This is a genomic window from Campylobacter sp. TTU_617, assembly GCF_016599045.1.
Taxonomy (GTDB): domain Bacteria; phylum Campylobacterota; class Campylobacteria; order Campylobacterales; family Campylobacteraceae; genus Campylobacter_D.
Genome location: NZ_JAENKV010000001.1, coordinates 57672 through 115342, shown reverse-complemented (window position 1 = coordinate 115342; position 57671 = coordinate 57672). Strand labels below are relative to the sequence as shown.

60 protein-coding genes and 1 pseudogene (2 of these 61 cut by a window edge) are annotated in these 57671 nt (G+C 26.4%); 31 read left to right on the top strand and 30 right to left on the bottom strand.

All coding sequences use genetic code 11. The features are described from left to right. From GQV94_RS00555 to GQV94_RS00490, 14 genes are all read left to right on the top strand, one after another. Positions 1-752, top strand: the 3' end of a protein-coding gene (locus tag GQV94_RS00555; protein ID WP_200169047.1) for a YifB family Mg chelatase-like AAA ATPase. Its footprint begins 754 nt before the window's first position; 752 of the gene's 1506 nt are visible here — the last part of the coding sequence; the start codon falls outside the window, past its left edge; it ends in the stop codon at positions 750-752. Between the two features lies 1 nt (position 753). After that, positions 754-1452: an NYN domain-containing protein gene (locus GQV94_RS00550; RefSeq protein ID WP_200169046.1), complete on the top strand. Its 699-nt coding sequence runs from the start codon at positions 754-756 to the stop codon at positions 1450-1452. Beyond that, the gene (locus GQV94_RS00545) at positions 1436-2788 is read left to right on the top strand and encodes an NAD(P)H-hydrate dehydratase (protein ID WP_200169045.1); all 1353 of its coding nucleotides are present in this window, start codon (positions 1436-1438) and stop codon (positions 2786-2788) included. Before GQV94_RS00550 ends, GQV94_RS00545 begins: the two co-directional genes overlap by 17 nt. Further along, positions 2779-3369 (top strand): phosphoribosylglycinamide formyltransferase, encoded by a 591-nt coding sequence (purN, locus tag GQV94_RS00540; RefSeq protein WP_200169044.1) that lies wholly within the window; start codon positions 2779-2781, stop codon positions 3367-3369. The genes GQV94_RS00545 and purN overlap by 10 nt, the downstream gene beginning before the upstream one ends. Next, positions 3362-4090 carry a TerC family protein gene (locus GQV94_RS00535; RefSeq protein ID WP_200169043.1) on the top strand — a complete coding sequence of 243 codons (729 nt, stop codon included), beginning with the start codon at positions 3362-3364 and terminating at the stop codon, positions 4088-4090. Before purN ends, GQV94_RS00535 begins: the two co-directional genes overlap by 8 nt. Next, positions 4087-5295, top strand: coding sequence for a metallophosphoesterase (locus GQV94_RS00530; RefSeq protein WP_200169042.1), 1209 nt, complete (start codon positions 4087-4089; stop codon positions 5293-5295). Before GQV94_RS00535 ends, GQV94_RS00530 begins: the two co-directional genes overlap by 4 nt. A gap of 52 nt (positions 5296-5347) precedes the next feature. After that, positions 5348-5539: a putative motility protein gene (locus GQV94_RS00525; RefSeq protein WP_200169041.1), complete on the top strand. Its 192-nt coding sequence runs from the start codon at positions 5348-5350 to the stop codon at positions 5537-5539. 20 nt (positions 5540-5559) lie between these two features. Further along, positions 5560-6711, top strand: a complete 1152-nt coding sequence (nhaA, locus tag GQV94_RS00520; RefSeq protein ID WP_200169040.1) for a Na+/H+ antiporter NhaA — start codon at positions 5560-5562, stop codon at positions 6709-6711. Next, entirely contained in the window at positions 6711-7889 is a 1179-nt protein-coding gene (nhaA, locus tag GQV94_RS00515; protein ID WP_200169039.1) for a Na+/H+ antiporter NhaA, read from the top strand. Before nhaA (GQV94_RS00520) ends, nhaA (GQV94_RS00515) begins: the two co-directional genes overlap by 1 nt. Beyond that, positions 7890-8372, top strand: a complete 483-nt coding sequence (locus tag GQV94_RS00510) for a C40 family peptidase (protein WP_200169038.1) — start codon at positions 7890-7892, stop codon at positions 8370-8372. It begins immediately after the preceding gene. 2 nt (positions 8373-8374) lie between these two features. Then, the gene (gene murI, locus GQV94_RS00505) at positions 8375-9115 is read left to right on the top strand and encodes a glutamate racemase (protein WP_200169037.1); all 741 of its coding nucleotides are present in this window, start codon (positions 8375-8377) and stop codon (positions 9113-9115) included. Positions 9116-9127: 12 nt separating this feature from the next. Continuing rightward, positions 9128-9889 carry a type I methionyl aminopeptidase gene (gene map / locus GQV94_RS00500; RefSeq protein WP_200169036.1) on the top strand — a complete coding sequence of 254 codons (762 nt, stop codon included), beginning with the start codon at positions 9128-9130 and terminating at the stop codon, positions 9887-9889. Positions 9890-10043: 154 nt separating this feature from the next. Then, positions 10044-11297: a serine/threonine protein kinase gene (locus GQV94_RS00495; protein WP_200169035.1), complete on the top strand. Its 1254-nt coding sequence runs from the start codon at positions 10044-10046 to the stop codon at positions 11295-11297. A 12-nt stretch (positions 11298-11309) separates the two neighbouring features. Then, on the top strand, positions 11310-12662 hold the full coding sequence (locus tag GQV94_RS00490; protein WP_200169034.1) for an L-serine ammonia-lyase: 1353 nt from the start codon (positions 11310-11312) through the stop codon (positions 12660-12662). Between the two features lie 27 nt (positions 12663-12689). Here GQV94_RS00490 and GQV94_RS00485 read toward each other — a convergent pair whose 3' ends face one another. Beyond that, a complete protein-coding gene (locus GQV94_RS00485; protein ID WP_200169033.1) occupies positions 12690-13154 on the bottom strand; it encodes a DUF411 domain-containing protein in 465 nt (154 codons plus the stop codon). A gap of 135 nt (positions 13155-13289) precedes the next feature. Between GQV94_RS00485 and corA the strand changes: the two genes are divergently transcribed. Together corA and mog are read left to right on the top strand one after the other, a co-directional pair. Then, positions 13290-14264, top strand: a complete 975-nt coding sequence (corA, locus tag GQV94_RS00480; protein ID WP_200169032.1) for a magnesium/cobalt transporter CorA — start codon at positions 13290-13292, stop codon at positions 14262-14264. Between the two features lie 9 nt (positions 14265-14273). Next, complete coding sequence (mog, locus tag GQV94_RS00475) at positions 14274-14804, top strand: molybdopterin adenylyltransferase (protein WP_200169031.1); 531 nt, start codon at positions 14274-14276, stop codon at positions 14802-14804. A 5-nt stretch (positions 14805-14809) separates the two neighbouring features. On the opposite strand, the gene GQV94_RS00470 is transcribed toward mog, so the two are convergent. From GQV94_RS00470 to GQV94_RS00455, 4 genes are all read right to left on the bottom strand, one after another. Beyond that, a complete protein-coding gene (locus GQV94_RS00470; protein WP_200169030.1) occupies positions 14810-15979 on the bottom strand; it encodes a molybdopterin molybdotransferase MoeA in 1170 nt (389 codons plus the stop codon). After that, the gene (gene murA, locus GQV94_RS00465) at positions 15976-17232 is read right to left on the bottom strand and encodes a UDP-N-acetylglucosamine 1-carboxyvinyltransferase (RefSeq protein WP_200169029.1); all 1257 of its coding nucleotides are present in this window, start codon (positions 17230-17232) and stop codon (positions 15976-15978) included. The genes GQV94_RS00470 and murA overlap by 4 nt, the downstream gene beginning before the upstream one ends. Then, positions 17232-17612, bottom strand: coding sequence for a hypothetical protein (locus tag GQV94_RS00460; RefSeq protein ID WP_200169028.1), 381 nt, complete (start codon positions 17610-17612; stop codon positions 17232-17234). The genes murA and GQV94_RS00460 overlap by 1 nt, the downstream gene beginning before the upstream one ends. A 61-nt stretch (positions 17613-17673) precedes the next feature. Beyond that, entirely contained in the window at positions 17674-18567 is an 894-nt protein-coding gene (locus tag GQV94_RS00455) for a LysR family transcriptional regulator (protein WP_200169027.1), read from the bottom strand. A gap of 121 nt (positions 18568-18688) precedes the next feature. On the opposite strand from GQV94_RS00455, the gene GQV94_RS00450 reads away from it, so the two are divergent. Further along, a complete protein-coding gene (locus GQV94_RS00450; RefSeq protein WP_200169026.1) occupies positions 18689-19786 on the top strand; it encodes a YeiH family protein in 1098 nt (365 codons plus the stop codon). Here the strand turns inward: GQV94_RS00450 and rsmG are convergent. Then, positions 19760-20362, bottom strand: a complete 603-nt coding sequence (rsmG, locus tag GQV94_RS00445; protein WP_200169025.1) for a 16S rRNA (guanine(527)-N(7))-methyltransferase RsmG — start codon at positions 20360-20362, stop codon at positions 19760-19762. The genes GQV94_RS00450 and rsmG overlap by 27 nt on opposite strands. Further along, the gene (gene ribA / locus GQV94_RS00440) at positions 20363-20923 is read right to left on the bottom strand and encodes a GTP cyclohydrolase II (RefSeq protein WP_200169024.1); all 561 of its coding nucleotides are present in this window, start codon (positions 20921-20923) and stop codon (positions 20363-20365) included. It abuts the gene before it with no gap. Between the two features lie 58 nt (positions 20924-20981). On the opposite strand from ribA, the gene hemB reads away from it, so the two are divergent. The 4 genes and pseudogenes from hemB to GQV94_RS00420 all read left to right on the top strand — a co-directional run bounded on the left by hemB (position 20982) and on the right by GQV94_RS00420 (position 25056). After that, positions 20982-21968, top strand: coding sequence for a porphobilinogen synthase (hemB, locus tag GQV94_RS00435; RefSeq protein WP_200169023.1), 987 nt, complete (start codon positions 20982-20984; stop codon positions 21966-21968). Next, positions 21969-22455 (top strand): annotated as a pseudogene (locus tag GQV94_RS00430) (DUF2603 domain-containing protein). It abuts the gene before it with no gap. Then, the gene (gene hemN / locus GQV94_RS00425; RefSeq protein ID WP_200169021.1) at positions 22442-23797 is read left to right on the top strand and encodes an oxygen-independent coproporphyrinogen III oxidase; all 1356 of its coding nucleotides are present in this window, start codon (positions 22442-22444) and stop codon (positions 23795-23797) included. Before GQV94_RS00430 ends, hemN begins: the two are co-directional and overlap by 14 nt. Beyond that, positions 23797-25056: a (Fe-S)-binding protein gene (locus tag GQV94_RS00420; RefSeq protein ID WP_200169020.1), complete on the top strand. Its 1260-nt coding sequence runs from the start codon at positions 23797-23799 to the stop codon at positions 25054-25056. Before hemN ends, GQV94_RS00420 begins: the two co-directional genes overlap by 1 nt. Here the strand turns inward: GQV94_RS00420 and GQV94_RS00415 are convergent. Genes GQV94_RS00415 through GQV94_RS00395 form a run of 5 tightly spaced genes read right to left on the bottom strand, consistent with a single transcriptional unit; the run spans position 25040 to position 29458 of the window. Next, positions 25040-25258, bottom strand: a complete 219-nt coding sequence (locus tag GQV94_RS00415) for a hypothetical protein (RefSeq protein ID WP_200169019.1) — start codon at positions 25256-25258, stop codon at positions 25040-25042. The genes GQV94_RS00420 and GQV94_RS00415 overlap by 17 nt on opposite strands. Positions 25259-25271: 13 nt before the next feature. Beyond that, positions 25272-26012, bottom strand: a complete 741-nt coding sequence (locus tag GQV94_RS00410; protein ID WP_200169018.1) for a YaaA family protein — start codon at positions 26010-26012, stop codon at positions 25272-25274. A gap of 44 nt (positions 26013-26056) precedes the next feature. Then, the gene (locus tag GQV94_RS00405; RefSeq protein WP_200169017.1) at positions 26057-26623 is read right to left on the bottom strand and encodes an anthranilate synthase component II; all 567 of its coding nucleotides are present in this window, start codon (positions 26621-26623) and stop codon (positions 26057-26059) included. Further along, positions 26620-28404 carry a chorismate-binding protein gene (locus GQV94_RS00400; protein ID WP_200169016.1) on the bottom strand — a complete coding sequence of 595 codons (1785 nt, stop codon included), beginning with the start codon at positions 28402-28404 and terminating at the stop codon, positions 26620-26622. The genes GQV94_RS00405 and GQV94_RS00400 overlap by 4 nt, the downstream gene beginning before the upstream one ends. Then, positions 28394-29458 (bottom strand): tyrosine-type recombinase/integrase, encoded by a 1065-nt coding sequence (locus tag GQV94_RS00395; RefSeq protein WP_200169015.1) that lies wholly within the window; start codon positions 29456-29458, stop codon positions 28394-28396. The genes GQV94_RS00400 and GQV94_RS00395 overlap by 11 nt, the downstream gene beginning before the upstream one ends. Positions 29459-30001: 543 nt before the next feature. Here GQV94_RS00395 and GQV94_RS00390 point away from each other — a divergent pair. From GQV94_RS00390 to GQV94_RS00380, 3 genes are read left to right on the top strand one after another with little or no spacing between them, the layout of a single operon-like run. Next, positions 30002-30661, top strand: a complete 660-nt coding sequence (locus GQV94_RS00390; protein WP_200169014.1) for a thiol:disulfide interchange protein DsbA/DsbL — start codon at positions 30002-30004, stop codon at positions 30659-30661. A 9-nt stretch (positions 30662-30670) separates the two neighbouring features. After that, complete coding sequence (gene dsbI, locus GQV94_RS00385) at positions 30671-31456, top strand: protein-disulfide oxidoreductase DsbI (protein WP_200169013.1); 786 nt, start codon at positions 30671-30673, stop codon at positions 31454-31456. A 36-nt stretch (positions 31457-31492) separates the two neighbouring features. Then, a complete protein-coding gene (locus GQV94_RS00380; RefSeq protein ID WP_200169012.1) occupies positions 31493-33355 on the top strand; it encodes an aryl-sulfate sulfotransferase in 1863 nt (620 codons plus the stop codon). A 45-nt stretch (positions 33356-33400) separates the two neighbouring features. Here the strand turns inward: GQV94_RS00380 and GQV94_RS00375 are convergent, their stop codons facing one another. Next, positions 33401-34384 (bottom strand): c-type cytochrome, encoded by a 984-nt coding sequence (locus GQV94_RS00375; protein ID WP_200169011.1) that lies wholly within the window; start codon positions 34382-34384, stop codon positions 33401-33403. 152 nt (positions 34385-34536) lie between these two features. Between GQV94_RS00375 and GQV94_RS07865 the strand changes: the two genes are divergently transcribed. Beyond that, positions 34537-34665 carry a hypothetical protein gene (locus GQV94_RS07865; RefSeq protein WP_279586433.1) on the top strand — a complete coding sequence of 43 codons (129 nt, stop codon included), beginning with the start codon at positions 34537-34539 and terminating at the stop codon, positions 34663-34665. Here the strand turns inward: GQV94_RS07865 and GQV94_RS00370 are convergent. The 5 genes from GQV94_RS00370 to GQV94_RS00350 are packed head-to-tail and all read right to left on the bottom strand — an operon-like array spanning position 34653 to position 39113. After that, positions 34653-35279, bottom strand: coding sequence for a hypothetical protein (locus tag GQV94_RS00370; protein WP_200169010.1), 627 nt, complete (start codon positions 35277-35279; stop codon positions 34653-34655). The genes GQV94_RS07865 and GQV94_RS00370 overlap by 13 nt on opposite strands. Further along, complete coding sequence (locus GQV94_RS00365; protein ID WP_200169009.1) at positions 35279-35512, bottom strand: hypothetical protein; 234 nt, start codon at positions 35510-35512, stop codon at positions 35279-35281. Before GQV94_RS00365 ends, GQV94_RS00370 begins: the two co-directional genes overlap by 1 nt. Further along, complete coding sequence (locus tag GQV94_RS00360) at positions 35499-36545, bottom strand: DHH family phosphoesterase (RefSeq protein WP_200169008.1); 1047 nt, start codon at positions 36543-36545, stop codon at positions 35499-35501. Before GQV94_RS00360 ends, GQV94_RS00365 begins: the two co-directional genes overlap by 14 nt. An 8-nt stretch (positions 36546-36553) precedes the next feature. Beyond that, complete coding sequence (gene flhA, locus GQV94_RS00355) at positions 36554-38716, bottom strand: flagellar biosynthesis protein FlhA (protein ID WP_200169007.1); 2163 nt, start codon at positions 38714-38716, stop codon at positions 36554-36556. Further along, positions 38703-39113 (bottom strand): Rrf2 family transcriptional regulator, encoded by a 411-nt coding sequence (locus GQV94_RS00350; RefSeq protein ID WP_200169006.1) that lies wholly within the window; start codon positions 39111-39113, stop codon positions 38703-38705. The genes flhA and GQV94_RS00350 overlap by 14 nt, the downstream gene beginning before the upstream one ends. 189 nt (positions 39114-39302) lie before the next feature. On the opposite strand from GQV94_RS00350, the gene GQV94_RS00345 reads away from it, so the two are divergent. After that, entirely contained in the window at positions 39303-39800 is a 498-nt protein-coding gene (locus tag GQV94_RS00345) for a hypothetical protein (RefSeq protein ID WP_200169005.1), read from the top strand. Here the strand turns inward: GQV94_RS00345 and GQV94_RS00340 are convergent. Both GQV94_RS00340 and rsmH read right to left on the bottom strand, forming a co-directional pair. Continuing rightward, complete coding sequence (locus GQV94_RS00340) at positions 39788-40639, bottom strand: hypothetical protein (RefSeq protein ID WP_200169004.1); 852 nt, start codon at positions 40637-40639, stop codon at positions 39788-39790. The two genes, GQV94_RS00345 and GQV94_RS00340, sit on opposite strands and share 13 nt — an antisense overlap. Further along, positions 40639-41565 (bottom strand): 16S rRNA (cytosine(1402)-N(4))-methyltransferase RsmH, encoded by a 927-nt coding sequence (rsmH, locus tag GQV94_RS00335; protein ID WP_200169003.1) that lies wholly within the window; start codon positions 41563-41565, stop codon positions 40639-40641. The genes GQV94_RS00340 and rsmH overlap by 1 nt, the downstream gene beginning before the upstream one ends. 136 nt (positions 41566-41701) lie before the next feature. Here rsmH and GQV94_RS00330 point away from each other — a divergent pair, with 136 nt between their 5' ends. From GQV94_RS00330 to ftsZ, 3 genes are read left to right on the top strand one after another with little or no spacing between them, the layout of a single operon-like run. Beyond that, a complete protein-coding gene (locus GQV94_RS00330) occupies positions 41702-43189 on the top strand; it encodes a peptidylprolyl isomerase (RefSeq protein WP_200169002.1) in 1488 nt (495 codons plus the stop codon). 2 nt (positions 43190-43191) lie between these two features. After that, positions 43192-44571: a cell division protein FtsA gene (ftsA, locus tag GQV94_RS00325; RefSeq protein WP_200169001.1), complete on the top strand. Its 1380-nt coding sequence runs from the start codon at positions 43192-43194 to the stop codon at positions 44569-44571. Between the two features lie 14 nt (positions 44572-44585). Next, complete coding sequence (ftsZ, locus tag GQV94_RS00320; protein WP_200169000.1) at positions 44586-45704, top strand: cell division protein FtsZ; 1119 nt, start codon at positions 44586-44588, stop codon at positions 45702-45704. Here ftsZ and GQV94_RS00315 read toward each other — a convergent pair whose 3' ends face one another. From GQV94_RS00315 to GQV94_RS00300, 4 genes are read right to left on the bottom strand one after another with little or no spacing between them, the layout of a single operon-like run. Then, complete coding sequence (locus GQV94_RS00315; RefSeq protein ID WP_200168999.1) at positions 45705-46511, bottom strand: adenylosuccinate lyase; 807 nt, start codon at positions 46509-46511, stop codon at positions 45705-45707. After that, a complete protein-coding gene (locus GQV94_RS00310; RefSeq protein ID WP_200168998.1) occupies positions 46474-47232 on the bottom strand; it encodes an arginyltransferase in 759 nt (252 codons plus the stop codon). Before GQV94_RS00310 ends, GQV94_RS00315 begins: the two co-directional genes overlap by 38 nt. After that, positions 47232-47444: a hypothetical protein gene (locus GQV94_RS00305; RefSeq protein WP_200168997.1), complete on the bottom strand. Its 213-nt coding sequence runs from the start codon at positions 47442-47444 to the stop codon at positions 47232-47234. Before GQV94_RS00305 ends, GQV94_RS00310 begins: the two co-directional genes overlap by 1 nt. Then, a complete protein-coding gene (locus GQV94_RS00300) occupies positions 47441-48886 on the bottom strand; it encodes an acetyl-CoA carboxylase subunit A (RefSeq protein ID WP_200168996.1) in 1446 nt (481 codons plus the stop codon). The genes GQV94_RS00305 and GQV94_RS00300 overlap by 4 nt, the downstream gene beginning before the upstream one ends. A gap of 155 nt (positions 48887-49041) precedes the next feature. On the opposite strand from GQV94_RS00300, the gene ftsW reads away from it, so the two are divergent. Further along, positions 49042-50205 (top strand): putative lipid II flippase FtsW, encoded by a 1164-nt coding sequence (ftsW, locus tag GQV94_RS00295; RefSeq protein WP_200168995.1) that lies wholly within the window; start codon positions 49042-49044, stop codon positions 50203-50205. After that, positions 50199-51218: an undecaprenyldiphospho-muramoylpentapeptide beta-N-acetylglucosaminyltransferase gene (gene murG, locus GQV94_RS00290; RefSeq protein WP_325099630.1), complete on the top strand. Its 1020-nt coding sequence runs from the start codon at positions 50199-50201 to the stop codon at positions 51216-51218. Before ftsW ends, murG begins: the two co-directional genes overlap by 7 nt. On the opposite strand, the gene GQV94_RS00285 is transcribed toward murG, so the two are convergent. The 6 genes in view from GQV94_RS00285 to GQV94_RS00260 are tightly spaced (at most 8 nt apart) and all read right to left on the bottom strand, a layout consistent with a single transcriptional unit that may run on beyond the window. Continuing rightward, a complete protein-coding gene (locus GQV94_RS00285; RefSeq protein ID WP_200168993.1) occupies positions 51213-51683 on the bottom strand; it encodes a hypothetical protein in 471 nt (156 codons plus the stop codon). The genes murG and GQV94_RS00285 overlap by 6 nt on opposite strands. Continuing rightward, positions 51683-54931, bottom strand: coding sequence for a cytochrome c biogenesis protein (ccsA, locus tag GQV94_RS00280; RefSeq protein ID WP_200168992.1), 3249 nt, complete (start codon positions 54929-54931; stop codon positions 51683-51685). Before ccsA ends, GQV94_RS00285 begins: the two co-directional genes overlap by 1 nt. 8 nt (positions 54932-54939) lie before the next feature. Further along, on the bottom strand, positions 54940-55635 hold the full coding sequence (locus tag GQV94_RS00275; RefSeq protein ID WP_200168991.1) for an ABC transporter ATP-binding protein: 696 nt from the start codon (positions 55633-55635) through the stop codon (positions 54940-54942). Beyond that, on the bottom strand, positions 55622-56392 hold the full coding sequence (locus tag GQV94_RS00270; protein WP_200168990.1) for an ABC transporter ATP-binding protein: 771 nt from the start codon (positions 56390-56392) through the stop codon (positions 55622-55624). Before GQV94_RS00270 ends, GQV94_RS00275 begins: the two co-directional genes overlap by 14 nt. Next, a complete protein-coding gene (locus GQV94_RS00265; protein WP_200169134.1) occupies positions 56389-57429 on the bottom strand; it encodes a branched-chain amino acid ABC transporter permease in 1041 nt (346 codons plus the stop codon). Before GQV94_RS00265 ends, GQV94_RS00270 begins: the two co-directional genes overlap by 4 nt. A 1-nt stretch (position 57430) precedes the next feature. Then, on the bottom strand, positions 57431-57671 hold the 3' portion of the coding sequence (locus GQV94_RS00260; RefSeq protein ID WP_200168989.1) for a branched-chain amino acid ABC transporter permease. The gene runs 656 nt beyond the window's last position; the window shows 241 of its 897 coding nt (coding positions 657-897); its start codon lies beyond the right edge, outside the window; it ends in the stop codon at positions 57431-57433.

The window sequence follows — 57671 nt, the reverse complement described above, 5'->3', positions numbered from 1 at the left end:
TAATACAAAGTGCTTATAAATCTTTAATTTCAAAAGATAATGACTTAAGTCAAGTAAGAGTTTTTAGAAATCCTCATCATACAAGTACTAGAGCAAGTATTTTTGGAGGTGGTGCAAATGGGGCTAAAATAGGAGAAGTTGCTTTAGCTAACAAAGGTGTATTATTTTTTGATGAATTTCCACATTTTAATAAACAAGTTATTGAGAGTTTAAGAGAGCCTTTGGAAGATTATAAAATTAATATTTCAAGAGTAAATTCTAAAATAAGCTATGAGACAAAGTTTATTTTTGCCGCTGCTTTAAATCCTTGTCCTTGTGGAAATTTATTTTCTAAAAATTTAAATTGTGTTTGTAATGACAACGAGATTAAAAGATATAAAAATAAAATTTCTTGGCCTATTTTAGATAGAATAGATTTATATGTGGCTATGGATGAAATAGATGCCAATGATAAAGCAGATTTAAGCTCAAAGCAGATGAGCGATATAGTGTTTGATGCTTTTTTATTTCAGAAAAAAAGAGGTCAAAAAGAATTTAATGGAAAATTAAAAGATGAAGACTTAAAAGAAATTTGTATTTTAGATGATGAAGCTAAAGAAACGCTTTATAAGGCAACTTTAAGATATAATCTTTCTCAAAGAGGGATAAATAAAACCTTAAAAGTTGCAAGAAGTTGCGCTGATTTAGCAAAAAGTGAAATAATTCTTAAAAATCATATTTTGGAAGCTTTAAGCTTTAGAATGAGAGGATAAAATGGAAAATAAAAGTGTTGCCGTTTTCATTGATGCTGAAAATATTCCAGAAAAATATGCTGATGATATTTTTAATATAGCTTCAAATTACGGAGAATTAGTTATTAAAAGAATTTATGCTGATTGGACTAAAGAAAGTGTGCAAAATTGGAAGCAAAAAGTAAGTGATCATTCTATTATAGCTATGCAGCAGTTTAATTTTAGAGCGCAAAAGAATTCAAGCGATATGTATTTAGTTACAGAAGTTTTAAGTTTTTTTTATGAAAAGGATATTGATATTTTTATCATTGTTTCTAGCGATAGTGATTATACAAGTTTGATACAAAAATTAAAAGAAAATAAAAAACAAGTTATAGGCATAGGCTTAAAACAATCTATAAAATCTTATGTAAATGCTTTTAATGAATTTTTTTATTTAGATAAAGATAAAAATAAAGATCAAAATACTTTAGGCAAAAACAATTTAAAGGATTTAATTAATATAATAGAACAATTAATAGAAGAAAAAGCAAGAGCGGAATATGCTCAAATAAGAATGAATATGAATCGCAAATATTCAGATTTTAATCCACAAAATTATGGTTTTAGAAATTTTAGAGCTTTAATACAATATTTTCTTCCTAAAATGAAAAAATTTAAAGAAGAAAGAGAAAAAAATATTTATTTTTTAGTTAAAAAAGATAATGAAAGCTATTTATAATAATTCTCAAATTTTAGATCAATACGCTATTGATAATGGCTTAAATGAGGATATTTTATTAGAAAATGCTGGAATTTCTCTAGCAAGATTAATAAAAAAAGAAAAAAAGAAATTCAATAAAGCTAAAATTCTTTTTTTGTTAGGTGGAGGCAATAATGCTTGTGATGCACTTGTAGCTATAAGACATTTAAAAAAATGCAAAGCTTTTAAGCTTGGATTTAAAGAAAATGAAAATTTTAAAAAACAAAGTAGAATTTTGGAAAATTACGGCTTTAAATTTTTAAAAAAAGAACCAAAATTTAATAAATTTGATATTATCATAGATGCTGTTTTTGGAAGTGGATTTAAAAGAAATTTAGATACAAAAACTATTAATATTTTTAAAAAAGTTAATTCAAGTAAAGCTTTAAAAATTGCTTGTGATATTCCAAGTGGTTTAGGTATAGAATTTTGTTTTAAAGCAGATATTACTCTTTGTATGGGCGCTTTAAGGGAAATATTATTAGAAGATTTTACCAAAGAATTTGTTGGAAAAATTAAAATTGCTAGCTTAGGTGTTTCAAATAAAAAATTCATAAAAGAAGCACAAGGCTATTTACTTAACAAAAAAGATTTAAATATTATAAAAAGAAGAGTAAATTCTAATAAGGTACATTTTGGACATATTTATATCGCAGGCAATGAAAGCGCTGGAACACTAGCAGCACTTGGAGCTTTAAATTTTGGCGCTGGTCTTGTTTCTTTGGTAGCTCAAAAAACTTTTTCTCCACTTATAATGTTAAAAGATAAAATAGAATCTAAAGCTAGTGCTATAGCTTTAGGTATGGGGCTTGAAAATTTAGATATTTTAAAAGATGATATTTTAAATAATATTCCCTTAGTTTTAGATGCAAATTGTTTTTTAAGTGAAAATTTATTAAATTTTTTACAAAGAAAAGATGTGGTACTAACTCCACATCCTAAAGAATTTTCAAGACTCTTAAAGCTTTGTTTTCAAGAAGATATTACTATAGATACAATACAAAAAAATCGTTTTTTTTATGCCAAAAAATTTGCCAATACTTTTGAATGTGTTTTGCTTTTAAAAGGAGCTAATTCTATTATAATCCAAAAAGATCAATTTTTTGTTGTAAATTTAGGAACTCCAAATTTAGCAAAAGGTGGTAGTGGAGATGTTTTAAGTGGTATGATAGCAGCACTTTTGGGAGCCAATTTTTCTCCATTAGAGGCAGCGAAAAATGCTTGTTTGGCTCACGCGCTTGTAGCTAAAAAATATAAATTTAATGAAAATAGTTTTGATGCTTTAAAGCTTGTTAAAGGTTTAAAATGTATATAAGGCTTGCTATTCTTTTTAGTGGAAATGGAAGTAATTTAGAAAATATTTTAAAAAAACTTCATAGAAAAAAAGTAAAAGGAATATATTTTGAAGTTGTGCTTTGTATTTGCAATAATAAAAATGCTTTTGGCATACAAAGAGCTAAAAAATATAATCTTGAAAGTATGATTATTGAGCATAATAATTATATTAAGCGTGAAGATTTTGATGAAGTTTTAGTAAATGAAATTCAAAAAAGTGGAGCAGATTTGACTATATTAGCTGGATTTATGCGAATTTTAAGTCCTGTTTTTACCCAAAATATCAAAGCTATTAATCTTCATCCTTCTTTACTTCCACTTTTTAAAGGCGCAAATGCTATTAAACAAAGCTATGAAAGTAATATGAAAGTAGCTGGAGTAAGCGTTCATTGGGTTGATGAAACCTTAGATGGAGGAGAGATTATTGCACAAGAAGCATTTGAAAAGAAAAATTTGAGTTTTAAAGAATTTGAAGATAAAATTCACATTCTTGAACATCAAATTCTAATTCAAGTTATTATAGAAATAAGTGAAAAAATATTAAAGGAAAATAATGTTTGATTGGATTTTTAGTATCGATGCTTGGGTAACCCTTGTTACTTTAAGTGCTTTAGAAATAATTCTAGGAATTGATAATATTATTTTTTTAACAATTTTAGTAAATAAACTTCCTAAAGAATACAGAAATAAAGGAAGAATTTTTGGTTTAGCTTTTGCAATGATTACAAGAATATTACTCCTTTTATCTCTTTTTTGGGTAATGAGACTTACTAATCCTTTATTTAGTATTTTTAATCAAGAGATTTCGTGGAGGGATTTAATTTTATTTTTTGGTGGAGTATTTTTAGTTTTTAAATCTTTTCAAGAAATCAAAGAACAAATTTCTCATACTTATAAAGAAGAAGATAAAAATACACAAGAGGTTTCAGCGAGTAAATTTTGGATTATAGTTGCTGAAATTGCTATTATGGATATTATTTTTTCTCTTGATAGCATTATAACTGCTGTGGGAATAGCTCAAGATATTAGTATTATGATTTTAGCTGTGATTATTGCTGTTTTAGTTATGCTTTTTGCATCAAAACCTATTGCTGATTTTGTAGAAAAATATTCAAGTATTAAAATTTTAGCTTTAGCTTTTTTAGTGATGATAGGAATTGTTCTAATTGCTCAAAGTTTTGATATTTATATTAACAAAGCTTATATTTACGTTGCTATGGTTTTTTCTTTGATTGTTCAAATTTTGGTTATTTTAAATGAAAAAAATAAAATTAAAAAATGAGAATTTTATTAATTTTAAGAGGAAATTATCATTGCGGACAAGAAGAATGGATAGAAAAATATTCTTTAAAAGATTATACGATTGATCTTAATCATTTAAGATTTTTAAGTTCTAAAACAAAAAAGCTTGCAAATCATTATGAGATATTTGAATTTCATAATGATATAAAATTAATACCCATTTTACTTAATTTTTTGGAATTTAGAATGGAAAAAGGAGAATTTTGTATTTTAAATACTTATGAAATTTCTTATAAATTTTATAAAAAATTGGCAAAAAAATATTTTTATAAAGTATTTTTTATAGATTTTACAAATTTGGATTTAGAAGAATGTTATAAGCGTAGTGTTAAATATGCTACAAATCATAAAATATTAATTCCTAAAGAAATTTTAAAAAAGACTCATCTTTTTTTACAAAAAATTCCTAAAAAATATCCTATTTTAAAACCAGATGAATGGAAGCAATGTTTATATAAAATAACAAATTTAAATTCTTATAAGAAAATTCATCATATAGGTGATATACAAGGATGTTATAGTGTGTTAAAGAAATATCTTAAAAAAATTAAAAAAGATGAATTTTATATTTTTTTGGGTGATTATATAAATAGAGGAATTGAAAATTCTAAAGTTATGAAATTGCTTTTAAAACTTTATTATTTACCTAATGTTTGCTTGCTTGAAGGTAATCATGAAAGAAATTTAATAAAATGGGCAAACAATGAAAATATATATTCTAAAGAATTCAATAATTTTACTTTAAAAGATTTTTATAAAGAAAAAATTACACAAAAAGATGCAAAAAAAATTTATTCATATTTAAAAGAGTGTTTTTGGTATGAATATTATGATAAAAAAGTTTTCTGTTGTCACGGAGGAATTAATTTCTTGCCAAAGGAAGAAAAATTAAGTTTAATTTCAAGTGATAATTTTATTAATGGAATTGGAACTTATGATGAAAGTCAAATAATTGCAGATGAATTTAAAAAAAATACTCCAAAAAACTATTATCAAATTTTTGGTCATAGAAATCGTTTTAAATTGCCTATAAGGTTAAATTCTAAAGTTTTTTTATGCGAAGCAAAAGTTGATAAGGGTGGTTTTTTACGAATTGTAACATTAGATCGACAAGGTTTTGATTGCATAGAATTAAAAAATAAAATTTATAAAAAAAATAGTTATAATTTTCCAAAAAATAATTAAAAAATATGATAGAATTCCGATATATCAAATAAGCTCAAATAAAGGAGAAAAAATGATTTCAGATATAAGTAATGCTTCTTTAATGGCGACAATAAATACTTCGCTTTTAAAAAAGACAATGGACTCCAATGAAGCTTTAATGGCTGAACTTATTAATGGTTTAGAGGCAGCAAATCCTCAAGGCTCTATTCCTACAAATAGTTCTCAACCGGCTTTAAATTCTAACCTTGATATTTATGCCTGAGTATTATTTTAAGGAGTAAAATGCAAGCTATTAAAAGATTTATTTTAAGTGAAACATTTCCTGGAATTTTATTGATATTTTTCACTTTTTTTGCTTTATTTTGCAAAAATATTTCTTTTATAGACTTGTATGATAAATTTTTAGCCATACAATTTACTATAGGCTTTAATGAATTTGAGCTTTCAAAGCCTATAGTATTATGGATTAATGATGGATTGATTGCTATTTTTTTCTTGTGTATTGGGCTTGAATTAAAATATGAAATCTTAAGAGGTCAGCTTAAAAATATTAAGTCTGTTTCTTTACCTATATTTGGTGCATTAGGCGGAATGATACTTCCAGCTTTAATTTTTTCAATAATCAATCACTCGCATGAATTTGCAATGAAAGGTTGGGCTATACCAACAGCTACAGATATTGCTTTTGCTGTAGGAATTCTAATGCTTTTAGGTGATAAAATTCCTTCTAGTTTAAAACTTTTTTTGCTTTCATTAGCTATTTTTGATGATTTAGGTGCGATAATTATCATTGCTTTATTTTATACTGATCAAATTTCTTTATTTGCATTAATTATCTGTTTGGTATGTATTATTGCTTTGCTTTTTTTGAATTATTTTCATATAACGCATCTTCCTTTTTATGTTTTAATTGGAGTTATTCTTTGGGTAGCGATGTTAAAAAGCGGAGTTCATGCTACTTTAGCTGGGGTTATTATAGCTTTATTTATCCCTTTGGATACAAAAGATAATAAGCCTTATTTACATAAAGTTTATGAAAGCCTTAATTGTTGGGTGATTTATTTTATTTTACCTTTATTTGCTTTTGTTAATGCTGGTGTTGATTTGAAAAGTATGCATTTAGCCTCTGTCTTTTCTCCTGTAAGTCTTGGTATTATTTTAGGACTTTTTTTAGGAAAGCAAGTTGGAGTATTTTTATTTTCTTATTTGGCTATAAAATTTAAATTAGCTTCAATGCCTGATAAAGTAAGTTATAAACAATTTTATGGTATTTGTATTTTAACGGGTATTGGTTTTACTATGAGTTTATTTATAGACGGTTTAGCTTATAAAAATAGTGACATTTTTGAACATAGCGATCGATTGGCTATATTAATAGCAAGTTTTTTAAGTGCTGTATTTGGTTATATTTATTTAAAAGTGGTAAGTAAATAATGAATGAAACTTTGGATAAAATAAAAAAAATAGTATCTGGTGAAGTTTTTGGTGGAGTTTTGCTAATAGTTTGTACTATTTTTGCTCTATGTATCCAAAATAGTTTTTTAAGTGAACATTATAGAGAATTTCTTAATGTAAATGTTGGTTTTAGTGTAGGAAATTTTGCTTTAGATAAGCCACTATTACTTTGGATAAATGATGGTTTGATATCTATATTCTTTTTTTCAATAGGACTTGAGTTAAAAAAAGAATTTATTCAGGGAGAATTTAGAAATCCTAAAAATATTGTTTTGCCTTTTTTTGCAGCTTTGGGCGGTATTATAGTTCCTGCGGCTATTTTTGTTTTAATTAATATAACAGATCCTTATACTCTTAAAGGTTGGGCTATACCAACTGCTACAGATACTGCATTTGCGTTAGCTATTTTAATGATGGTCGGTAAAAAAATTCCGGCATCTTTAAAAGTATTTTTACTATCTTTGGCTATTTTTGATGATGTTGGAGCTATTTTAATTATAGCTATTTTTTACACAACTGAACTTTCTATTGTTGCTTTTATTGTGGCAGGTATTGCTATTTTTGTTATGTTTATTTTAAATTTACTTGGGAATACAAGAAAATCTTTTTATTTTATTTGTTCAGCTATTCTTTGGCTAAGTGTTTTAAAAAGTGGAGTTCACGCTACTTTAGCTGGTATTATTACAGCTTTTTTTATTCCAATGCATACAAAAGAAGGGCAGCCATTTTTAAAGGAAATTGATGAAAGTTTAAGATTTTGGTTAATTTTTATTATTTTACCTTTATTTGCATTTGCTAATGCGGGAGTGAATTTATCAAATATTACAATCGGATCTATTTTTTCAGGAGTTAGCATAGGTATATTTTTAGGACTTTTTTTAGGAAAGCAAGTTGGAGTATTTTTATTTTCTTATTTGGCTATTAAATTTAAATTAGCTTCTTTACCTTATGGAGCTAATTTAAAACAACTTTATGGAGTTTGTATTTTAACAGGTATCGGTTTTACTATGAGCTTATTTATAGATGGCTTAGCTTATGAAGTAAGTGATATTTTTCATTATGCTGATAATTTATCTGTATTAATTGCTTCTTTTTGTTCTGGAATTTTTGGTTTTATTTATTTAAAATTTTTTGCAAATTCTAAAAAAGAAATTTAGATGAATAAAATTTATCTGATTTTCTTTTTAGGAGTATTGTTTCTTACTTCTGGATGTAGTATTTATCAACAAAATAATAGCTTAGGTTTTGCAAATTATAATATCGTTGAAACCAAAATTCAAAGAATAGCAAAAGAATGGAAAAAAACTCCTTATAAACTTGGTGGAACCACAAAAAAAGGTGCCGATTGTTCAGGGTTTACTCAAAGCGTTTTATTTGAATTTAAAACTCGTATTCCAAGAACTACAAAAACACAACTTGAATCGGGAGAAAGTATTTCAAAAAAAAATCTTAAAGCTGGAGATTTAGTTTTTTTTAAAACTGGTAGAGGTCCAAATGGTATGCATGTAGGAATTTATTTAAGTAATAATAAATTTATTCATTTATCTACCAAAGGTGGAGCAAAAGAGGCTTCTTTAAATAATGCATATTGGAAAAAGCGTTATATTGGAGCTAGACGTTATAATTTAAAGGTTTTTTAGTTTTGAAAATTGGAGTTTTTGATAGCGGTATAGGGGGACTTAGCGTCTTAAAATCTTTATATAATTCAAAATTATTTAAAAAAATGATTTATTATGGAGACACTGCACGCGTTCCTTATGGAACAAAAGATAAAAAAACTATTATTAAATTTTGTCTTGAAGCTCTTGATTTTTTTAAACAACATAAGGTTGATTTTTTAATTATTGCTTGCAATACAGCCAGTGCTTATGCTTTAGATACTTTGCGTCAAAATTCTTCCTTTCCTATTTTTGGAGTAATTGAAGCTGGTATTAACGAAACCAAAAAACAAATCATAGATAAAAATAAAAAAATTTTAGTTATAGCGACTAAAGCAACAATTGATTCAAAAGAATATCAAAAGCGTTTAGCATTAGAAGGATTTACTCAAATTCAAGCTTTAGCAACAGGACTTTTTGTACCTTTGGTAGAAGAGGGAATTTTTGAAAATAAGGTTTTGAGTAGTATATTTGATTATTATTTTAAAGATATCCAACATCCAGATGCTTTAATTTTGGCTTGCACTCACTTTCCTTTTCTTGCAAAACCTTTGCAAAAATATTTTGGAGATGATATAAAATTAATACATTCTGGCGACTCTATGGTGGAATTTTTAAAAAAATATTACACTTTAAGACCATCTAAGGAGTCTAAAATTGAATTTTATGCTTCTAGCAATGTTGATTATTTAAAAATTGCTGCTAAAAAATGGCTTAATTTTTAAAAAGGATAAATAATGATAGAAATTAAAAAACCAGCAGAAATAGAAAAATTAAGAAAAGCAAATCAAATAGTGGCTAAAACTTTAGATTTTTTAGAACAGCAAATTAAACCTGGCATGAGTTTAAAAGAGATCGATATAATGGCTGAAGATTTCATACTTTCAAATGGAGCTAAACCATCTTTTAAAGGACTTTATGGTTTTCCTGGTGCTATTTGCACTTCATTGAATCAAGTTTGCATACATGGCATTCCTGATGAAAAAATCATTAAAGAAGGCGATATTTTAGGTATTGATGTTGGAACTTTTCTTGATGGATATTATGGAGATGCTGCTAGAACTATTCCCATAGGTAAAATTTCCAAAAAAGATGAGGAATTAATTTCTTGTGCCAAAGACACCTTGTATTATGCTATTGATATAATTTCTCAAGGAATGCGTTTTAAAGAACTTTCTGCAGCTTTGGGAGAATTTATAGCAAAAAGAGGTTTTGTTCCATTAAAAGGTTATTGTGGACACGGAATTGGAAGAAAACCGCATAGTGAACCAGAAATTTTAAATTATCTTGAAAATGGTGCTAATGCTAAGAGTGGACCTAAAATGAAGAATGGAATGGTTTTTTGTATTGAACCTATGATTTGCCAAAAAGAAGGAACTCCAAAACATTTTAATGGCAAATGGGATGCTGGAAGTATAGATGAGCTTAATACGGCACATTATGAACATTGTATTGCTATAATTAATAATAAAGCTGAAATTCTATCATTAAATATTTAATAAATATTTATTAAATAATTTTAAATAAATTATATAAAATTACTATTTTTTGTTTCAAAAAGTTACATTTTTTAAGAAATTTACTTAGAAAAACATTTTGTATTTATTAATAGTTTGATAGAATAAAATGATATTAAATAAAAAGGAAATTAATATGGATTCTTGTAAATTAACAGGACATGATCTAAGATGGATTCTTTCTTTATTTGGAACTGCTATTGGTGCAGGAGTTTTATTTTTACCTATTAATGCTGGTTTAGGTGGGTTATTCCCTTTGCTTGTCATACTTGTTTTAGCATATCCTATGACTTATCTTGCTCATAGAAACCTTTCTCGTTTTGTGTTGTCAAGTTCAAATCCTAGAGATGATATTACATTTGTTGCGGAAACATATTTTGGAAAAGGCGGTGGTTTCTTAATTACCCTTTTATACTTTTTTGCAATTTTACCTATATTATTGGTATATAGTGCTAATTTAACAACTACTTTAATTGAATTTTTAATCAATCAAATTGGAATGGAAGCACAATATATTAATAGTTTAAGATTAGTAATTTCATTTTTTATTGTAGCTGGTTTAATGCTTGTTTCAATACTTGGCGAAGGAATTGTAACTAAAGCTATGAGTCTTTTGGTTTTTCCTTTTATTCTTATGCTTGTTGTAATTTCTCTATTTTTAATTCCTCATTGGAATGGTGCTATTTTTCAAAATGTTAGTTTTAGTTCTTTAGGAGAGTCAAATTTTTGGGTAACATTATGGCTAGTGGTACCAGTAATGGTTTTTAGTTTTAATCATTCTCCTATTATTTCTTCTTTGGCTTGTTTTTGTAAAAAAGAATATGGCGATCAAGCCGAAATAAAAGCTTCTAAAATCATTTCACGTTCTGTTATGTTAATGGTTGTAGTGGTAATGTTCTTTGTATTTTCTTGTGCCTTATGTTTAACTCCTGAAGATTTTACTCAGGCTAAAATGCAAAATGTTAATATTTTAACTTATATAGCTAATCGTTTTCCAGAAGCTGTATTTTTAGCATACATTGCTCCAATTATAGCACTTGTTGCAATGAGTAAAAGCTTTTTAGGTCATTATCTTGGCTCTCAAGAAGGTTTGAATGGAGTTTTATATAAAATTTCAGATGGTAAAATTCAAGGAAAAATTGCTAATACTATTACAGGTATTTTTACTTTTCTTATTGCTTGGTTTGTAGCATATAAAAATCCTAGTGCTATTGGTATTATAGAGTCTATAGGAGGTCCTGTTTTAGCGATATTACTTTTTTTAATGCCTGTTTATTGTATTTATCGTTTTGATTTATTGAAAAAATTTAGAAGTAAAGCTTTAGATATTTTTATTGTTATCATTGGACTTATTGCAATTTCAGCTGCGATTCATGGACTTTTATCTTAAAAGGTGGCAAAAATGAGTAATTTAAATATTTTTAAAATTGGCGTAGGTCCATCGTCATCGCATACTTTAGGACCTATGTTAGCAGGAAATTTATTTTGTAAAAAAATTGAACAAAAACTAGAAAATATTCAGAAACTTAAAATTACTCTTTATGGTTCTTTGTCTCTAACAGGCAGAGGACATCTAACTGACAAAGCTGTAATCTGGGGGTTAAATGGCCTAGAAGCGAAAAATATAAACTCTCAAATTCAAAGTCAAGTCAATGAAAATGCTTTAAAAAATAATAAAATTAATCTTTGCAATAAAAAAGAGATTGATTTTTTTTATGATAAAGACTTAATTTTTTCGAAGGAATTTTTACCTTTACATGAAAATGGTATGCAAATACAAGCTTTTAATGATAAAAATGAGCTTATAGATGAAGAAATTTATTATTCTATTGGCGGTGGTTTTGTTTTAACTAAGGAACAATTAGAACAAAGAAATTCCGGTTCAGAAGTTAAAAAACAAAAACTAGATTTAGAAATCAATAATGCTCAAGAAGCGCTAGAGCTTTGTGAAAAAAATAATTGGAATTTATATGAACTTTCTTACAATTATGAATTACAATTTCATACTAAAGAAGAAATAAGAAATTATTGTTTAGAAATTTGGAGGGTAATGGAAGAGGCGTATCATAATGGTACACATCCAACAGAAGAATACCTACCAGGAAAACTTCACTTAAGAAGAAGAGCTAAAGGTTTAAAAGAGAGAGTAAAATTAACTACTGATCCTATTGGTATTATTGATTTTATTTCTTTATATGCTATTTCAATTGCAGAAGAAAATGCTAGTGGGGCAAAAGTCGTAACAGCTCCTACTAACGGAGCTTGTGCTGTTGTTCCAGCTGTTATGCTTTATCTTAAACATCATACTGTTGGTTTTAATGATGATAAGGTTGTGGAATTTTTACTTAGTGCAATGCTTATTGGATCTTTTTATAAGAAAAATGCAAGTATTAGTGGTGCTGAAGCTGGTTGTCAAGCAGAAATAGGTAGTGCTAGTTCTATGGCAGCTGGAGCTATGGCAACTGTTTTAGGGGCCAATGCTTTTAAAGCTTGTAATGCCGCAGAAGTTGCTATGGAGCATCATTTAGGGCTTACTTGTGATCCTGTTGCTGGACTTGTTCAAATTCCTTGTATAGAAAGAAATGCATTTGGAGCAATTAAAGCAATTTCAGCTGCAAGAATGGCTATGACCAGAAAAAGCACTCCAATGGTTACTCTTGATGAAGTGATTAAAACTATGTATGAAACAGGTAAAGATATGAATTATAAATATAAAGAAACTTCACTAGGTGGTCTTGCGACAAATCTTTCGTGAGTCTTTAGCTTAGCTTTTTTGCTAAGCTTATTTATTGTTTACGTTTTTTACAATTTTTTCACCCTTATAATATGCAAAAATTTTATATGATCCATCTTTATACATTAAGATTACAGGATATTCTTCTTCATAACCTTGTTCCATTCCCGGACTTCCTTGTGGCATGCCAGGCGCAGAAATTCCAATTACATCTTTTGGTTTATTAGTTAAAAGCCAAGATATAGCATCTTCTGGAACATGCCCTTCAATGGCATAGCCATCAATAACACCTGTATGGCAACTTTGATAGTATGGATTGATTTTATAATTTTCTTTAATTTTTAGAAAGTCGTTTGTTTTATGGACATTAACTTCATAACCCTTTTTTTTCATATATGAAACCCAAAGATCACAACAACCACAAGTTGGACTTTCATAAACTTCAATAGTTTTAGTAGCAGCTAAAAGACTTAATGGGGCAATTAAGCAAAAATTTAATATCGCTTTTTTCATTCATTACTCCTTTAATATTTTAAAATAAAATAATAAGTTATTTATGTAAATTTAAATTAAATAAGGATATAAATAATAATATTTTTTTAATTTTTTAAGAGCTATTTTAATTTTATATTTTTTTTAGGAAAAAAAATGTTGCATATTTATATTAAACAAAATACTTTAGTTAAAAGAATTGATTTTGAATTTAATAAAGATGAATTACCAGATAATATTTTATGGATTGATCTTGTTTATCCAAGTATTGATGAAATACAATACATTTCATCAAAGTTTAATATCGAATTTCCAAGTCAGGAAGAAAGAGAAGAAATCGAACTTAGTGCAAAGTATTGGGAAGATAATGCTACTATTACAATAAATGCACATTTTTTAATAAAAGAACTAAATAACAATAAAAGAAAAGATATTAATTTTAATACAGAAATTGTTACTTTTATAACTAGAAGCAGTGTTTTATTTACTATAAGATATAGTGAATTTAGTACTTTTGCAGAAATACAAGCAAGAATATTAGCAAGTCCTAAAAATTTTGAAGATGGTTTTGATATTATTGATAAGATTTTTGAAGTAAGGGTCGAAAAAGATGCTGATTTACTAGAGTGGATTGATAAAGAAGCTAGAAAATTAAGAATCAGTGTCCTAGAAAAAAAGGATGAATATAGTTATGATAAAATGCTAAAAGATATTTCTAATTTACAAGAATTAAATATGGAAGTAAGAGATTCTTTGTTTGATAAAAGACGAACTATGACTTCGCTTTTAAAAAGTGATAAAATAGATAAAGATATTAAACAAAATTTAGTTATAGTTTTAAAAGATTTAAATTCTTTAGTTGAATTTAGTGTATCTCAATTAAATATTTTAGATAATATTCAAACTATCTTAGCAAGTCAAATAAATATAGAACAAAATAAAATCATTAAACTTTTTACAGTTGCAACAGTTGCTATGATGCCTCCAACTTTAATAGGAACTATTTATGGTATGAATTTTAAAAAAATGCCAGAGCTTGAGCTAGATTATGCTTATCCTATGGTTTTGTTTATTATGATTATTTCTATTATTTTACCAGTAGTATTTTTTAAGAAAAAAGGTTGGTTATAAGGAGAAAAAATGCAAAAAATTAATATTGGAATTTTAACATTAAGTGATCGTGCAAGTAGTGGTGTCTATGAAGATAAGGCAACTTCACAAATTGAGAAAGTTTTAAATTCATATATAAAAAATGAAATTATTTATCATAGAGAATTAATTCCAGATGATTATGACTTAATTATAAAAAAATTACTTTTTTTAAGTGATGAAAAAGAGTGTGATTTTATTGTAACAAGTGGAGGAACCGGACCTGCTTTAAGAGATGTAACTCCTGAAGCTACAGAAGCTGTATGTGATAAAATGATGCCTGGTTTTGGAGAACTTATGAGAATGCAAAGTTTAAAATATGTTCCAACAGCTATACTTTCAAGGCAAACTGCAGGGATTAGAAATAAAACTTTTATATTAAATTTACCAGGTAATCCAAAAGCAATTTTAGAATGTTTAGAGCCTGTTTTTCCAGCTATCCCTTATTGTATAGATTTAATTGGTGGATCTTATATAGAAGCAAATGAAGAAGTTATTAAAGTGTTTCGTCCTAAAAAATGAAAAAATTAAAGTAGTATTATTTTAATTTTTTCATTTTGTTTAATATATTCTTGTTCTTCATTGCTTATAAATAAAAAATTATTTTTTATAAGTGGCATAATCATTCCTGAACCAAAATTTTGTTTTATAGGATAGAAAAAATCTTGTTCTAAATTTCCTAATATCAAATTATTTCTACCCGATTTAAGTTTTAAATCTTTTCCCATTTTAGCTTCAATGCTTAAGTAACTTTGAGTATTGCAACAAAAAAGATGTATGATTTTTAAAGCAAGGATAAAGCAAGATAAATAAGCTGCCATAGGATTTCCAGGAAGTATTAAAATATAATTTTTATCTTTACAATAAAGTTTACTAGGTTTAGCAGGTCTTGCTTTTATTCCTTTAAAAATAGGAATAAAATTTAGTTTTTTTAAAGCTTCTTCCATAAAATCAGCTTCTCCAACACTTGCTCCGCCACTTGTTAATAAAAGATCAAAATTATTAAATTCTAAAGCTTCTTTTGTATCTAAAAAATTATCTTTAATAATTCCAAGATAAGAAATTTCACAGCTAGGACATAAAAGAAGTGAAAAAATACCAAGAGCGTTAGCATTATAAATAGCATCTTTATCGCATTCTTGCCAAGGTTCTTTGAGCTCATTTCCGCTTGAAAAAATTCCTATTTTAATTTTTCTAAAGACTTTGATTTTGTAAATTCCTTGAGATGCAAGTAGGGTAATTTTTGCACTGTCTAATTTTTCCCCTTTTTTTAAAATAATTTCATCTTCTTTAAGTTCTTCTGCTTTAAAGCGATAAGCATTGTATTGTTTAATATCTTTTTTTATAATAAGTTTGTCATTTTCAAGAAAAGCATCTTCAAGCATAATAATAGTATCAGCATTGCTAGGAATTTTAGATCCTGTCATTATTTTATAACATTCATTTTGTTCTATTTTTTTATCTTCTTTATCTCCCGCTAAGATTGTTCCTTTTACACTTAAGGCATTAAACCTATCTTCAAATCTAAAAGCATATCCATCAAGTGCTGCATTATCAAAAGAAGGAAGATTTTTTTTTGATTTTATATCTTCAAATAAAAAACGATCTTTGGCATTTTCTAATGATATTATTTCAAATTCATTTATACTTTTGATATTTTTTTCTAAAATTTCTAAAGTTTGAAATATATTTTTCATTCTTCCAGCCTTGTGATTTTTGCACCTAGTGATTTAAATTTTTCTTCTAAATTTTCATAGCCTCTATCAAGATGATAAATTCTATGCACTCTACTTGTTCCTTTTGCTGCAAGTGCTGCTAATATTAACGCAGAAGAAGCTCTTAGATCAGTTGCCATTACATCAGCAGCATTAAGCTCTTTACCCCCAACAACAGTGGCGATATGACCATTTAGCTTTATATCAGCACCCATTCTTAAAAGTTCACTAACATGCATAAATCGATTTTCAAATAATCTTTCATCAATAATACTTGTTCCATTAGCTTTTAAGGCTAAGGTCATAAATTGTGCTTGCATGTCTGTAGGAAAGCCAGGATATTCACTTGTTAAAATTTCAATAGGATAAATTTGTTTTGCCGGAAGTAGGGTTATAGTATCTTTTTCAATTAAGGTTTTAAAACCCATTTGATCAAGTTTTGATAATACAGCACTCAAATGTGAAGGATTGCTTTTAGAAATTGAAATTTGAGAATTAACAATAGCTCCTGCGCAAAGATAAGTTCCTGCTTCTATTCTATCTGGAATTACTTGTATATCTTTAAATTCTAAAAGTTCTCCATCTGTGCCTATAATTTCTACTTCATCAGTTCCTATGCCATTAATTTCTAATCCACTTTCTTTTAAAACTTCACAAAGTTGAATAACTTCTGGTTCTTTGGCAACATTAATAAGTTTTGTTTTGCCTTTAGCAAGTGCTGCTGCCATAATAATATTTTCACTTCCTGTAACAGTGATTTTATCAAAAATGATTTCATTGCCTTTAAGATTTCCGCTTGCTACAACATAACCTTGTTTTATTTGGATATTAGCCCCCATTTTTTCAAGCGCTAAAAGATGTAGGTCTATAGGTCTTTGTCCTATAGCACATCCTCCAGGTAAAGATACTTCACAATTTCCAAACCTAGCAAGCAAAGGTCCTAAAGTAAGAATCGAAGCTCTCATTTTTCTTACAATATCATATTTTGCTACAGTTTCTTTAAGTGTGCTTGTATCAATAATGGCAGTATTGTTTTTAAATTCACAATAAGCACCTAAATTTTGAAGAAGATTAAATAAGGTTTTAATATCAGCAACGTTAGGAATATTTGATAATTTAATTTCATTTTTTGCTAGAATGCTTGAAGCAATTAAAGGCAAAGCAGCATTTTTAGCTCCGCTAATTTCTATATTACCTGATAAACAATTAACACCTTCGATTTCCAAATAAGTCATTATTTTCCTTGAAGATAAAAATTAATCAAAGTATTTAAAATAACACCATCTATTTTGAGTTTAAATACTTTATCTAAATTTTTGAAATTATCAACTATTAACAAAATTTTAGAATCAAAAAGATAGAATTCAGCCACTTTAGCTCCAAATTTAGCTAATTTTTCATCTTTACAAATAATATATTTTGCCCCAAGTGCATTAGAAAGGAAAAAATCATCTTTTTTTTGAGCAAGTATTGCAAATTCATAATTATTTTTTTTAGCTTTTTCTATTAAATTTTCATTATAAAAAAAATAATTAATAGCATTATTTTGAAAATACGTTTCTTTTACATGAAAAAAATTTTTCGTTTTTATAAGTTTATGACCAAAAAATAACACTTTTATACCTTAAAATAGTGATTTATATAAAATAATTATATTATATTTTTCATAGTTAAGCTTATAAATTTTTATATTCAAATAAAAAATCTTCAAATTTATCTAAAGCTCTGTTAAAACTATAATCTTTTCTTTTTACCACGTAAAATTTTCTTTTTAAATTTATATTTTTTATTTTAATTGGGTAAAGTATATTATTTTGCAACTCTCTTTCAACAGCTTTTTTAGAAAAAAATGAAATAGCATCTTGTTTTAAAATAAGTTCTTTTATGGCATTTGCTCTATCAAGTTCTAGAAAGATTGGAAAATTTTTAGATACTTTGCCAATTTTTTTCAAAAAAGCATCTCTTAAGCCAGAACCTTTTTCTCTAAAAATCCATTTTTTATCTAAAAGTTCATCAATGTAAAATTCTTTATTTTTTAATTCTTCATTGGCACTTACAACGATTAATTCATCTTCATACCATTCTTTCTTTATGAAAGATTCGTGATCTATATAGCTTTGTGCTATATTTGTTTCTATAATAGCCATTTCAATTAAGCCATTTTTTAAAAGATGGAGACTCTTTTGTGTATTTTGTGTTTGATGATGTGCATTTACTTTTGGAAAATTATCTTTAAATTTAAATAAAATTTCATTGACAAAATATTCTGAAATACTTTGAGTTGATGCAATATTAATTTCACCTAATAAAGTTGTATCATCATTTATTATTTCTAAGCTTTTATAATAATCTTCAACAAGTTTTAGCCAAATTTTTCCTATAAGTAAAGCTTTTGATGTAGGAAGAAGTTTTTTTCCTAAGCGTTCAAAAAGTATTGTTGATAAAGTTTCTTCTAAATTTTTAATAATAATGGAAACATTAGGTTGAGATGTGGAAAAATTACTAGCGGTTAAAGTTGGACTTTGCGTATTTAAAAGATCTAAAAAAATCTCCATATCCTTAATTTTCATTGATGTCTCCTTGTTTTAATATAAAGATTTAATAAAATTATTATAAATATTAAAATAATATATTTTTATAATTATTACAAAAAAAATATAATAATCAAAAATTTATTAAGGATAATTTTGAATGAAAGCTAATATTTTTATAAAAAGTTTGATAATAGTAAAGTCAAATTTTAAAGGTCTGTTTTTTGTTTCTTGTATTGTAGCTTGCTCAATGTATCTTTCTAGTTTACAAAGCATTAAAGATTCTACTCATCTTGCTGCCACTGCTTTTGCTATTATTATAGGAGTGCTTCTTTCTCCTTGGTTTTTTAAATATCAACATACTTTTCAAGCTGGAGTGCATTTTAGTGCTAAAAAATTATTAAGACTCGGTATTGTTTTATATGGTTTTAATATTACTTTAACAGAGCTTTTAAGTGTAGGTTTATGGGGATTTTTACTTTCTTTTTTGATTATTGTAGTTATATTTTTACTTTCTGTTGTAATAGGAACGAAAATTTTTAAACTCGATAAAGAAACTTCAATGCTTGTGGGTGCTGGAAGTTCAATTTGTGGTGCTGCTGCCGTTTTGGCTCTTGAATCTTCTTTAAAATCTGATCCTTTTAAAGGAATTTTAGCTGTTGGAACGGTTGTAATTTTCGGTCTTATATTTATGTTTTTATATCCTATATTCTTTTCTTTCGATTTAATTCCTTATTTTGATCAAAATGCTATGGGTGTTTATATGGGAGCTACTTTACACGAAGTGGCTAATGTTGTTGGAGCAGCTGAAATGGCAAAAGATATGTCAAATTTTAGTCAAGGTGCAGCTAATTTAGCTATTATTATTAAAATGATGAGAGTTATTTTGCTTGTTCCGTTTTTGTTAATCGTAACATATTTTTTTACAAAAACAAGACATCAAAATTCTAAAAAAACTTCAAAAACAATTACTATTCCTTATTTTGCTTTTGCTTTTTTAATTATGATTGCCGTTAATACTTTTTTATCGAAACAAGAGTATTTTTTAGGTATTGATACTCACTTTATTATTAGTACAGGAAAGCTATTATGTACTCTTTGTATTGTTTATGCTATGGCTGCTTTAGGGCTTCAAATAGATTTTAAAAAATTCTTAAAAAGCGGTTTTAAGGTATTTGCTTTAGCGTTAATTTTGGCTTTTTCTTTGATTGTAATAGGATATTTTTTAACTTTAGCTTTTAAAGGAATTTTGTGGTAAAATTCCTTTAAAAAGGCAATATTTTCTAAAATCTCTTTCTATAATTTCATATTCTTTTAAAATTTTACATTCTTCATAAACTTTACTTCCCTTATAAAGTAAAAAAAGAGTATGTTCGTTATAAAAATTTCTACAAAGTTTTATTAAAGAAGAAATATCACTAAAAGCTCTTGAAGTTATAATATCTGCTGTTAATTGAGATTTATAATCTTGTATTTTTTCTTTTACAATAAAAACATTATCAAGCTTGCATTCTATTTTAACATTTCTTAAAAAAGCAGCTTTTTTGGCATTTGGTTCAAAAAGATAAAATTGCGATTTTAAAACAAAAGCTAAAAAAATAGCAGGAAATCCAGCTCCACTTCCGATATCTATAATATTTTTAGCAAAATTTAAGTCTTTAAAATCTAGTATTTTAAGACTATCAATGATATTTTCATCAATAGTCTTAAATTGGGTTAAATTGTGAATACGATTATATTTGTTTAAGAGATTTTTATAAATTTGAATTTTGTTTTCAAAATTTTTGATATCATATTCTTTTAAAAAATCTAAATTTTCTAAATATAAATGCATTTATTTTAGATGACCCATTTGAGTTTGTTTAATATGAATATATTCTTCATTAAAACGATTAGTTTCTATTAGTATAGGAATTCTTGCAACTATATTGTCTTTAATACATTGAAGTTTTTCTGGGTTGTTGGTTATTAAATTTACTTTAGTAATTTTATAAAAATCTAAGATAAATTTAACAATCTCGTAAGTTCTTTCATCAGCCTTAAAACCTAATTGATGGTTAGCTTCTATGGTATTAAATCCTTTATCTTGTAAAGCATAAGCATTAACTTTGTTAAAAAGTCCAATACCTCTTCCCTCTTGTCTTAAATACATAACCATTCCACCTGATTCTTGTATATATTTAAGAGAAAATTCAAGCTGTTCACCGCAATCACATTTTAAACTCCCTAATGCATCTCCCGTTAAGCATTCTGAATGAATTCTTAAATTTAAAGTATTTTTAGGTTCATCTTTAAATATACAAAGATGTTCTTTGTCATTTTCTTTGAAGCTTTGAATTTTAAATAAGCCCCATTTAGTTGGTAAGTTTGCAATTTCTGAAATTTTTATGTCCATTTATAATACTTTCTATAATAAATTTTATGCTAATATTGTATCAAAAAAAGGAAAAGTTATGTTTAAAAGATTTAGAAGATTAAGAATAAATGAAAATATAAGATCAATGGTGAGAGAAAATTTTTTAAATATTGATGATTTAATTTATCCACTTTTTGTTGTAAATTCTAAAGGTATAAAAAAAGAAATTCCTTCAATGCCAGGAGTTTTTCAAATGAGTTTAGATGAAATTTTAAAAGAATGCAAAGAAATTAAAGAATTAGGCATTAAGGCTATTATATTGTTTGGAGTTTTAGAGTCTGATAAAAAGGATAGTTGTGGCAGTGATGCCTTAGATGAAAATGGGTTGATTGCTACAAGTATTAAAGCTATTAAAAAGGAATTTCCTGATTTAATTGTTATAAGTGATCTTTGTTTTTGTGAATATACAGATCATGGTCATTGTGGTATTATTGATATGAAAACAAAGAGTGTGGATAATGATGCTACATTAGAAATTTCAGCCAAACAAGCCTTAATACACGCAAAGGCAGGAGTTGATATGATAGCGCCAAGCGGTATGATGGATGGTATTATTTATACTTTAAGAAAAACTTTAGATGAAAATGGTTTTGAAAATTTACCTATTATGGCATATTCTACTAAATTCGCTTCAAACTACTATGGTCCTTTTAGAGATGTTGCACAATCAGCTCCAAGTTATGGAGATAGAAAAACTTATCAAATGGATTTTGCTAACGCTAAAGAAGCTTTAATGGAGAGTTTAGAAGATGAAAAGCAGGGTGCAGATATTTTAATGATAAAACCAGCTTTAGCTTATCTTGATATTGTTAAAGAATTAAGTTTAAGTTCAAAACTTCCTATTTGTGTTTATAATGTTAGCGGAGAATATGCTTTATTGCAAGCAGGTAAAAAAGCTGGAGTTATTGATTATGATAAAATAGTTTTAGAAACTATGATTGCATTTAAAAGAGCTGGAGCAAAACTTATAATTACTTATCATGCAAAAGAATTAGCTAAACTTTTACAAAATAAAGGAGCTTAAATGAAATCAAATAAACACGCTATTTGTTTAAAACGCATTGATGAATTTTCTCAGAATTTAGGCTTAAAAAAAGAAGAACAAACTATTTTAGAGCTTAAAGAAACAGATAATAATGAAAAAATTTTAATTTTAAAAAACGGAAGTTTTGAAAATCCAGAACCTTGGTTTATGGTAGATGAAAACGATGAAATTCATACTCTTATATCTTTAAAAAGTTTAAAAAATATTTTAGAAAGTTTAAAACAAACACAAAAAGAGAATTTTGAATTGAAACTTGAAAAAGCTATCTACCAACAAATTCCAATTGATTTTAATGATGCTTGGACGGTTGCTATGGATGAGATAAAAAAAAGAGCAAAAAATGGTGCTTTAATGGAAATTAATATAGATTTAGAAAAACTTATAGCTGATATAAAAAAAGAACATCCAAATCTTTTTGTTGATATGGAAGCTATGATGGAAAGAGTGAGAAAATGAGAGATTATAAGGCTTTTACAAAATACTCTAAGGCTGGACCTAGATATACTTCTTATCCTACTGCTGTTGAATTTAATGTAAATTTTAAATATGAAGAATATATTCGATTTTTAAAAGAACAAAAACAAGATATTTCTTTATACTTTCATTTACCATTTTGTAGAAGTGCTTGTTATTTTTGCGGATGTAACGTGATTTACACTGCAAAAGAAGAGAATAGAGAAAAATATTTAACATATCTTTTTAAAGAGTTAGAATTGTTAAAAGATATAATAGATACTAAACGTAAAGTTGTTCAAATGCATTTTGGTGGTGGTACTCCTACTTTTTTTAGCGCCAAGCAATTAAAAAATTTAATTTTAAAGATTAAGAATACTTTTGATAATTTTGATGAAAATGCAGAGCTTAGTTGCGAGATTGATCCTAGATTTTTAAATGAAGAGCAAGCAGATACTTTAGCACAAAATCATTTTAATCGCATTAGTTTTGGAGTGCAAGATTTTGATGAAAAAGTTCAAAAAGAAATTCATAGAATCCAACCTTTTGAATTGACACAAAATGCTATTAATATGGTAAGAGAAAGAGGGATTAAATCTGTCAATGTTGATCTTATTTATGGTTTGCCTTATCAGGATTTAAATAGTTTTTCCAAGACTTTAGAAAAAGTTATTATGTTAAATCCTGATCGTTTAGCTATTTTTAATTACGCTCACGTTCCTTGGCTTAAGAAAAATATGAGAAAATTTGATGAGAGTACTTTACCAACTCCTGATATCAAACTTTCTATTTTGGAATATTGTGAAAAATTTTTAACTCAAAATGGCTATAAGATGATAGGAATGGATCATTTTGCAAAGAGCGATGATGAGCTTTTTAAAGCTCTAAAAAATAATACTTTACATAGAAATTTTCAAGGTTATACCACTAGAAAAGGTGCTAATTTAATTGGTGTAGGGCTAACTAGCATAGGGGAGGGCGAGAGTTATTATGCTCAAAATTATAAGGATATATTAAAATATCAAGAAGCTATTGATAATAAAAAATTACCTTTTGAAAAAGGTATTATTTTAAATGAAGATGATAAGATAAGAAAAGCTGTTATTATGAGTTTAATGGCAAATTTTTGCTTAGATATTAAAATGATAGAAACAGAATTTAATATAGATTTTTTTGAATACTTTAAAGAAGATTTGATAAATTTAGATGAATATAAAGATTTTATTCAAAGAGATTCCAAAATGATTAAAGTGAATGAAACAGGTGTTTTGCTTATAAGAAATATTGCAATGTGTTTTGATGTTTATTTAAGAAAAATAGATGAAGATAAAAAGGTTTTTTCAAAAACTTTATAATGATGATTGATAAAATTACTAGCGCTTGCGTTAAATGCGGTAAATGTATCCAAACTTGTCCAATTTATGAGGTAAAAAAAGATGAGCTTCATAATCCTAGAGGTTTTTTAGAACTATTGTCTGCTTATAATAAAGGAGAAATTTCTTGTGATAATGATTTAAAAAATATTTTTGATTCTTGTTTTTTATGTACAAGCTGTACTGAAATTTGTCCCTTTGATTTAAAAGTTGATAAAGCTATAATAGATTTTCGTCATAAAGATTTCCAAAGATCATTATCTTTATATAAAAAAGTAATTTTATTTTTTTTAAGAAATAGAAAAATATTAGATTTTATTGCAAAATTAGGCTATATTTTTAATCCTTGCATTTTTAAAATACAAAATGGAAATTTAGGAATGAAATCTAAATTTAACATATCTCTTATCAAAAAAGATCGCTTATTCCCTTCTTTTACTAAAAAAAGTTTTTTAAAATCTAATGCAGATTTTATTGATAATCAAGGAGAAAAAACTATAGGATTTTTTGTAGGATGCTTACAAAATTATTTTTATGATGAAAGCGCTAAGGCTGTTCTTAAAATAGCTAAAAAATTAAAAATTAATGTAGATTTACTTAAAGATCAAAATTGTTGTGCTGTAGTACATTTTTTTAATGGTGATTTTAAAAGTGTAGAAAAACTTGCAAAAAAAAATATAGAGTATTTTGAAAAAAAACTTGAAAATTTAGATGCTATTATTATCGCTGAAGCAACTTGTTCTTCAATGATACGAAAAGATTATGAATATTTTTTTAATTCTATTAATCAAAAAGAATGGGCAAAAAGAGCAAAAAAACTTTCTTCTAAAATTTATCTTGCAACAGAATATTTTTATCATAAAACTTCTTTAAAAGAATTATTAAGTAAGCAAAAGAAAACAGATTTTATTATAACCTATCATGATCCTTGTCATTCTAAAAAAACTCAAGGTATTTTTAAAGAACCAAGAGAACTTTTAAAAAATAATTTTATTTTAAAAGAAATGCACGAGAGTGATGTATGTTGCGGTTTTGGCGGTATTAACACTCAAATAAATTTATATAATGAAAGTCTAAAAATAGCAGATAAAAAAACCTTGAACATTAAGCAAACAAAAGCACATTTTGTTAGTGCTGAATGCTCTGCTTGTAGAATGCAAATTTCAAATTCTTTAGAGAAAGAAAAAATTCAAACTATCTTTAGACATCCTTTGGAATTAATTGCTATGATAATTGATTAATTTTATTTATATCTTCTATATTAGAGCGATTCTTTTCTATTAATGAACTATTCTTTTCGATTTTTGCTTCAAGTTCTGCCATTTTTTCTTTAATACTTTGTATATTTTTTGTAAAAATTTTAATCTTACGCTCATAGCGATTTATAATTATAAAAAGTATAAATAAAAATATAAGCACTATTAAGATCAATAAAAATCCCATTTTTTCTCCTTGTTTAATCAATAATTTCTAACAAAATTTCTTCTTTTAAGTCTATGTATTTAATTTCTTTTAGTCTCAAATTTGTAGGAAGTTTAGATAAAAGAGTGTTATTATCTTGTATGTTATTTTGAGCTAAAATTCTTAACAAAATTCCTCTATAAGCTTTTGCAAAATGACTCACAATTTTACCATTTTTTATAAATTTATAAGTAGTAAATTGTTTATTTGGAATATAAAATTTATCATAATATCCAGCTCTTAAGTCAATAATAGTTTCTTCTTTTAAAAATTCATCTAAAACATTTGAAAAATGTTGTTTATAAAATTTTTCCAAAGGAAAATTAGGTAGTTTTGCACCTTGTTTAAATTTATAAAAAGGCAAAAGATTATCAGCTCTTACCACGCCAAAAAGATTTGAAAAAATTAAAGTATTTTTATAAATATAATCTTTAGCCTTGTTGTCCAATGTATCAAAATCAAGATATTCATATGATACGCCATTGTAAAGTTCTATGGCTTTTTTTGTTGGTTGATTGTGTAAATTTTGTATAAATTTTTCAATTTCTTTTTCATCTTTTATGCCAAAAAATTCTTTTAAATTTTTTATAGAGGTATTTTTAATATATTCATAAAAAGAATTTAAAGCTTGCATTCTAAAATCAAATAATTCTTTAAAAATAAAAGAATCTTTATTGAAAGGTTTTTCAGTGCAATTTTCGCTTTTGCTTTCGCTTGGAGAAAATAATATTTTCATTTTCCTACCTTAAAAATTAATTTCAAAGTCTATAAGGAGTTTCATTAAAGATTTATAAAATTTTTAAGAATTTTTTTACCTTTTTGACTTAAAATAGCTTCAGGATGAAACTGAATGCCATAAATAGGATAAAGCTTATGTTTTATTCCCATAATAATATTTTCTTTGCTTTTTGCTATAATCATAAGTTCTTTAGAGATCTTTTTGACGTATAAAGAATGATAAAGACAAATTTCAAAATTATTTTTTACACCTTTAAATATATCTTTTTGATTGTGATCTAATAAAGTAGTTTTACCATGTTTTGGATTTTTTAATCTAGCAATTTTTCCTCCAAAAGCTTTGGCAATACATTGGTGTCCTAGACAAATTCCTAGAATTTTTTTCTTTTTTTTAAAATATCTAATAGCCTTTAAACTTAATTTTGATTCCTTGGGAGAATTAGGGCCTGGTGATATGATCAAATGTGAAAAATGTATTTTTTTAAGTTTTTTTACTTTTTTAAATTCATCATTTTTGACTACTTTGCATTTATAACCTAGCTCTTTTAGGTAAAAAACTATAGTATAGGTAAAAGAGTCGTAATTGTCAATGATTAAAATACGCTTCATAAAATTACAACCTTTTTTAAACCTCTTACAGAATTCATACAATAAATTGCATCCGCTTCTAATAAATCTTTTTTGAAAAGTTTTTTTTCTTTTATTATTTTTAAATTAAGTAAAAATCTTCTATAAATTCCATCAAGTAATCCGCTTTCTAGAGCAGGGGTGTAAAATATTTGTTCTTTTTTAATGATTATATTGCTTCTACTTGCTTCACAGAGTTCATTTTTTTCATTAAAAAAAGCTATATCATAACATTTATCTTTTTTCCATAGAGAAGATTTGTCATCGTATAGTTTTCTTAAGGAACTTTTAAAAAAGAGTGCATCGTTTTTAGAAGAAATTTTTTCTTTACTTAGAATAAGCTTATCATTAAAAGCATGCTTTAGCTCTGTTATATTTAATTTATAATGCCCCTCTTTATATAAGATAAGCTTTAAAATTCCTTCATTTTGATGATAATTGTTAATAACAAAAGGATAAAAAAGGAAATGATCTTGATTAAAAATTTTATTATTAAGTTCTAAAAGTTTTAATTTTTTAAAATCTTGCAAATTTGAAGATTGATTTAAAATTGTTTGAAAATCTTGTTCTAATTTTTGAGTATTAAAATTTAGAATTTGTGCTGAGTTGAGTAGTCTTTTTAGATGTTCTTTTAAAAATAAAATTTTACCATTTTTATAAAGCATAGTTTCAAAAAGATAAAAATCACAAGCATTTAAAAATTTGGTTTTTAGCTCGAGTTCTTTAAATTCTTCTTCTTTATTAGAATCCCAAACTAAACCACTACCAACTCCATATTTAAAATAATTGTTTTCTTTTTCTAAGGTTCTAATGCTTACATTAAAAATACTTTTATTTTTATGGATTAAACCTATAGATCCACAATAAATTCCTCTTTGTCTTTTTTCTAATTTTTTTATAACTTTAATAGTTTCTATTTTTGGAGCACCGGTTATAGACCCGCAAGGGAAAAGAGCTTTAAAAATTTTATAAATATTAATATTTTTTTTCAACTTTCCTTCAATAAGCGAAGTCATTTGATGAAGAGTAGGGTGAGTTTCTATATCAAAAAGTTTGCTTTGCATACTATGTTTTTTGATAAGTTTTGAAAGATCATTGCGTAATAAATCTACTATCATAACATTTTCGCTTAAATTTTTCATATCATTTTTTAAAAAAAGTTTGTTTTTTGTATCTTCTTGCTCGTTTTTTCCTCTTTGTATAGTTCCTTTCATAGGTTTTGTGGTAATTTTTCTTTTATGAATTTTGAAAAAAAGTTCTGGGGAAAAACAAAGTAGTTCTAAAAGGTCATTTTTTATATAAGCTTTATATTTTGTATTTTGTTTATCTAGTAAAAGGTTAAATAAATCAAAAGAATCAAGATGACTAAAAATTTTTAGTTCTTGAGTAAGATTTACTTGATAACTTTGTCCTTTTGCAATAATTTCTTTTACTTTATTAAAATTCTTATAATATTTTTCTTTATCTAGTTTCTTTACAAAACTAGGCATATATTTTTCTTCATCTATTTTTAAAGCTTTAAATGTTTTTCTTTTTTTATAAGCAAAAAATAAACAATAAGGAAGCGTGCTTTTATAGTGTTTATCTTCTAAATATTTATAAAATTCATATCTAAAAAAAGCTAAAAAATAAAATTTATCTTTATATTTTTCTACAAAATTAAATATTTTTTTACTTTGTTTTTGATTAAAAGCCTTTAATGTATATTTTAAATCATAATACAAAAAATCACCAAAAACAGCAAAATCTTGTTTATTTTTCACTAAGTTCCTTTGCAACTTGTGCAGCAAGTTTTAACTTGTCATTATCAAAATGAGTGTAAATTCTTGAAGTATTTAAACTTGCGTGTCCTAAGGCTTCTTGAACCAATACCAAATCTTTTTGTTTTTTATAAAGCAAAGTAGCAAAAGTATGCCTTAACATATGAGCTCCATTTTTTTGTTTGCGAATTCCAGCTTTAAAAAGAATTTGTTCTACTATGCGACTCACATAAGCTTGAGTAAGAGCTGTTCCTTTGCGATTGACAAAGAGTAGGGCATCTTTACTTAAATAATTGATACTTACATTTTTAAGTAAATCTTCTATTAGTTCTTTTTTAATCATTACTATACGATATTTATTACCTTTGGCGCGAATTCTTATAAGGTATAAATCATTTTCTTCGCTAATATCACCCATTTTTATATTGATAGCTTCGCTTACGCGTATTCCAGTAAAAATGATGATTTTGATAATAAGTCTATTGCGAATAGTGTTATTTTTAAAATCTGTTGTATCTATAGCTTTTAGGAATTTTTTTATTTCTTCTTCACTCATAAATTCAGGAAGCTTAACTCCGCTAAGTCCTTTAATACCTGCCCAGTTCTTAAGATTTATATCAAAAATATGAGATTTTGAATCCTCTTCATTTTGCTTGTCCAAAAAATCAAAAAAATTAATTATAGCAATGCGGTGATTTTTTTTACTTGCATCAGAAAGTGTGCCTGTAATGCTTGCTAAAATTTCAACTATAAGTTCCTCATCAATTTGTTTTAAAGAATAAAGTTTATAAAAATTTAAATATTCAAAGAATTTTTTTAAAGGATTAAAATATGTATTTACCCCACTAAGTCCAGCATTTCTTGCTTTTTTAACAAGAGCATCAAGTTCTTGTATATTTTTTACCCCTTTGGTAAGAGTAAAATTAACTTCTGCTAGATTTTGAGGGTTTTTAAGTTCTTTATTGGAAAGGGAATTGAGTTTAAATTTAATATATTTACATAACCAAAATAAAAAAGATTTTTCAAAATTCTCTTCGCAATCTAAAGGATATTTCATAAGGTTTTCCTAGATGTATATTTTTATTTTTTATTATATCTTTTTCTTTATTAAGATTTTTTTCTATTCTAAATTATTAATCTGTATTTTTATTTAGTTTTTAAATTTATTAAAATTAATTATTTGTTTTTTATTTATAAATTATCTTTATTTGAAAATTAAAAATATATTAAAGTAAATAATAATAAGTATGTAAATTAGTATGATAAAAAGTAAAAACACTATAAATTTATTATTTTGTATTGAAAACTATAATTTTCAAACTTTTATAAAAATACTAAAAAATACTCTATTTTAATAATTCAAAACGCTATTTTTAGGTTTTATAAGAAATTTACTTTTTGGAGTAAAATTATTTATCCATAAAAAATAGTGTAATATTTTTAACATTTTTTTTAATATTTTTATTTGAAAAATTTTTAAAGTATTTTTTAATATTATATTAAGTGAATAGTTCTAAAATAAACATTAACAATCTTTTAAATAAATATTTTATTTTTATTTAAATTGTATTTATTGAGATTGAAATTTAAAGGAGGTTGTATGAAAGTTTTTAGCAAAATTGTTAAATTCTCTACTATAGCGGTTTTTTTGTTGCACTTTAATGCAAGCGCCCTTACTGAAGGAAAGGAATATATAGTATTACACTCCCCTATTCCTAGTGTTCCTAATTCTGTTATAGAAGTTTTTTCTTATCGTTGTACACATTGTTATGATCATCATAAATTTAATACCCTTGAAAAAATTAAAGAAAAACTTCCAAATTTAAATTATAGTTTTTATCCTGTAAGTTCTATGGGAGATTATGGTAAACAAGCCAATGAAGTATTTGCTTTTGCGTATGCTAAAGATAAAGAAAACAATATAGATTCTACAGATCAAAATAGTTTTACTTATAAAGTTGCTGATGCATATTTTAGTGCTTACTTTAAAAAGAAAGAAAGATGGGAAAATGGAGAAAATCCAGAAGCTTTTTATGATGTTGGATTAAAAGCTATGGGTGTAACTAAAAATGATTTAGAATTTTTTTTAAAAACCGATGAAGCAAATAAAATTTTAAAATCATATGAATATGCAAATGATATTTCTAAAAATTATGGAACCCCAGGTTTTGTTATAAATGGAAAATATCAAATTACACCACAAGCAATTACATCTCCACAAGCTCTTATCAAGGCTATAGAAGAACTTAGTAAATTATAGGAGTATATTATGTCCTATAATTTTTTAGAAAAAATTTGCAAATGGCAAGATACTAGAATGCCTTGGGCTATAATTATTTTTATAACTATAGCACTTGTATTTATAGCACATTTTCTTTTTCAAAAATATCTTTTTATGGAACCTTGCGAACAATGTGTTTATATACGTTTTGATATGCTTGTTATAGCTCTTGGTGCTATTATAGTTTTCATAAGTCCTAAAAGTGATATTGCTAAAATATTTGGTTATACTTTTGGATTTTATGGAATTTGGCTTGGAATTGAACATTGTTTGCTTCTAAATCATATACATGAAGCCGTTCATTCTGGGAACCCTTTTACTGGAACTAGTGGATGCAGAGAAATTCCTATTTATCCTTTTAATTTGCATTTATATGAATGGCTTCCACAATGGTTTCTTCCTAGTGGAGAATGTGGAATAGATGCTCCAGTTGTCCCAGAGTCTGCTTATGCTACTCTTAGTTTTTTTCAGAAAATTTTCATTGGAAATCCACCAAATTTTGAAGATGGACTTTATAGTAATGGGTGGTATTTAATTCCAAAATGGCAATTTCTTAATATGGCAATGTGTTGTCTTATAATTTTTATATGTTGCTTTATAATGCTCTTTTTAATGTTTATTTCTTTTGTTTTTAGTAAAAAAAGAGCAAGAGTTTTAGCAATAATTATTTTTATATTTATTGTTACATTAAAAATTACTGGAAAATCAAGAACACCAGTTTTGGTAAGTATCAATGATAATTGTGAGATAAGTTTATTTTTAAATAATGCATAAATTTGTGTTATTGCTTTGATAAATTAAGGAATAAAAATGAAATTAAATAAATCTTTTTGTGCAATAGTTTTAGTAACGAGTGCAACTTTAATTACCCCAAATGTTTTATTGGCGATAGGAGGTCCAAGCGGATCTAAGATTGATTGGCAAATTCAAGGGCAAATTGGTGCTATAAAACTTAATCCTTATAATCTATCTCCTTTAACTGCTATTATAATGGATGGCGGATATATTTTAAAAGATATAAAAGTTACTATACTTCCTAAACCAAATGGACAAACAATTTCTTATCGTGTGAGTGAAAATATGGCTAAAACTTATGGAGGAATCCCTATTTTTGGTCTTTATCCTTCTTATTTAAATAATGTAAAAGTAAGCTATACTAAAGTATCGGCCAATAAAAGCGAAAAAATTGTTGATGAAATTTACAAGATAACAACTCCCGCAGTAAGTATAATGCCAAGCGGTAATAGTGCTCAAACCGGCTCTCCTTTTGGTAGTATTAATATCATAAAAATGGATGAGAAATTTAATGATAGATTATATCTTATAAATAATACGCCTGGCAAACAATTAGGAAAAGGTTCTCAAGCTGTATGGAATAATCCAATTGGCGGAGCTTTAGAATGGGATGAAAATTCTAATGTTTTCATTATTGATACCAAAGGTGAAATTAGATGGTATTTTGATAATGATAAGCTTATGGATTGGAATAATATCTATAATCGTGGCATTATGATGGGTTTTAAGCAAAATAAAGATGGAGCTTTAAGTTGGGGTTTTGGTCAAAGATATGTAAAATATGATGTTATGGGGAGGGAAATTTTTAATAGAGTTTTGCCTTTGGGCTATATTGATTTTTCTCATGCTATGGATAATATGCAAAATGGTCATTATCTTTTACGTGTAGCTTCTGCAAATGTTAAAAGAGTTGATGGCAAAAATGTAAGAAGTGTTAGAGATGTTGTAGTTGAAGTTGATCAAAATGGTAATGTAGTGGATGATTGGAGATTATATGATATTTTAGATCCCTATAGAAGTACTATTATAAAAGCCCTTGATCAAGGAGCTGTGTGTTTAAATATAGATGCTAATAAAGCTGGAACAACTTTAAGTGATAAAGAGCTCGCAAAAATGGATGAAAATAATCAATTTGGTGATATAGCTGGAACAGGTATAGGTAGAAATTGGGCTCATATAAATAGTATAGATTATGATCCAAGTGATGATAGTATTATCATCTCAAGTCGTCACCAAAGTGCTATCGTTAAAATAGGTAGGGATAAAAAAATCAAATGGATTTTAGGAACTCATAAAGGATGGGGTAAGAAATTTCAACAATATCTTTTGCAACCTATAAATTCTAATGGCGCTAAAATAGTTTGTGAAGATGAATATTCTAAATGCCCAGGATATGAAAATGAAAAAGGTGGATTTGATTTTACTTGGACACAGCATACAGCTTGGAGAATTGACTCAAAATCAAATAAGCGTTATTTATATTTAAGTGTTTTTGATAATGGTGATGCAAGAGGAGCCAAACAACCACCTTTTGTATCGCAAAAATATTCTCGTGCTGTTATATATAAGATTGATCAACAAAATAAAACAGTAGAGCAAATTTGGGAATATGGAAAAGAAAGGGGCAATGAGTGGTTTTCTCCGGTTACTTCTTTGGTGGAATATCAACAAGACAAAAATTCTATAATGGTATATAGCGCAACTGCTGGAATGGCTTTTGATTTAAGTAAGGGTATAAGCATTGGCGATCCTAAACCAGAAATTGATGAATTTATCTGGGGAGCGAAAGAACCCTCAGTTCAAATCCGATTTAGCGGAACAAATACAGGATATCAGGCTATGCCTTTTAATGTAGAAAAAGCTTTTAATACTAAATAAATTTAAGTTCCTATTAAGTTTATTAAAACTTAATAGGAAAGTTTATCAATTTTTAATCATAGGTTTATAAGGTCCATACCTATGCTGGGTAGTTGAAAAGCCATCATCATAAGGTCCTACATCCATATCTAGAGGTTTTACTTTTCTATCAGGAAAATCTTTATCTCTATTTATCTTAATAGGACGCGTTTGAGAATTTATATAAGCTGCTACATCGTAGGATTCTTCCAAGGTTAAATCAGTATTCCCTTTTGGCATATTTTCTTTAATATAAGATGCTGCTTTGATTAAGCGATACATACCAGCTCCAGTATTATAACTATCTTTTCCCCATAAAGGTGGATAAATATAATAAGCCCCTACTTTGTCTTCATTTTTAACTCCAAGTCCATTTTCTTGATGGCAAACGATACATTTTTCATTATATACAATTTTACCTTTTTTTGGATCAGCTGCTCTATCAATAAAATCTATTTTTTTTAGTCCTTGTCCTTTTGTTTTTGCGCCAGTTGGAATACCTTGAGATAGCCATTGCATATAGGTTAGCATTGCTTTCATTTCTGGAGTATTTTCAGGCATTTTTTTACCATTCATAGATCTTTCAAAACAACCATTAATACGATCGGTTAAAGTAATAACCTTATCTGATCTTGCATTATATTGTGGGAATCTTGCCCAAATTCCTACAAATCCTGATTGATTTTGAACGGTTCCTGCAGCAGCATGGCAACTTGAGCAAGAAAGATTATTACCAGCAAAACGTTTATTTTTATCTTTTGCTTGTGGGCCTAAGTAATTTGAAGTTTCGTTAAGAATTTTATTTCCTAAAATTACCATTTCAGAATATTTTGACTTTGGCATTTTGCTTTCATCTATTGTGCCATCTTCATTTAAGGCTTCAGGTAGCTTCCATTCAGCTTCTGGTAAATTAATACCTGTTTGAGCTTTGGTTTTAGCTAAATTTTTATCAAGTGTAAAAGCACAACTTCCAACCAATAAAACTGCTAATATTATAGAAGTTTTTTTCATGGAAAGCTCCTTTTTTTGTTTTTGTGAGTAAATAAAGTATAGAACTTTAAAGAAAAAAAGTCAATTAAAATTAAAATAAATTAATATATTTTATATATAGCAAAGTTTTATTTAGATAGAATAATTTTTGCAGTATTTTATAAAGGAAAGATGTGAAAAATTTAAGTTTTCAAGAAAAAAAAGATTTAGATCAATGTGTTTTCAATGTTTTATCAAAAAAAGAAATGAATTTTTTTCAAATTTTATTTTTAAAAATTAAAAGTATTTTTTATTCTAAGTAATATAAATTAAAATCTTTCTTTGAGTAAGAAAGATTTTTAAAAGAAGGCGAATCAATTAAGATTTTACATTGTCTATCTAAATTTTCTATTCCATAGACTTTCATAGACATTCTATTGTTTATTTTTTGAAGTTCTATACCAATGCAAGCTTGATTGTTTATTTTATATAATAAAACACCACCTTCTTTTTCATCTATATTTAAAATAGTTAAATTTTGATTTTTACTCATATCCTTGATATCTTTAGAAAATGAGTAATGTAATTTGTAATAAATCATAATATCCTGCATGGCATTTTTTAGATTTTTAAATTCTTTTTTTAGTGTAAGTTGTTTATCTTGATAAAGAGAAAGAAAGTCTTTATTTAAAAATTCCAAAAAAGTGGCATTGTTTAATTTTTTACAAGAATCAAATGTTTTTAAAATGCTTACCTCGTTGTCTGTAATTAAGAGTTGAATACAAGGATTTTTATTGTCATAAAAACTTAAAATCTCTGCTTTTTTAATACTAATATTTTTATTAGGTTTTTTGTCATAAGCAAAATCATTTAGAGTTTCATAAATATTAGCAAAAATGAAATTATAAGATAAAATTAAAATTATTAGATGTTTCATTATATAAAAAGTTGCTTATAATGTTCTCTAATATATTCAACAACTTCCAAAATTTCATCTACCCCTTCTTTAGTAGAATGCTCTAAAATTGTATCAATATTTTCTATATAAATTTCAATTGCTTCCTCAAGTTTATTTCTTTTTACTCCAGCATATAAAAGCATTGCTTCCAAAACAACATTAAGCTCATAAGTTAAATCTTTTATTTCTTGTTCTTTATCATTTTTGTACATTTTCTTCCTTTTTAATTGCTTTACTTTTAATTAAATCTATAAATTGAGCTTTGATATAATTATAATTTGTACTATCTTTAAAATTAGCAAATAATCCACCGCTAGCATTTTTATGCCCTCCCCCACCGACTAATTTTTTGGCCATTAAGCTTACATCTAAATTTCCGTTTGCTCTAATACTTAAAGTTTTTTTTGAACTAATATCAAGAAAAAAATCATAGTCTAAATTATTAATTAAAAATTCATTGCCTATTATTGAAGTATTACCTATATTTGAAGTCAAAAGTCCTTTATGGTTTTCATAAAAAATAGTAAAATCTTCTTTATGATTTTGTAGTTTTTCAACAATGAATTTAGAAACTAAATTTGCTAAAGTATCATCATATTCTTTTGTAAAATAATCTTTTTTAATAAAATGTAAAGCATTATCAAGCAAAATATAAGATCTCTCTTTTTGTATAAAAGTTTTTGCACGATCTAAAAGATAAAACATATAAGAAGTGTGTTCCTTTTTAAACATTACACGATTAATTTCTTTTGCGTTTGCAATAAGACCTAAACAAACTTTACCAAGTTCAAAATCTTTATCTTTACTAAGCCAAATATCAACAGCATTTACTATATTGATAAAATCTTCCATTTTTTGATCATTGAAACAAATTTTACTAAAAAAATCATAAACAATTTTTGCAGCACATCTTGAACTATCTAAAAAATACCAAGAGTATTTCTGCATACATTCTAAACCACTTTGATGATGATCTAATAATAAAATTTTAATATCTTTTTCTTTGCATACTTCATCAAATTCTTTACATTGAGAAAGGGTTAAATTTAAATCAGTGATAAGTAAGAGTATCTTTTCATTTTCTTTTCTTGTATCTTGTATATCTTTTATAATATTACTAAAATTATCATTTATTTCTTTTCCATAATTAGAATTGTAAAAAATTACATTTTTAAAATAAAAATTAACAATAAATTGACACGCGTAACCATCTAAGTCTGTATGAGAGAGATGATAAATTTTCATTATTTTCCTTAAAGTTCTATTTTAATAATACCTTCTGTATTAAAATTAGTATTTTCAGCAATTTCTGCGAAACTTAAAACAATAATATTAATATTAAAATTAAAGCAAATATCAGCTATAAATTTTCTAAGTTGTGGCTCAACGCATAATATAAACGGTTTAATACGTCCATTAGCCACTGCAGCAACTTCAGATCTTAAAGTATCCACTAAAGCGCCCGTTTGAGCTACGCTTAGAGGTAAATGATAGCCTCCATCTCTAAATTGAACATTTTCCATTAAAATGCTAGATGTAGCTGAATCTAAAATAAAAATATCCAAATTTCCTTTATCATCAAGATACATATTTGTTATCATTCTAGCTAAAGATGCTCTTACGTGCTCTATAATCATATCAAAACTTTTGCTAACCTCTGCAATATCGCTCATTGATTCTAAAATGGTAAGCATATCTTTGATTGGAATTTGATTTCTTAATAAATCTTTAAGAACTTTTTGTATTAAGCTTACAGGAACTAAAGATAAAGCACTTTCAACAATAGCAGGATAATCATTTTTAAGTTTTTCAAGTAAATTTTGTACCTCTTGTCTTGTAAGAAGTTCTGATGCATGAGCTTTTATCAATTCACTCATATGCGTTGAAATAACACTAGCTGGATCAATAACTATATAACCATTTAAAGTTGCTTCATCTTTTAAACTCGCATCAATCCAAAGTGCATCAGAATTAAAAGCTGGTTCTTTTGTGGCTATACCTTCAACTTCTTCTGTTATAAAACCACTATCCATAGCTAAATATTTATCAGGATAAATTTCTGCACTAGCTATAGGCACGCCTTTAAGTTTAAAATTATATTCATTAGGCTTTAGTTGTAAATTATCTCTAATTCTAATTTTGGGCATTAAAAAACCTAAAGTTTGAGCAATATTACGTCTCATAGATCTAATTCTTTCTGTTAGCTCATTTTCAGCAAGTTTTATAAGACCATATCCAAGTTCAAGTTCTAGAATTTCTACTTTTAAAATATCATTAATTTTATGTTCTTCTTCTTTGATAATCTCTTCCTCGCTTTTTTTAGGTGTTGCTACTGGTGTTGAATTTGTGTTATTTGCTGTATTTGCAACTGGTTTTTTGCCTACTTTTACATCGATTTTTCCTTCTTTAACTTGTTTTGTTAAATATCCAAGTCCTAAAAACACAAATGCCATAAATCCCAAAGAAAAATGAGGTAAACCTGGAACTAAAGCAAAAATAAAAAGAACAAAACCAACAATTAAAAGTGTTCGATACTCGCTTAAAAGTTGATTAAGTGTTCCTTCTGCAAAATTATCTTCATCTTTACTTGCACGTGTAATAATAATTGCAGTAGCAGTTGAAGTGATAAGTCCTGGAATTTGAGAAACAAGTCCATCTCCTATAGTTAAAATTGTATAAGTTGAAGCTGCTTGCGATAAAGACAAATCATGCTGAAAAGAGCCGATTAAAAAACCACCTATTAAATTTATAATTGTGATTATAATTCCAGCTACAGCATCCCCTTTTATAAATTTAGAAGAACCATCCATAGCTCCATAAAAATTTGCTTCTGCAATAACTTCTTGTCTTCTTGCTCTAGCAGTTTGTTCATCAATGAGTCCTGCATTTAAATCAGCATCAATAGCCATTTGTTTTCCAGGCATAGCATCAAGAGTAAATCTTGCTTGTACTTCTGATACTCTTGTACTTCCTTTGGTTACAACCATAAAATTTATTAAAACTAAAATACAAAAAACAATCACACCTATAACATAATTTCCGCCAACAACAAATTCTCCAAAAGCAGCTATAATCTCGCTTACAGCTTCGGGACCTTTTTGACCTTCACTTAAAATCATACGTGTTGTTGCAATATTTAAGGAGAGTCTAAAAAGAGTAATGATTAGAATAAGGGTTGGAAATGTTGTTAAATCTGTGGGTTTTGGAATGTAAATTGATATTAAAATAATTAATACAGATAAAGCAATACTTAAGGCTAAGAAAAAATCGAGTATTGGCCCTGGTAATGGAACTATGATAATTGCTAAAATACAAACTATAAAACCAACAATAGTAAGACTTTTGGCTTTAACAATGGGACCTATTAAAGGACCCAAAAAAGGAAAAACAAGATCTATAATTTTATTTTTTGCCATTATCTTCTATAATACTTGCTAAAGTAATAGATTCTAAAAAATTATCAACTTTATTTTGAAGTTTTACAAGTATAGGCATTAAAAAACAATTTTCTTCTTTATTATTGGGACAGATCCCTCCACTACAGTCAAATACACTTACTTCTTTTTTTTCAACGCTATTTATAATTTCTTTAAGTGTATATTCTTTTGGATTTTTAGAAAGACTAAATCCACCTTTAGCACCCTTAAAAGAGTGTAAAAGTCCATCTTTTGCTAAAGTTTGAAGAATTTTAGCTAAAAAACTTTTTGGAATATTAAGTTCATTAGACATATGATCTACATCTTGCGATTTGTTTTGACGAGAAATATAAATTAAAGAAAGTAAAGCATATTCACTAGCTTTTGTAAGAAGCACTATTTATCCTTAATAACTATATTTAAAAAACTAATTATAATAAAAAAACCTAGATAAAGACTTAATAATTTGTTAAAAATATAAAAATTTTTATAAATCTAGTAAAAATTATAGTTTAAATTGATAATTAATTTTAAAAATACTATAATTTCAAAATTCACATTTTCGATTAAAATAAGGCTTATATTTATGAATAAATTTAAACAATTTAGTTTTAATTTTCTTTTTAAGGTTTCAGAGCAACCAGTGCTTTTTAAAGATTTATTAGAAGCTAATATTTTATTTAATGAAGATATAATGGTCGATTGTTCGAAGTTAAATTATAAAATAAAAAATTTAAATTGCTATTGTTATTATGGGGTTTTATGTGCTTTTATTCTACTCCCTTTACTTTTAGCAACACATTATTTTTTAACCTTGCTTGATTTTCATGTAAGTATTGTCAGTTCAATTATTGTAACTTCTTGTATTTTTATAGGTTTTGATTTATTTAAAATTTATATAAGAAAAATTGCAACAAAAAAATTAATTAAAAAGGCTTGGAATAATCATTTTCCTTGCTTTTCTTATGAAAAATATTCAAAAACTATAGAAAATATATATAAACAAGCTTTAAAAGAGCAAATTCCTCAAAATTCACTTAGAAAATATATTTTTGAACAACTTGTTCTTGATCATTCTAAATAATCTAAAATTTGATTTTGAAAACGTATATTTTCTAAATTTCTTTTTAATTCTTTATTTTCTTCATTAAGAACACTTTCCTCTGCTCTTAAAATAGCTATTTCTCTACTTAAATAATAAATTTGATTTCTGATATAAATTTGAGGGATAAATAAAAATAAAACAACACTAATAAACAAAGCTACAAAAAATAAATGATTAAAATTTAAATTTCTATCTTCTTTGGTTGCATCGCTAAAACCTTCTAAAAGAGTATTTTTTGTTGCCTCAGTATCTTCTTCTAGAGTATTTAAGTTTTGATTTAATAAGGGCTTATTTATATCTTCTAAAAAAGGTGGTTTTTGATTTTTTAAATCATTGTTTATAGAATTTGTTTTTGAAATTTGATTTAATATTTTATCTTCATTTTTTATTTCTTTTTCTTCTTTATCATGATGTTTTTTTGGTATTAATATATCTTTTTTTTTGTCTTTTTTAAAATTTAAAAATAATGTTTTTTTAGTTTTGGTTTGAGTATTTTTTTTAGCTTTTTTTTCCTTTAAATGCAAAAAAATTTTTTTAGTTAAAGAAGGTTTTTCTTCGAGCTTAACATTGATTAAATCTTTTTTTAGATAAATATTTGCTTTTTTGGGTTTAATAGAAGATGATTTAACTTCTTCATTAAATTGATCTAAAATATTTTGACGTCTTTTATTAAATCTACGTCTTAAAATATCATCAGTATCACTAAGCTCTTCTTTTAATTCATCATCTAAAGGCTCTCTTTGATTGATTGCTCTTGAGTATTTAAGCATTTTTTGACGAATGCTTTGTTTTTCTTTTAGAAAATTATCATCTATCATTAAAAGTCCATATTATTAAAATAAAAAGCTCGCAATTTAGCACAACTTGATCTTGGATTTAAATTAATTTCATCTTGTTTAGGGGTAATTACTTTTTTATTAATAATTTTGCCTAAATTATTATTTTTATTGCATTCGCATTTAAACATTTTATCATCACAAATGCATTTTTTTTCCCATTTTTTAAAAAAGTTTTTAACAATTCTATCTTCTAAAGAATGAAAACTAATTATAGCCAAAATACAATTTTGTAATTTTAAATTTTCAATCTGGGTTAAAAATTCTTTTAAAACCTCTAATTCTTTATTTACTTCTATGCGTATAGCTTGAAATACTAAAGTTGCTTTTTGAATTTTTCTTGAACTAACCTTACTAAAACCTATAATTTCTTTTAATTCTTTTGCGCTTGTAATCTGTTTTTTATTTCTTGCTTGAATAATTTTTTGTGCTAAATTCCAAGCATCACTTAACTCTCCATATTCTTTTAAAATAAAAGCAAGTTTATCTTGTGAATAGAAATTTACCACTTCAAATGCACTTAAAGATTTATCTTGATCCATACGCATATCTAAAAAATCAGAATTTATCGAAAATCCTCTTTTATTTTGATCAAGTTGCAAAGAAGAAACTCCGATATCTGCTAAAATTCCTCTTATATTTTTAATATCAACTTTATCTAAAATTTCATTAAAATTACAATGGTGTAATATAATTCTATCTTTAAATTCTCTTAATATATGAGAAGAGAATTCTAAAGCGGTTTTATCTTGATCGCAACCAATTAAAGAAATTTTTGGATGTTTTTTTAGTATCATTTTACTATGACCTGCATAACCTAGAGTGCAATCTAAAAATACTCCTTGGGTTAAATTATCAAAGACAGTGCTAACTTCTTCTTGTAAAACAGGTATATGGGGTATATGCAATTTAAATCCTAAGTAAAAATATTTAAATTAATTATAACGAAAAAACTTTAAAATACTAAAAATATTTATAAAATTAAACTACACTTAAACACTAATTCGATATAATTATAAGCTATAAAAATTGTCAAGGAGTTTTATGCTTACTTGGATGCAACATCATAAGAAATATCTTGTTGTTACTATATGGATTAGTGTTATTGCTTTTGTAGGCGCTGGATTTGTTGGATGGGGTGCTTACGATTTTAATCTTAATCGTAATTCATCTATTGCAGTTGTAGGAGATGAAAAAATCACATTTAGTGAATTTAATACTAGATATAATCAAATTTATAATTATTACAATCAAATTAGCAATAATACTCTCAATGAACAAAAAGCAAAAGAATTACAAATCGATCTTATTGTGCTAAATTCTCTTATAGAAGATAAACTTTTGCTTAGTTTTGCTAAAGATATAGGTTTAAATGTTAGTAATAATGAAATTATACAAGAATTAATTAAAACTAGATTTTTTCAGGATAATCAGGGAGATTTTAACAAAACATTTTACTATAATATTTTAAAACAAAATAATCTTACTCCAAAAGAATATGAGCAAAGTATTTATAATGAATTGCTAATTGATAAACTTAATGGTATTTTTAATTTATCAAACCAAACTGAAGAATTAAAAATGCTAAGTTCAAGTTTTTTTATGCAAGATTTATTAAATATTGAAGTAATAAATTATGATAAAAATAAAATAGATATTGATGAAAAAGAAGTTGAGAAACTTTGGCAAGAAACGAAAGAAAACTATAAAACCGAAAAAATATACGAAATTTCATTATATTATATAAAACCTGATACAAAACAATATAGCGATGAAGAGCTTTATTATTTTTATAACGATAAAAATAATAAATTTAAATATAAAGATGTCAATGGAAGATTATTAGATTTTAATAGTTCTAAAGAAAAAGTTATAAAAGATTATCGCTTAAATGAGCTTAAAGAAATTGCAAATAAAAAATTTCTAGATTTAAAATCTGGAAAAATTTCATTTCAAAAAGATATAAATATCACTAAAGATGATGTAAAATATCCAATTGAAAGATTAACAAAAACAACCAAAAATGAAATTCTTAGACCTTTTGAATTTGAAGAAGGATTTATGATCATTAGATTAAATAAAGTAGATCCTATAAGATTGAAAACTTTTGAAGAAGCAAAAAATGATGTTTTAGAGCAATATCTAAATCAAGAATCAAGAAAAAAAATTGAAGAAATAGCTCAAAGTAAAATAGGAAATTTTAAAGGGATTAATATAGGTTTTGTTAGTAGAGATTCTTCTAGAGATTCTCAAAAACTAGGTGAAAATATTTTAAATGATACAGAATTTAATTATTTTTTAATGAATGTTTTTAATTCAGATCAAAATAGCTCATATGTTATTTTAAATGATACAAAGGCAGTTGTTTATAAAATAAATAAACAAGAATTATTTAATGAAGCAAAATTTAAAGAGTATAAAAATGTTTTGGAGCAGAATTTAAAAACTTTAAAAAGTAGCGAGTTAAAAAAAGAGTTGGTAGAACAATTAAAAAAAGAATATCCGATAAAAATTTATTATAAAGGGAATTAATTTTGAATATATTAGGAATTGATCTAGGTTCAACACAAACTTGTGCAATTATTGCTCAAAAAGATGATGAAGGGCTTAAAGTTATAGGATTTGCAAAAGCAAAAACCAATGGGGTAAAAAAAGGCGCAATTACCAATATAGAGCTTGCATCAAAATCAATAGAAGATGCCGTAAAAAGTGCTGAAATGATGTCAGGTGTTCACTATGACAAAGTAGTAGTTTCTATATCTGGAGCTTATACCAAGAGTGTTGATAGTACAGGTGTTGTTAATATCCCAAAAGGCGAAATTACTATAAAAGAAATTCATCGTGCTGTAGGCACTGCAAAGCATACGGCAAATTTGCCAAATGGATATGAGATAATTCATGTTTTACCTTATAATTTTAAGGTAGATGATCATGAATTTGTAGATGATCCTTTGGGGATGAATGGAAATCGTTTAGAGGTATCTACTCATATAGTAATTTCTCAAGAATCTCATATTAAAAATCTCAAAAAAGTTGTAGAATTAGCAGATTTAAGAGTTGATAATATAGTATTATCAGGTTATGCATCTTCTATTGCTTGTTTAGATGATAGTGAAAAAGAATTAGGAGCCGTTCTTATCGATATGGGAGGTGCAATTTGCGATATGATTGTTCATGCTGGAAATTCTATAAGATACAATAGCTGCTTGCAAATTGGTTCTATTAATATTACTCAAGATCTTTCTATGGCTTTGCATACTCCTTTAAGAGAAGCTGAAAAGATAAAATTAAACTATATATCTTTAAGCCAACAACCAAATGCTTTAATACAAATTCCTTCTATGGGAGATGAGAGAAAAGTTAATGAGGTATCTTTAGATGTAATTTCAAATGTTATTTATGCAAGAGCTGAAGAAACTTTAATGATTTTAGCAAAAATTTTAAGCGATAATCGTTATATAAATTCAATAGGTGGTGGTATAGTTTTAACTGGCGGAATGACAAAATTAGCCGGAATTGATGAACTTGCCCCAGCAACTTTTGATAATAAATCCGTACGTTTAGCAACAGCTAGAAAAGAGCTTATTAGTGGTTTTAATGAAATTTTTTCAGATCCTGAAAATACTTGCGCTATAGGTTTGTGTCTTTATGGGGCTGGATACTTTACGCCTTATGAGTTAGATTCTAATGAAAAATTAAGATATAAAGGAGAAATTGAAAATTTTAACAAACAAATAAAGCAAAATATCGCTATTGAAAATGTAGATGAAATAAATAATGAAAATTTTAGTAAAAATTTACAAGAAAATGATACAATTTTCATACAAGAACAAGAATATGATTCTAAAGATATAAAAGAAAAGAAATCAAGTGTTTTTACTAAACTTTGGCATAAAGTTATTAATCAATTCTAAGGGAGAGTTTTTATATGAGTGAATATTTAGTAGAGGAAATGCAACATTCAAAAGGTGCTAAAATAAAAGTTATAGGCTGCGGTGGTGGTGGTGGAAACATGATTAACCATATGGTAAAAATGGGCTTAAATGATTTAGATCTAATTGCTGCAAATACTGATGCGCAGGCAATATCAAATTCTTTAGCAAAAACTAAAATTCAATTAGGTGAAAAAAAGACTAAAGGACTTGGAGCAGGAATGCTTCCTGAAGTTGGTGCTGAGAGTGCTAGAGAAAGTTTTGAAGAAATTAAAACTTCACTAAGTCAAAGTGATATCGTTTTTATTGCTTCTGGATTTGGCGGAGGTACTGGAACAGGTGCCACTCCTGTAATAGCTCAAGCGGCTAAAGAAATCGGTGCCTTGACTGTTTCTGTAGTTACTATGCCTTTTAAATTTGAGGGAAAACAAAGAAAAAAATTAGCTGAAAATGGTCTTTTAGAGCTTAAAAAAGAAAGTGATTCAATTCTTGTTATTCAAAATGAAAAACTCTTAAGCATTGCTGATAAAAAAATTGGAATCAAAGATGCTTTTAAACTTGTTGATGACATTTTGGCCCGTGCTGTTAAAGGTATGGTTTCTATACTTTTAGATAATGGTGATATTAATGTCGATTTTGCAGATGTTAGAACTATTATGAGCCATAGAGGCTTAGCTTTAATGGGTGTTGGAAGTGCTCAAGGTGAAAATGCCGTAGAAGAAGCTTTAGCTAATGCAATTGAATCTCCATTATTGGATGGTATGGATATTAAAGGTGCTAAAGGCGTTATTTTACATTTTAAAACTAGTTCAAATTGTTCTTTGATAGAAATTTCAGCTGCAGCAAGTAGTATAGAAGAAATTGTTGATGAAAATGCAAAAATTATTTTTGGCACAACAACAGATGATAGTATGGAGGATAAAGTAGAAGTAACTATCATTGCTACCGGATTTGAAGATAAAACTTATACTAACAACAATACTAACAATAAAACAAATGAAGAAAATGCCTCTAAGAAAAACTCTTATATTATTAGAAAAGCAAGTGGAGGTTATGACGAAGAAATGATTAATGCCTTAGAAACCCCTACTTTTTTAAGAAGACAAATGGATTAATTAAGCGTTATTTTTATATAACGCTTTTAAATTATTATAAGCAATTTGAATTTTTTCAAATTGTTCTCTTGCGTAAAATCTTTCCATTTTACTTTTATCCTGATTAAAATCTGGATGATATATTTTCACTAGCATAAGATATTTTTGTCTTATTTCGCTTAAGTCATTTTGTGGAGTGCATTGTAAAGTCTCAAAATAATTATTAAAAAGTTTGGCCAATGCATTAAATTTCCATTTAAGATTTTCTTTATTTTTTATATTCTCACAAAATTGTTTATATTCTTCTTGATTAATAGAAAAATCTACACAATATTTTAAATGTTCATTTTCATTAACAAAAAGTTCAAAAAGCTTTAAAGTATTTTCATTTTTATATTCAAGACTTAAAGTATAATTTAATTCATTATATTCTATTTTAAAATCTTTAAAATAGTTTTTTATATAAATAATAAAAATTTTTTCATTTGAGCTTAATTTCATAAGAATATTTCCTGGGATAAAATCTATTTTTATAAAGATTATCGGTTTTAATACATTATTTTGTTCAAAATTTAATCTAAAAGTCTTAAAATGCGCTTCGTCTAAATTTTTAATACTTTCATTGGTATTTTTTCTATATTTTTGATCAAGAACTTTTAAAAAGTATCTTCTTTGTGGAATTTCGTTTTCTTCAAAAAAAGAAAAAATCTTATTTTTTCTTCCTATAACTTTTGAAAAATTTTTAGTAATCAAACCTTTAAAATAATGAAAAACGGTAATATCATCGGTATTAACATTTATCGATTCTAAAGTTTGAACAACTTGCATCTTTACTCTCCCATAAATTAGCACATTCATAAGGTGTGCTAGTAGATTTTAAAATTTCATTTGGTATAAAATCGACTTTATAAGATAAAGATTGACACTCTTTAACAAAATATCCCAAATAAATATATTTTAAATTTTGATTTTGGGCAAGTTTTATTTCATTTAAAAGAGAAAATTTTCCTAAAGATAAATGCGAAAAATCAGGATCATAAAAACAATAAATGCTAGAAATTCCATCATTTAAAATATCTATTAAATCAACGCAAATTAATAAATCATTTTGATAAAAAGCTAGCTCATAACCAAAGTTAAATGCTCCATCAACATAAAGATTGTAATATTGTCTAAAATTTAAATCATATCTTTTCCAAGATCTTTTTTTTTCCATAAAACGATGATATTTTTCATATAAAAAAAGATGCTCGTTACTTAAGGTAGGTTTTCTCAATATTATTTTTGTTTGAGAATTTTTACTAAAAATTCTTCTTTCGTTTTTAGAAAATTTATATAAATAAGCTTTAATTCTTAAACTTAAACATTCATTGCAATTTTGACATATTGGTCTTGAAAAATATCTGCCAAAACGCCTCCATCCTCTAGAGATCAATTCTTGATTTAATTCTTTTGAGCAATTAAATATATATTTATATTCGGTTCTTGAATTTCTATCATTAAGATATGGACAAAGATCTTCTAAGGTGCAAAAATCTATTTCATTCATTAATAAATTTTCTTAATATCTGAATCGTTAATAAATTCTTTAAATTCATCAATTAGTTTTTTTTCTTTTAAAAATACTTCCTCTAAAAATTTATCTTGTTCATTTACTTCTTTTTTTTGGATATTTTTTAAATTTTTATGATTTAACATAGAATTTTTATTTTCTTTCTGCATTTCTTTTTTAATGCTTTTTAAATCATCTAAAAAATTCATATATGCCCCCTTTCTTCTCTAATTTTCTTAAGAGTTGCAGCAATAGCAGCTATAACTTCTTCTTTATTGTTTTGATGTCTATCTTCTGTTTTTTCAAGTAGTTCTTGCATATGAGTATTAATAAAAGATGTATCAAAATATCCTCTTCTAAATTCTCTTGTTTTAGTTATTGCAATTAAAAAAGGAATAGTAGTTCTAACTCCATCAATAACAAATTCTTTAAGAGCTCTTTCGAGTTTATTGACCGCTAAATCATAACTTGTTGCTTTAATAATAAGTTTTGCAAGTAAAGAATCATAAGAAGGTGGAATAACATAATCTTTATAGATATGGCTATCAACTCTTACAGAAGGGCCAAGAGCTGGATAATATTCATTAATTTTTCCAGGATTTGGAATAAAATTTTTCCATACATTTTCAGCAGTAATTCTTGCTTCTATAGCAAATCCTCTGGGCTTAATATCGCTTTGCTCAATATCAAGAATTTCTCCTCCAGCTATACGAATTTGACGCACTATTAAATCAACTCCTGTAATTTCTTCTGTAATAGGATGTTCTACTTGAATTCTTGTATTCATTTCCATAAAATAGAAGCGATTGTAATCATCAAGTAAAAATTCGATTGTTCCTGCATTTGTGTATCCTACTGCTTTAGCTGCAGCAACAGCAGTTACACCTATTGTTTTTCTAAGATTATCTGAAATTCCAGGACAAGGGGCAATTTCTATTATTTTTTGATGACGTCTTTGTATAGAACAATCCCTCTCGCAAAGATGGATAATATTACCATAATTATCTCCTAAAATCTGAAATTCAATATGTCGCGGATTGATAATATATTTTTCCATAAAAATCTCATCATTTTTAAAAAAACTAAGAGCTTCTCTCTTGCAAGATTCTAAAGCACTTTCAAGCTCTTCTTCTTTATATACAACGCGAATTCCGCGTCCTCCCCCTCCTCCGCTAGCTTTTAAGATTACTGGATAACCTATTTTTAGTGCAAAAGATTTTATTTCATCTAAGGAATAATTATTTAATTTTTCAGTTCCTGGAACTATAGGAATTCCATTAGAATTCATTAAAGCTCTTGCAATGTTTTTATTGCCCATTTTATATATAACTTCTGATTTTGGTCCTATAAAAATAATACCTGCGTCTTCACAAGCTTTAGCAAATTCGTGATTTTCGCTTAAAAATCCATATCCTGGATGTATTGCATCAGCTTTGCAAGCTTTGGCAATTTCAATAATTCTTGCAATATCCAAATACCCTCTTATAGCATCAGTTCCTATGCGATATGCTTCATCAGCAATTTTAACATGTAAGCATTCTTTATCTGGTTCTGTAAAAACAGCAACACTTTTAATATGTAAATCCCTGCAAGCTCTTATAACTCTTACGGCGATTTCAGCTCGATTTGCAATTAAAATCTTATATATCATTTATTCGCCTTTTAATTTAAAATAATAAATCTATTATATAAAAATATTAGTAATAATTTTATATAATAAATATTTTAATAATTTCTAATCGAAAGCATATCCATAACAATGATTTTAGAATTTAAAAATATTTTAATATTTAAAGTTGTAATTTAATGTTAGCTGATAAAAAATTATTTTATTTAAGTTCTGTTTTGATTATTATAGGTATTGTTTTTTCTTACTCTTTGACTGCTTTTACTGTACTTTATTTTGAATATAGCGAATTTCATTTTTTTATAAGACAACTTTTTTTTGGGGTAAGTGGAATTTTAATTATGTTTTTTATTTCACGTCTTAATCCTGATACCAATAATGCGAAAAGAATTATTTTAGCTTTACTTATAATTTCTTTTATTTGTATAATTATTTTACCTTTTTTGCCAACCGCTTTAGCTACAGCTAGCGGTGGAGCTAAAAGATGGATTAGAATAGGACCTATTTCAGTTTCTCCAGTTGAATTTTTTAAAATAGGACTTATTTATTTTCTTGCTTGGTCTTATACAAGAAGAATAGATGATAATAAAAAGGCTATTAAACACGAAATTTTAATTTTATTACCTTATTGTATAGTTGCTAGTATAGTGATTGGTTATATTTATATCACACAAAATGATTTAGGACAAAGTGTTATTTCTTTTTTTCTTATTCTTGCCTTAGCTTTTTTTGCTGGAACAAGTAAAAGATTGTTTGCTTTTAGTACTATTATTATTATGATGATAGGCATTATGGTAATTTTTAGCAATCAAAGAAGAATTCAAAGAATTATCAGCTGGTGGGGAAATATACAAGATGCCTTTTTGCCTTTATTTCCTAATTGGATTGCCTCAAGTTTAAGAGTAAGCGTTAATAATGAACCTTATCAGATCTCTCATTCGCTCAATGCTATAGCACATGGGGGATTTTTTGGAGAAGGTCTTGGGCTTGGAATTTTTAAACTAGGTTTTTTAAGCGAGGTTCATACAGACTTTGTTTTATCTGGAATTACTGAAGAAATTGGACTTTTTGGATTAGCTTGTATTTGCATCCTTTATCTTTGGATGATTTTAAGAATTTTTAGAATTGCCGGAAGATGTGATAGAAAACAAGATTTTATTTTTTGTTCAGGTATAGCTTTACTTCTTTTATTTTCTTTTTTTATGAATGCTTTTGGTATTATTTCTTTAACCCCTTTAAAAGGTGTTGCTGTGCCACTTCTTAGTTACGGGGGAAGTTCTATGTGGGCTATTTGTATAGGAATTGGCTATGTTTTAATGATTTCTAAAAAGGTGAAATTATGATAGCAATTACAGGTGGAGGAACTGGAGGACATTTAAATATAGCTAAATGTTTATTGCAAAGTGCTAAAAAACAAAATATAGAATGTATTTATATAGGGAGCACCTATGGTCAGGATAAGCTTTGGTTTGAAAATGAATTAGGTTTTAAAGCAAAATATTTTTTGGATTCAAGAGGTGTTGTTAATCAAAAAAAAATAGCAAAAATTAAATCTTTATTTAAAATTTTACAACTTAGTTTTAAATGTCGTGAAATTTTTAAAAAACATCAAATAAAAGCTGTTTTTAGCGTCGGTGGATATAGTTCAGCTCCAGCATCTTTTGGAGCGATTATTAATCATATCCCTCTTTTTATCCATGAACAAAATTCTGAAAAAGGAGCTTTAAATTCTCTTTTGAAACCTTTCTCTAAAGCTTTTTTTAGCGCTTTTGAGCCTATATTTTGCTCTTATCCAGTTAATGAAATATTTTTTAAAACAGCAAGAATAAGAAAAGAGCTTAAAACAATTATATTTTTAGGTGGTTCTCAGGGTGCTAGTTTTATCAATGCTTTGGCTTTAAAATTGGCTCCAAAATTAAGTAAAAAAAATATTAAAATTATACATCAGTGTGGAGAAAAAGAATTTGATTTTTACCAGAAAGCTTATGAAAAACTAAATATAAAAGTAGATATTTTTGCTTTTGATAAAAACATTTATACCAAAATACAAGAAGCAGATTTAGCCATTTCAAGATCTGGAGCTAGTACTCTTTTTGAACTTTGTGCTAATAATATCCCAACTATTTTCATCCCCTATCCATATGCAGCTAAAAATCATCAATTTTTTAATGCTAAATTTTTAAAAGATAAAAATTTATGTGAAGTTTTTTTACAGTCTAATTTAAACGAAGATAGGTTATTGCAAACAATTTTAATTTTAAATTTAGAACAAATATCTACAGGTTTAATTAATATATTAAAACCAAATGGAGCAGATGAGCTAATTTTATATATGAAAAATATTATAAATTTATGAACTTGTTGTTTTATCTTCTTTTATTTTTCTTTTAGCAAGACCCATTTGTTCATAAGCATCAATTTCTTTTTTATAAGAAGCTGAAATTTTCTTTAATTCTTTATTTAAAAAACTTATAGTTTGAGGGCTTGCATTATCATTAGAACTAAGAGCAGTAATAAATTCTAATTTCTTTTTTGTTGTCTCATCTAACTCTTTTGATTGTTTGCTACCAAGTTTATGTGTGCTTATAAATAATTGAGCAAGGTTTTTTAGCTCTTGATCTGTTAAAGAAGTATCTTTAGCAGTTGTTATCATTTTGTCTAAATCTGTATTAAATATTTTAGTTTTTTTATTAGAATTATCATTTTTTATTTTAGTTTTTTCACTTTTTTTACCATCATTAATAATAAGATAAGCTATTATACTTAAAAAAATTGAAAGTAAAATAGCTGCTACTAAAATAATAAAAAATACTTGATGCATTATAATTTACTAATAAAATGACGTTTTCTATAGGCCAGTAAGCTTAAAATTATCATTGTAAAAAATCCCCAATAAACATAACTTGGGATTTGTACAGCTTCTCCAGCAGCGTAAGAGTGCATACCGACTAGAAAATAATTAACTCCAAAATATGTCATAATGATTACCCAATAAGCAAACATTGAGCTGACTGCAAAGACATATTGATTGCATAATTTTGGAATCATTCTAATGTGTAGTATAGCTGCATAAACTAATATACTCACTAATGCCCAAGTTTCTTTGGAATCCCAACTCCAATATCTCCCCCAACTTTCATTAGCCCAAACAGCGCCTAAAAAATTTCCAGCAGTTAGTAAGCAAAGTCCTAAAATCATTGCCATTTCATTAATTCTTGTTGCTTCTGTAATATTTCTTAAGATATTTGCATTATATTTACCTTTATTTTTAAGGAAACACATTAAAATCAAGACAAAAATAGCAAGTAAAGCACAAAGTCCTAAAAATCCATAACTTGCTGTAATAACAGAAACATGAATTGTAAGCCAATAAGAATTTAATACTGGCACTAAATTTGTAATTTGAGGATCCATTTCACTTAAATGTGCTACAAAAAGGACTATACCCGCTAAAATAGAAGTTAAAGAAAGGGCTATAGGGCTTTTTTTAGAAAAGAAAATTCCAGATAATGCTAAAGCCCAAGATATATAAACCATACTTTCATAGGCATTACTCCAAGGAGCATGATCTGCTAAATAAGCCCTTAAACATAATCCTATACTATGAACAATAAAAACAATAATATTTAAAATATATACAATTTTAAATATTAAATTAATTTTAATATTAGAATTTAGCATTTTAGTTAAAACCAAAATCAAAAGTAAAAGACCTGCTAGTAAATATACAGGGATTAATTTTACAAATAATTGTAAATGGTTTGTAAAAATTTCTATTGAGATTTTAGTCTTGTTTGGTATAACATTGCTACCAAATTTTTCTTGATACTTTTCAATTAATTCTAATGCTTCATCTGCTTTGGACCAATCATTTGTTTTAATGCTATTTTCCACAGATAAAAAATAATTTTTTATTAAATTTACAACAATTAAATTTTCTTCTCCTTTAGTAAATTGCATAGCTGAGAAAGGTGCAAGCCAAGTGTTATTTTTATCATTTTGAATAGGAATAAATTTAAACAATTCTCCACTAAAAATTAAATTTACAATATTTGCTCTTTCATCAAGTTTAATAATCTCTTTATCTAAAACTCCTCTAGTATTTGGATTTTTGCGATTTGCATTTTCAACATATTTTAAAAGAGCATAATTGTTATCTTTAGTAAAAAAATCTATATAGCTGATATAAGGTTTACTAGGAATATTTAAAATTTTAGAGATTTCTTCATTAATTGCTTTATTTTTAGGCATAATTATAATCGGCTCTTTTGCCCAAGATTGTACATCTATAAGCATAGAAAGCATTATAGCACTTGCATCTTGATTTTTGTAACTTGTTTTTTTATAAATTTTTTCTAAAACTTCTTTAGCTAAGGTATCAAATGGAACCATTCTCCCGCTAGGCTTTTGAACTATAAGATGACTTAATTTTTTAGCATGATCCTTATTAATTATTGGTATATTATTACTTGTATTATTTTCAAAAGCTTGTAATTTATTAATACCTAAAAATAAAAAAGCAAATAATAAAATTTTTACAGAATTTTTAAGAGCATCTTGATTGATAAGTTTTGCTAAAACTCTAAATCTTGAGTGTGGATTTAAAAAATTTAAAAACATACCAAGACATAATAAAAAATATCCAATATAAGTTGGAATTTTTCCTGGATCTTTATTGACTGAAAGTATGGTTCCTTTTTCATCTTGATCATATGAACTTTGATAAAATCTATAGCCTTTATAATCTAAAACATTATTCATAAAAACCCTATAATCAAAACTTGCATTTTTATCTTCGAGTCTAATTTCACTTGCATAAGAAGCCGGAGACATTGAACCTGGGTATCGTTCAATTATAAAATCATTTAAATAAATTGAAAAAGGTAATTCTTGAAAAGAAGTTGTCCAAGAAATAAAGAATTTTTGTCCATTAAGCTCAATAACTTTTGGTTTATCATATTGAAAAATATAAAATTCTTGTTTTTTACCCTGATATGAAAGTTCAAATTTTAAAGCATTATTACCATTTAAAGTTAGTGGTTGATATTGAGTGCTCATAGCAAAAGGTTTTAAATTTTCTAACCACGATGCTTTCCAATTATAAGGTTCTCCAAACCAAGAAATAATTAAAGTCCTAAAAATTTCAAGCCAGATATTTTTAAACCAAATCAAAAAACTCTCATCTTGTGGTCTATTATCTCCAGTTATAATTTCTTTAGCATGTAAAGAAGCAAATTTTATAACAAAACTTAAATCATTAATTTCATAAAGCCTTTTTTCTTTAGCATTTACTTTAGAACCTATTTCAAGATGAGAATTAACTCCATCTTGCATACTTAAAAAATTCAATCTTTGGCTTGAAATTAATTCTAAATTTTTATTAATTTTAACAAAAGGAGCTTTAACTTCATCATTCATAAAAGAAAAATTAATACCATCTATATTTTTAATTTCATTTTGCTTTAATTTAATTTCTTGATTTTGTCCATTTTTAGCAAGCATTAAGATTAATAAAGCATTAGAAGAATTTAAATCTTCTATATAAGAAACTTTAGCATTTAAGATAAGGTCTTTATATTGTAAAATTGCTTTGTTGTTATCAATATTTAGTTCAAGTTTTAAAGAATTAGCAAAAGGTAAAACAGCTATATCTTTATCAGATGCTACTCCATAGATTTGTTGATTTTTAAGTGCTGAAAATTTGATAAAAGATTTAGAGCTTTCAATATAAGAGTTTGAATCATTTTCTCTAATATGAAGTAAACCCTCAAAACCACCATATCTTGTCATAATAGAACCTATTAAAATAAATAAAAAAGAAAAATGAAATATCATTAAAGGCAATTTTTTAATTTGAAACATTTTATATCTTAACATTCCACAAAATAAATTAATCCCTAATAAAAACTGAATTAAACCAAACCAAAATGTTCCATAAATCATAGCCCAAGCAGTTGGAGTACCATAAGAACTTTCGATAAAAGTTGCCAAAGCACAAAAAAGTGCAAAAAGTAAAAAAAGTAAAATAGAAATTTTTAAATCTCCAATGCTTTTAATAATATTTTTCATTTTTATCCTTAGAGTCCCAAATATTTCTTACGAATTTCATCATTGCCAATTAAATCTTTCGCAATTCCTTGCATAGCTATGTATCCATTTTCTAAAACATAAGCATAATCACTAATTTTTAAAGCAGAATAAGCATTTTGTTCTACTAAAAGTATGGTAATCCCTTCTTGCTTTAAGCGAACAATAATATCAAAAACTTCTGCTACTATTTTAGGTGCAAGGCCTAAAGAAGGTTCATCTAGCATTAAAAGTTTAGGTTCGCTCATTAAAGCTCTTGAAATGGCTAGCATTTGAGCTTCTCCACCGCTTAAATTTCCAGCTAATGTATTTTTTTTATTAGCAAGTCTTGGAAAAAGTCTATACATTTGTTCTCTTAAGTGTTCATAATTTTCAGCATTATTAAAAGCCCCTATTTTTAAATTTTCTTCTACACTAAGATTAATAAAAACTCTTCTACCTTCTGGAACTAAGGCTATTCCTTTTTGAACTAAAGTATATGTTAGGTGTCTTGAAGTTTCGTATCCTAAAAAATTAACCTCTCCCGTTTTTTTTACAGAATTGAGTAAGGCATTTAAAGTAGAAGTTTTACCGGCACCATTGGAACCTATTAAAGAAACAATATGACCTGTTTCGACTTTAAAATCAATTCCTTTTACCGCTTCAATTAAGCCATAGTAAACGTGTAAATCTTTAACTACTAACATCAAAATCTCCTAAATATGCAGCAATAACTTCTTTATGATTAACAGCATCATTTAGTTTTCCTTCAAAAATAGTTTTTCCATAATCAAGAACCAAAACTCTATCACAAAGCTTATTAACAAATTTCATATCATGTTCTATTAATAAAACGCTAATTTTATGCTCATTTCTAAGCTTAAAAATAACCTCTGCTAAATCATCACTTTCTGATCCATTCATTCCTGCAACAGGTTCATCAAGTAAAAGTAATTTTGGTTCAGTTGCCATAGCTCTTGCAATTTCAACTTTTCTTTGTTGTCCATAACTTAAATTAGTAGCTTTTTCTTCTGCTAATTTTTCAATTCCAAGCTCTTCTAAGATTTTATAAGCTTTATTTTTAAATTCTTTTTCTACTTTTTTAAATCTTCCAATATGCAAAAAAGCTTCTAAAATATTGTATTTCATTTTATGATTAAAGCCTATTAAAACATTTTCAAGCACACTCATACTTGAAAAAAGTCTTATATTTTGAAAGGTTCTTGCAATACCTAAATGTACTATTTTGTAAGGTTTTAATGTATCAATTCTTTGCCCGTTAAAATAAACTTCACCACTTGTTGGTTTATAATTTCCTGTAATTATATTAAATAAAGTTGTTTTTCCTGCCCCATTAGGACCAATTAGAGCAAAAATTTCACCCTCTTTAAGTTTAAAAGAAGTTTCATTGATAGCTTGAACACCGCCAAAATTTTTAGAAATTTGTTTTAATTCTAAAATCACTTCTTTCTCCTTCTTTGATATTTTTTTAGTGAAAATAAAATATCAATTAACTCTTTATTCCCCATAATACCTTTTCTAGCAAAAAGCATTACTAAAATTAAAATAAGAGAAAAAACTACCATTCTAAAACCCGGCATAGCGTCAATTTGATAGCCAAAAATATTCATACTTTCATCCAAAAATCTAAGCCACTCACTTCCTCCGATTACTAATATAGCACCTATTATAGCTCCTGTTGTAGAACCAAGTCCTCCTAAAACTATAATAATTAAAAGTTGAAAAGTAAATAAAAAATCAAATTGATCTGGAGTTAAAGTTGTAAGCAAACAAACTAATAAACCTCCTCCGACACCTTCTAAAAATGCTGAAGTTCCAAAAGCTAAGGTTTTAATCCAAAAGGTATTAATTCCCATTGCACTAGCCGCATCTTCATCATCTCTAATGGCTTTCATAGCTCTTCCATATTTAGAATAAACTATATTTAAAATTAAAATAACTGAAATAATCGCAATAGAACCTGTCCAAAAAATATTTGAAAATTGCGGTATATCAATAAAACCACGCGATCCATTTGTTATTGAATAAAAATTTAGTGCTAATAATTTAATAATAATACCAAAACCCAAAGTTACAATTGCTAAGTAATCTCCTCTTACTCTAAAAACGGCAAAAGAAAGAATCAAAGATAATAAACAAGCACAAATTCCAGAAAGTAATAAAGCAACAATAAAATAATTTGTATGCATCATTAAAATAAAAGAATTAGGTCCATCAAGAAAAAATTGTTCATTTTTAGCTTCAGCACTTAAAAGCATTAAAGCAGTCACATAAGCACCTATAGCTACAAAGCCATTAGGCTCAAGAGAAAATTGTCCTGTTACACCATTAATAAGATTATAACTTACTGCAAAAATAATAAAAATAGCAATTTGATTAATAATATTCATTCCATAATCATTAAAAATTTGTGGAGATAAAAATATAAATAAAATTGAGATAATTAAAAATAATATATGCAAATTTTTAGTCTTACTCATATTAAAACCTACTTTTTTCAAAATTAATGCCTAAAATTCCTGTTGGTTTAAAAATCAAAATAAAAACCAAAAAAATAAAAGCAAAGGCATCTTTAAAGCCAGAAAGATCTGGAAAAAAAGCTACAACTATTACCTCAGTAAGCCCTATAATAAGTCCTCCAAGTACGGCACCAACAACTGATCCAATACCACCTAATACAGCAGCTGCAAAAGCTTTAAGACCTATTAGAGTTCCCATGCTA

Excerpts from the sequence above, each read along its gene's own strand:
- GQV94_RS00420 (WP_200169020.1), top strand. The coding sequence starts at position 23,797 with ATGATGATTGATAAAATTACTAGCGCTTGCGTTAAATGCGGTAAATGT.
- GQV94_RS00285 (WP_200168993.1), bottom strand. The coding sequence starts at position 51,683 with ATGCATCAAGTATTTTTTATTATTTTAGTAGCAGCTATTTTACTTTCA.
- map (WP_200169036.1), top strand. The coding sequence starts at position 9,128 with ATGATAGAAATTAAAAAACCAGCAGAAATAGAAAAATTAAGAAAAGCA.
- GQV94_RS00455 (WP_200169027.1), bottom strand. The coding sequence starts at position 18,567 with ATGAAAATTAAGGATATGGAGATTTTTTTAGATCTTTTAAATACGCAA.
- GQV94_RS00390 (WP_200169014.1), top strand. The coding sequence starts at position 30,002 with ATGAAAGTTTTTAGCAAAATTGTTAAATTCTCTACTATAGCGGTTTTT.
- GQV94_RS00485 (WP_200169033.1), bottom strand. The coding sequence starts at position 13,154 with ATGAAAAAAGCGATATTAAATTTTTGCTTAATTGCCCCATTAAGTCTT.
- mog (WP_200169031.1), top strand. The coding sequence starts at position 14,274 with ATGCAAAAAATTAATATTGGAATTTTAACATTAAGTGATCGTGCAAGT.
- GQV94_RS00415 (WP_200169019.1), bottom strand. The coding sequence starts at position 25,258 with ATGGGATTTTTATTGATCTTAATAGTGCTTATATTTTTATTTATACTT.
- rsmG (WP_200169025.1), bottom strand. The coding sequence starts at position 20,362 with ATGCATTTATATTTAGAAAATTTAGATTTTTTAAAAGAATATGATATC.
- GQV94_RS00545 (WP_200169045.1), top strand. The coding sequence starts at position 1,436 with ATGAAAGCTATTTATAATAATTCTCAAATTTTAGATCAATACGCTATT.
- GQV94_RS00510 (WP_200169038.1), top strand. The coding sequence starts at position 7,890 with ATGAATAAAATTTATCTGATTTTCTTTTTAGGAGTATTGTTTCTTACT.
- GQV94_RS00380 (WP_200169012.1), top strand. The coding sequence starts at position 31,493 with ATGAAATTAAATAAATCTTTTTGTGCAATAGTTTTAGTAACGAGTGCA.
- GQV94_RS00365 (WP_200169009.1), bottom strand. The coding sequence starts at position 35,512 with ATGTACAAAAATGATAAAGAACAAGAAATAAAAGATTTAACTTATGAG.
- GQV94_RS00315 (WP_200168999.1), bottom strand. The coding sequence starts at position 46,511 with ATGCAAGTTGTTCAAACTTTAGAATCGATAAATGTTAATACCGATGAT.
- GQV94_RS00310 (WP_200168998.1), bottom strand. The coding sequence starts at position 47,232 with ATGAATGAAATAGATTTTTGCACCTTAGAAGATCTTTGTCCATATCTT.
- GQV94_RS00525 (WP_200169041.1), top strand. The coding sequence starts at position 5,348 with ATGATTTCAGATATAAGTAATGCTTCTTTAATGGCGACAATAAATACT.
- GQV94_RS00305 (WP_200168997.1), bottom strand. The coding sequence starts at position 47,444 with ATGAATTTTTTAGATGATTTAAAAAGCATTAAAAAAGAAATGCAGAAA.
- hemN (WP_200169021.1), top strand. The coding sequence starts at position 22,442 with ATGAGAGATTATAAGGCTTTTACAAAATACTCTAAGGCTGGACCTAGA.
- GQV94_RS00470 (WP_200169030.1), bottom strand. The coding sequence starts at position 15,979 with ATGAAAAATATATTTCAAACTTTAGAAATTTTAGAAAAAAATATCAAA.
- purN (WP_200169044.1), top strand. The coding sequence starts at position 2,779 with ATGTATATAAGGCTTGCTATTCTTTTTAGTGGAAATGGAAGTAATTTA.
- GQV94_RS00275 (WP_200168991.1), bottom strand. The coding sequence starts at position 55,635 with ATGTTAGTAGTTAAAGATTTACACGTTTACTATGGCTTAATTGAAGCG.
- GQV94_RS00360 (WP_200169008.1), bottom strand. The coding sequence starts at position 36,545 with ATGAAAATTTATCATCTCTCTCATACAGACTTAGATGGTTACGCGTGT.
- GQV94_RS00550 (WP_200169046.1), top strand. The coding sequence starts at position 754 with ATGGAAAATAAAAGTGTTGCCGTTTTCATTGATGCTGAAAATATTCCA.
- murA (WP_200169029.1), bottom strand. The coding sequence starts at position 17,232 with ATGACTTATTTGGAAATCGAAGGTGTTAATTGTTTATCAGGTAATATA.
- GQV94_RS00375 (WP_200169011.1), bottom strand. The coding sequence starts at position 34,384 with ATGAAAAAAACTTCTATAATATTAGCAGTTTTATTGGTTGGAAGTTGT.
- GQV94_RS00490 (WP_200169034.1), top strand. The coding sequence starts at position 11,310 with ATGAGTAATTTAAATATTTTTAAAATTGGCGTAGGTCCATCGTCATCG.
- ccsA (WP_200168992.1), bottom strand. The coding sequence starts at position 54,931 with ATGAAAAATATTATTAAAAGCATTGGAGATTTAAAAATTTCTATTTTA.
- GQV94_RS00330 (WP_200169002.1), top strand. The coding sequence starts at position 41,702 with ATGCTTACTTGGATGCAACATCATAAGAAATATCTTGTTGTTACTATA.
- hemB (WP_200169023.1), top strand. The coding sequence starts at position 20,982 with ATGTTTAAAAGATTTAGAAGATTAAGAATAAATGAAAATATAAGATCA.
- GQV94_RS00530 (WP_200169042.1), top strand. The coding sequence starts at position 4,087 with ATGAGAATTTTATTAATTTTAAGAGGAAATTATCATTGCGGACAAGAA.
- ftsW (WP_200168995.1), top strand. The coding sequence starts at position 49,042 with ATGTTAGCTGATAAAAAATTATTTTATTTAAGTTCTGTTTTGATTATT.
- GQV94_RS00535 (WP_200169043.1), top strand. The coding sequence starts at position 3,362 with ATGTTTGATTGGATTTTTAGTATCGATGCTTGGGTAACCCTTGTTACT.
- GQV94_RS00405 (WP_200169017.1), bottom strand. The coding sequence starts at position 26,623 with ATGAAGCGTATTTTAATCATTGACAATTACGACTCTTTTACCTATACT.
- GQV94_RS00410 (WP_200169018.1), bottom strand. The coding sequence starts at position 26,012 with ATGAAAATATTATTTTCTCCAAGCGAAAGCAAAAGCGAAAATTGCACT.
- dsbI (WP_200169013.1), top strand. The coding sequence starts at position 30,671 with ATGTCCTATAATTTTTTAGAAAAAATTTGCAAATGGCAAGATACTAGA.
- nhaA (WP_200169040.1), top strand. The coding sequence starts at position 5,560 with ATGCAAGCTATTAAAAGATTTATTTTAAGTGAAACATTTCCTGGAATT.
- GQV94_RS00345 (WP_200169005.1), top strand. The coding sequence starts at position 39,303 with ATGAATAAATTTAAACAATTTAGTTTTAATTTTCTTTTTAAGGTTTCA.
- GQV94_RS00495 (WP_200169035.1), top strand. The coding sequence starts at position 10,044 with ATGGATTCTTGTAAATTAACAGGACATGATCTAAGATGGATTCTTTCT.
- GQV94_RS00450 (WP_200169026.1), top strand. The coding sequence starts at position 18,689 with ATGAAAGCTAATATTTTTATAAAAAGTTTGATAATAGTAAAGTCAAAT.
- ftsZ (WP_200169000.1), top strand. The coding sequence starts at position 44,586 with ATGAGTGAATATTTAGTAGAGGAAATGCAACATTCAAAAGGTGCTAAA.
- GQV94_RS00340 (WP_200169004.1), bottom strand. The coding sequence starts at position 40,639 with ATGATAGATGATAATTTTCTAAAAGAAAAACAAAGCATTCGTCAAAAA.
- corA (WP_200169032.1), top strand. The coding sequence starts at position 13,290 with ATGTTGCATATTTATATTAAACAAAATACTTTAGTTAAAAGAATTGAT.
- ribA (WP_200169024.1), bottom strand. The coding sequence starts at position 20,923 with ATGGACATAAAAATTTCAGAAATTGCAAACTTACCAACTAAATGGGGC.
- GQV94_RS00370 (WP_200169010.1), bottom strand. The coding sequence starts at position 35,279 with ATGAAACATCTAATAATTTTAATTTTATCTTATAATTTCATTTTTGCT.
- GQV94_RS00265 (WP_200169134.1), bottom strand. The coding sequence starts at position 57,429 with ATGAGTAAGACTAAAAATTTGCATATATTATTTTTAATTATCTCAATT.
- flhA (WP_200169007.1), bottom strand. The coding sequence starts at position 38,716 with ATGGCAAAAAATAAAATTATAGATCTTGTTTTTCCTTTTTTGGGTCCT.
- GQV94_RS00300 (WP_200168996.1), bottom strand. The coding sequence starts at position 48,886 with ATGATATATAAGATTTTAATTGCAAATCGAGCTGAAATCGCCGTAAGA.
- GQV94_RS00395 (WP_200169015.1), bottom strand. The coding sequence starts at position 29,458 with ATGAAATATCCTTTAGATTGCGAAGAGAATTTTGAAAAATCTTTTTTA.
- nhaA (WP_200169039.1), top strand. The coding sequence starts at position 6,711 with ATGAATGAAACTTTGGATAAAATAAAAAAAATAGTATCTGGTGAAGTT.